Annotated in this window: 55 protein-coding genes and 1 pseudogene (2 of these 56 cut by a window edge); 23 read left to right on the forward strand and 33 right to left on the reverse strand. The window is 67.5% G+C overall.

Annotation, left to right across the window (positions count from 1 at the left end; genetic code table 11):
- Together AC1M2K_RS08990 and AC1M2K_RS08995 are read left to right on the forward strand one after the other, a co-directional pair.
- On the forward strand, positions 1–437 hold the 3' end of the coding sequence (locus AC1M2K_RS08990) for a sensor histidine kinase (protein ID WP_480240701.1). It extends 802 nt beyond the left edge of the window; only the last 437 of its 1,239 coding nucleotides appear in the window; its start codon lies off the left edge, out of view; it ends in the stop codon at positions 435–437.
- Positions 434–1,057: a response regulator gene (locus tag AC1M2K_RS08995; protein WP_480240702.1), complete on the forward strand. Its 624-nt coding sequence runs from the start codon at positions 434–436 to the stop codon at positions 1,055–1,057. Before AC1M2K_RS08990 ends, AC1M2K_RS08995 begins: the two co-directional genes overlap by 4 nt.
- Here the strand turns inward: AC1M2K_RS08995 and AC1M2K_RS09000 are convergent.
- The 4 genes from AC1M2K_RS09000 to AC1M2K_RS09015 form a co-directional block, all read right to left on the reverse strand.
- Entirely contained in the window at positions 1,039–2,208 is a 1,170-nt protein-coding gene (locus AC1M2K_RS09000; RefSeq protein ID WP_480240703.1) for an alpha/beta hydrolase, read from the reverse strand. The genes AC1M2K_RS08995 and AC1M2K_RS09000 overlap by 19 nt on opposite strands.
- 62 nt (positions 2,209–2,270) lie before the next feature.
- A complete protein-coding gene (locus AC1M2K_RS09005; RefSeq protein ID WP_480240704.1) occupies positions 2,271–3,170 on the reverse strand; it encodes a VOC family protein in 900 nt (299 codons plus the stop codon).
- A 58-nt stretch (positions 3,171–3,228) separates the two neighbouring features.
- Entirely contained in the window at positions 3,229–4,704 is a 1,476-nt protein-coding gene (locus tag AC1M2K_RS09010) for an MFS transporter (protein WP_480240705.1), read from the reverse strand.
- Positions 4,705–4,715: 11 nt separating this feature from the next.
- On the reverse strand, positions 4,716–5,621 hold the full coding sequence (locus tag AC1M2K_RS09015; RefSeq protein ID WP_480240706.1) for a phosphoribosylaminoimidazolesuccinocarboxamide synthase: 906 nt from the start codon (positions 5,619–5,621) through the stop codon (positions 4,716–4,718).
- 126 nt (positions 5,622–5,747) lie between these two features.
- Between AC1M2K_RS09015 and AC1M2K_RS09020 the strand changes: the two genes are divergently transcribed.
- Positions 5,748–6,347, forward strand: a complete 600-nt coding sequence (locus tag AC1M2K_RS09020; RefSeq protein WP_480240707.1) for a PadR family transcriptional regulator — start codon at positions 5,748–5,750, stop codon at positions 6,345–6,347.
- Positions 6,348–6,360: 13 nt separating this feature from the next.
- On the forward strand, positions 6,361–7,863 hold the full coding sequence (locus AC1M2K_RS09025) for a DHA2 family efflux MFS transporter permease subunit (RefSeq protein WP_480240708.1): 1,503 nt from the start codon (positions 6,361–6,363) through the stop codon (positions 7,861–7,863).
- An 88-nt stretch (positions 7,864–7,951) separates the two neighbouring features.
- On the opposite strand, the gene AC1M2K_RS09030 is transcribed toward AC1M2K_RS09025, so the two are convergent.
- From AC1M2K_RS09030 to AC1M2K_RS09045, 4 genes are all read right to left on the reverse strand, one after another.
- Positions 7,952–8,788: a carbohydrate ABC transporter permease gene (locus AC1M2K_RS09030; protein WP_480239065.1), complete on the reverse strand. Its 837-nt coding sequence runs from the start codon at positions 8,786–8,788 to the stop codon at positions 7,952–7,954.
- Positions 8,785–9,765, reverse strand: coding sequence for a carbohydrate ABC transporter permease (locus AC1M2K_RS09035; RefSeq protein ID WP_480239064.1), 981 nt, complete (start codon positions 9,763–9,765; stop codon positions 8,785–8,787). The genes AC1M2K_RS09030 and AC1M2K_RS09035 overlap by 4 nt, the downstream gene beginning before the upstream one ends.
- A gap of 14 nt (positions 9,766–9,779) precedes the next feature.
- The gene (locus tag AC1M2K_RS09040) at positions 9,780–11,078 is read right to left on the reverse strand and encodes an ABC transporter substrate-binding protein (protein ID WP_480240709.1); all 1,299 of its coding nucleotides are present in this window, start codon (positions 11,076–11,078) and stop codon (positions 9,780–9,782) included.
- 66 nt (positions 11,079–11,144) lie between these two features.
- On the reverse strand, positions 11,145–12,374 hold the full coding sequence (locus AC1M2K_RS09045; protein WP_480240710.1) for an aminotransferase class V-fold PLP-dependent enzyme: 1,230 nt from the start codon (positions 12,372–12,374) through the stop codon (positions 11,145–11,147).
- A gap of 244 nt (positions 12,375–12,618) precedes the next feature.
- Here AC1M2K_RS09045 and AC1M2K_RS09050 point away from each other — a divergent pair, with 244 nt between their 5' ends.
- Positions 12,619–13,308 carry a FadR/GntR family transcriptional regulator gene (locus AC1M2K_RS09050; protein WP_480239061.1) on the forward strand — a complete coding sequence of 230 codons (690 nt, stop codon included), beginning with the start codon at positions 12,619–12,621 and terminating at the stop codon, positions 13,306–13,308.
- A gap of 93 nt (positions 13,309–13,401) precedes the next feature.
- Here AC1M2K_RS09050 and purD read toward each other — a convergent pair whose 3' ends face one another.
- Positions 13,402–14,691, reverse strand: coding sequence for a phosphoribosylamine--glycine ligase (gene purD, locus AC1M2K_RS09055; protein WP_480240711.1), 1,290 nt, complete (start codon positions 14,689–14,691; stop codon positions 13,402–13,404).
- Positions 14,692–14,710: 19 nt separating this feature from the next.
- Here purD and AC1M2K_RS09060 point away from each other — a divergent pair, with 19 nt between their 5' ends.
- Positions 14,711–15,079, forward strand: a complete 369-nt coding sequence (locus AC1M2K_RS09060) for a sterol carrier family protein (protein WP_480240712.1) — start codon at positions 14,711–14,713, stop codon at positions 15,077–15,079.
- A 52-nt stretch (positions 15,080–15,131) separates the two neighbouring features.
- Here AC1M2K_RS09060 and AC1M2K_RS09065 read toward each other — a convergent pair whose 3' ends face one another.
- The gene (locus tag AC1M2K_RS09065; protein ID WP_480240713.1) at positions 15,132–15,935 is read right to left on the reverse strand and encodes an EI24 domain-containing protein; all 804 of its coding nucleotides are present in this window, start codon (positions 15,933–15,935) and stop codon (positions 15,132–15,134) included.
- A gap of 81 nt (positions 15,936–16,016) precedes the next feature.
- Between AC1M2K_RS09065 and AC1M2K_RS09070 the strand changes: the two genes are divergently transcribed.
- From AC1M2K_RS09070 to AC1M2K_RS09090, 5 genes are all read left to right on the forward strand, one after another.
- A complete protein-coding gene (locus AC1M2K_RS09070) occupies positions 16,017–16,496 on the forward strand; it encodes a hypothetical protein (RefSeq protein WP_480240714.1) in 480 nt (159 codons plus the stop codon).
- Positions 16,493–17,614 (forward strand): phosphoribosylformylglycinamidine cyclo-ligase, encoded by a 1,122-nt coding sequence (gene purM, locus AC1M2K_RS09075; RefSeq protein ID WP_480240715.1) that lies wholly within the window; start codon positions 16,493–16,495, stop codon positions 17,612–17,614. The genes AC1M2K_RS09070 and purM overlap by 4 nt, the downstream gene beginning before the upstream one ends.
- Before the next feature lie 30 nt (positions 17,615–17,644).
- Positions 17,645–19,102 carry an amidophosphoribosyltransferase gene (purF, locus tag AC1M2K_RS09080; RefSeq protein WP_480240716.1) on the forward strand — a complete coding sequence of 486 codons (1,458 nt, stop codon included), beginning with the start codon at positions 17,645–17,647 and terminating at the stop codon, positions 19,100–19,102.
- A gap of 141 nt (positions 19,103–19,243) precedes the next feature.
- Entirely contained in the window at positions 19,244–19,402 is a 159-nt protein-coding gene (locus AC1M2K_RS09085) for a hypothetical protein (RefSeq protein WP_480239054.1), read from the forward strand.
- Positions 19,403–19,435: 33 nt separating this feature from the next.
- Positions 19,436–19,780 carry a TIGR02611 family protein gene (locus AC1M2K_RS09090; RefSeq protein WP_480239053.1) on the forward strand — a complete coding sequence of 115 codons (345 nt, stop codon included), beginning with the start codon at positions 19,436–19,438 and terminating at the stop codon, positions 19,778–19,780.
- Positions 19,781–19,798: 18 nt separating this feature from the next.
- Here AC1M2K_RS09090 and AC1M2K_RS09095 read toward each other — a convergent pair whose 3' ends face one another.
- The 5 genes from AC1M2K_RS09095 to AC1M2K_RS09115 form a co-directional block, all read right to left on the reverse strand.
- Complete coding sequence (locus AC1M2K_RS09095; protein WP_196833165.1) at positions 19,799–19,993, reverse strand: DUF3073 domain-containing protein; 195 nt, start codon at positions 19,991–19,993, stop codon at positions 19,799–19,801.
- A 165-nt stretch (positions 19,994–20,158) separates the two neighbouring features.
- The gene (locus tag AC1M2K_RS09100) at positions 20,159–22,231 is read right to left on the reverse strand and encodes an APC family permease (protein WP_480240717.1); all 2,073 of its coding nucleotides are present in this window, start codon (positions 22,229–22,231) and stop codon (positions 20,159–20,161) included.
- An 84-nt stretch (positions 22,232–22,315) separates the two neighbouring features.
- Positions 22,316–22,942, reverse strand: a complete 627-nt coding sequence (locus AC1M2K_RS09105; RefSeq protein WP_480239051.1) for a PadR family transcriptional regulator — start codon at positions 22,940–22,942, stop codon at positions 22,316–22,318.
- On the reverse strand, positions 22,939–23,802 hold the full coding sequence (locus tag AC1M2K_RS09110) for a DUF4097 family beta strand repeat-containing protein (RefSeq protein WP_480240718.1): 864 nt from the start codon (positions 23,800–23,802) through the stop codon (positions 22,939–22,941). Before AC1M2K_RS09110 ends, AC1M2K_RS09105 begins: the two co-directional genes overlap by 4 nt.
- Positions 23,803–23,925: 123 nt before the next feature.
- The gene (locus AC1M2K_RS09115) at positions 23,926–24,225 is read right to left on the reverse strand and encodes a rhodanese-like domain-containing protein (RefSeq protein WP_480240719.1); all 300 of its coding nucleotides are present in this window, start codon (positions 24,223–24,225) and stop codon (positions 23,926–23,928) included.
- A 144-nt stretch (positions 24,226–24,369) separates the two neighbouring features.
- Here AC1M2K_RS09115 and AC1M2K_RS09120 point away from each other — a divergent pair, with 144 nt between their 5' ends.
- Positions 24,370–25,113 carry a MerR family transcriptional regulator gene (locus AC1M2K_RS09120; RefSeq protein ID WP_480240720.1) on the forward strand — a complete coding sequence of 248 codons (744 nt, stop codon included), beginning with the start codon at positions 24,370–24,372 and terminating at the stop codon, positions 25,111–25,113.
- An 82-nt stretch (positions 25,114–25,195) separates the two neighbouring features.
- Here the strand turns inward: AC1M2K_RS09120 and yczE are convergent, their stop codons facing one another.
- Positions 25,196–25,849 carry a membrane protein YczE gene (gene yczE, locus AC1M2K_RS09125; RefSeq protein WP_480240721.1) on the reverse strand — a complete coding sequence of 218 codons (654 nt, stop codon included), beginning with the start codon at positions 25,847–25,849 and terminating at the stop codon, positions 25,196–25,198.
- Between the two features lie 62 nt (positions 25,850–25,911).
- Between yczE and yczR the strand changes: the two genes are divergently transcribed.
- Positions 25,912–27,342 (forward strand): MocR-like transcription factor YczR, encoded by a 1,431-nt coding sequence (yczR, locus tag AC1M2K_RS09130; protein WP_480240722.1) that lies wholly within the window; start codon positions 25,912–25,914, stop codon positions 27,340–27,342.
- Positions 27,343–27,490: 148 nt separating this feature from the next.
- A complete protein-coding gene (locus AC1M2K_RS09135) occupies positions 27,491–30,940 on the forward strand; it encodes an efflux RND transporter permease subunit (protein WP_480240723.1) in 3,450 nt (1,149 codons plus the stop codon).
- Positions 30,941–31,039: 99 nt separating this feature from the next.
- Here the strand turns inward: AC1M2K_RS09135 and AC1M2K_RS09140 are convergent, their stop codons facing one another.
- Both AC1M2K_RS09140 and AC1M2K_RS09145 read right to left on the reverse strand, forming a co-directional pair.
- Entirely contained in the window at positions 31,040–32,527 is a 1,488-nt protein-coding gene (locus AC1M2K_RS09140) for a pyridoxal phosphate-dependent decarboxylase family protein (RefSeq protein ID WP_480240724.1), read from the reverse strand.
- Entirely contained in the window at positions 32,524–33,903 is a 1,380-nt protein-coding gene (locus AC1M2K_RS09145; RefSeq protein ID WP_480240725.1) for an MFS transporter, read from the reverse strand. Before AC1M2K_RS09145 ends, AC1M2K_RS09140 begins: the two co-directional genes overlap by 4 nt.
- Positions 33,904–34,073: 170 nt before the next feature.
- Here AC1M2K_RS09145 and AC1M2K_RS09150 point away from each other — a divergent pair, with 170 nt between their 5' ends.
- On the forward strand, positions 34,074–34,979 hold the full coding sequence (locus AC1M2K_RS09150) for an arginase family protein (protein WP_480240726.1): 906 nt from the start codon (positions 34,074–34,076) through the stop codon (positions 34,977–34,979).
- Between the two features lie 95 nt (positions 34,980–35,074).
- Here the strand turns inward: AC1M2K_RS09150 and hutI are convergent, their stop codons facing one another.
- Genes hutI through hutH form a run of 3 tightly spaced genes read right to left on the reverse strand, consistent with a single transcriptional unit; the run spans position 35,075 to position 39,470 of the window.
- Positions 35,075–36,241 (reverse strand): imidazolonepropionase, encoded by a 1,167-nt coding sequence (gene hutI / locus AC1M2K_RS09155; protein ID WP_480240727.1) that lies wholly within the window; start codon positions 36,239–36,241, stop codon positions 35,075–35,077.
- On the reverse strand, positions 36,241–37,896 hold the full coding sequence (gene hutU, locus AC1M2K_RS09160; RefSeq protein ID WP_480240728.1) for a urocanate hydratase: 1,656 nt from the start codon (positions 37,894–37,896) through the stop codon (positions 36,241–36,243). Before hutU ends, hutI begins: the two co-directional genes overlap by 1 nt.
- Before the next feature lie 2 nt (positions 37,897–37,898).
- Positions 37,899–39,470 carry a histidine ammonia-lyase gene (gene hutH, locus AC1M2K_RS09165; protein WP_480240729.1) on the reverse strand — a complete coding sequence of 524 codons (1,572 nt, stop codon included), beginning with the start codon at positions 39,468–39,470 and terminating at the stop codon, positions 37,899–37,901.
- A 181-nt stretch (positions 39,471–39,651) separates the two neighbouring features.
- Between hutH and AC1M2K_RS09170 the strand changes: the two genes are divergently transcribed.
- The gene (locus AC1M2K_RS09170) at positions 39,652–40,407 is read left to right on the forward strand and encodes an IclR family transcriptional regulator (RefSeq protein ID WP_480239160.1); all 756 of its coding nucleotides are present in this window, start codon (positions 39,652–39,654) and stop codon (positions 40,405–40,407) included.
- Positions 40,408–40,589: 182 nt separating this feature from the next.
- Here the strand turns inward: AC1M2K_RS09170 and AC1M2K_RS09175 are convergent.
- A pseudogene (locus AC1M2K_RS09175) lies at positions 40,590–40,886 on the reverse strand (DedA family protein); the annotation flags it as partial.
- Here AC1M2K_RS09175 and AC1M2K_RS09180 point away from each other — a divergent pair.
- Complete coding sequence (locus tag AC1M2K_RS09180; protein WP_480240825.1) at positions 40,828–40,953, forward strand: hypothetical protein; 126 nt, start codon at positions 40,828–40,830, stop codon at positions 40,951–40,953. The pseudogene AC1M2K_RS09175 and the gene AC1M2K_RS09180 sit on opposite strands and share 59 nt — an antisense overlap.
- 170 nt (positions 40,954–41,123) lie before the next feature.
- On the opposite strand, the gene AC1M2K_RS09185 is transcribed toward AC1M2K_RS09180, so the two are convergent.
- From AC1M2K_RS09185 to AC1M2K_RS09195, 3 genes are all read right to left on the reverse strand, one after another.
- A complete protein-coding gene (locus AC1M2K_RS09185; RefSeq protein WP_480240730.1) occupies positions 41,124–41,624 on the reverse strand; it encodes a GNAT family N-acetyltransferase in 501 nt (166 codons plus the stop codon).
- 53 nt (positions 41,625–41,677) lie between these two features.
- Positions 41,678–41,968, reverse strand: coding sequence for a hypothetical protein (locus AC1M2K_RS09190; RefSeq protein ID WP_480240731.1), 291 nt, complete (start codon positions 41,966–41,968; stop codon positions 41,678–41,680).
- Between the two features lie 169 nt (positions 41,969–42,137).
- Entirely contained in the window at positions 42,138–42,407 is a 270-nt protein-coding gene (locus AC1M2K_RS09195) for a GlsB/YeaQ/YmgE family stress response membrane protein (protein ID WP_480239036.1), read from the reverse strand.
- A gap of 382 nt (positions 42,408–42,789) precedes the next feature.
- Between AC1M2K_RS09195 and AC1M2K_RS09200 the strand changes: the two genes are divergently transcribed.
- Both AC1M2K_RS09200 and AC1M2K_RS09205 read left to right on the forward strand, forming a co-directional pair.
- Positions 42,790–44,910 carry a DEAD/DEAH box helicase gene (locus AC1M2K_RS09200; RefSeq protein WP_480240732.1) on the forward strand — a complete coding sequence of 707 codons (2,121 nt, stop codon included), beginning with the start codon at positions 42,790–42,792 and terminating at the stop codon, positions 44,908–44,910.
- A 77-nt stretch (positions 44,911–44,987) separates the two neighbouring features.
- Positions 44,988–45,416, forward strand: coding sequence for a GNAT family acetyltransferase (locus AC1M2K_RS09205; protein WP_480240733.1), 429 nt, complete (start codon positions 44,988–44,990; stop codon positions 45,414–45,416).
- Here the strand turns inward: AC1M2K_RS09205 and AC1M2K_RS09210 are convergent.
- The 8 genes from AC1M2K_RS09210 to AC1M2K_RS09245 all read right to left on the reverse strand — a co-directional run bounded on the left by AC1M2K_RS09210 (position 45,403) and on the right by AC1M2K_RS09245 (position 52,875).
- Complete coding sequence (locus tag AC1M2K_RS09210) at positions 45,403–46,005, reverse strand: antibiotic biosynthesis monooxygenase (RefSeq protein ID WP_480240734.1); 603 nt, start codon at positions 46,003–46,005, stop codon at positions 45,403–45,405. The two genes, AC1M2K_RS09205 and AC1M2K_RS09210, sit on opposite strands and share 14 nt — an antisense overlap.
- Positions 46,006–46,069: 64 nt before the next feature.
- The gene (locus AC1M2K_RS09215) at positions 46,070–47,167 is read right to left on the reverse strand and encodes an Rv2578c family radical SAM protein (RefSeq protein WP_480240735.1); all 1,098 of its coding nucleotides are present in this window, start codon (positions 47,165–47,167) and stop codon (positions 46,070–46,072) included.
- A 187-nt stretch (positions 47,168–47,354) separates the two neighbouring features.
- Positions 47,355–48,155 carry an energy-coupling factor transporter transmembrane component T family protein gene (locus AC1M2K_RS09220; protein ID WP_480239031.1) on the reverse strand — a complete coding sequence of 267 codons (801 nt, stop codon included), beginning with the start codon at positions 48,153–48,155 and terminating at the stop codon, positions 47,355–47,357.
- Positions 48,152–49,876 carry an ABC transporter ATP-binding protein gene (locus AC1M2K_RS09225; RefSeq protein ID WP_480240736.1) on the reverse strand — a complete coding sequence of 575 codons (1,725 nt, stop codon included), beginning with the start codon at positions 49,874–49,876 and terminating at the stop codon, positions 48,152–48,154. Before AC1M2K_RS09225 ends, AC1M2K_RS09220 begins: the two co-directional genes overlap by 4 nt.
- A gap of 13 nt (positions 49,877–49,889) precedes the next feature.
- On the reverse strand, positions 49,890–50,489 hold the full coding sequence (locus tag AC1M2K_RS09230) for an ECF transporter S component (protein ID WP_480240737.1): 600 nt from the start codon (positions 50,487–50,489) through the stop codon (positions 49,890–49,892).
- A 92-nt stretch (positions 50,490–50,581) separates the two neighbouring features.
- Entirely contained in the window at positions 50,582–51,538 is a 957-nt protein-coding gene (locus AC1M2K_RS09235) for a pirin family protein (RefSeq protein WP_480240738.1), read from the reverse strand.
- Positions 51,535–51,855, reverse strand: a complete 321-nt coding sequence (locus tag AC1M2K_RS09240) for a GNAT family N-acetyltransferase (protein WP_480240739.1) — start codon at positions 51,853–51,855, stop codon at positions 51,535–51,537. The genes AC1M2K_RS09235 and AC1M2K_RS09240 overlap by 4 nt, the downstream gene beginning before the upstream one ends.
- 87 nt (positions 51,856–51,942) lie before the next feature.
- Positions 51,943–52,875 carry an EamA family transporter gene (locus AC1M2K_RS09245; protein WP_480240740.1) on the reverse strand — a complete coding sequence of 311 codons (933 nt, stop codon included), beginning with the start codon at positions 52,873–52,875 and terminating at the stop codon, positions 51,943–51,945.
- Positions 52,876–52,958: 83 nt separating this feature from the next.
- Here AC1M2K_RS09245 and AC1M2K_RS09250 point away from each other — a divergent pair, with 83 nt between their 5' ends.
- The 4 genes from AC1M2K_RS09250 to recQ form a co-directional block, all read left to right on the forward strand.
- Complete coding sequence (locus tag AC1M2K_RS09250; protein WP_480240741.1) at positions 52,959–53,564, forward strand: hypothetical protein; 606 nt, start codon at positions 52,959–52,961, stop codon at positions 53,562–53,564.
- Between the two features lie 97 nt (positions 53,565–53,661).
- Complete coding sequence (locus AC1M2K_RS09255; RefSeq protein ID WP_480240742.1) at positions 53,662–54,432, forward strand: YcnI family copper-binding membrane protein; 771 nt, start codon at positions 53,662–53,664, stop codon at positions 54,430–54,432.
- Positions 54,429–55,166: a copper resistance CopC family protein gene (locus AC1M2K_RS09260; RefSeq protein WP_480240743.1), complete on the forward strand. Its 738-nt coding sequence runs from the start codon at positions 54,429–54,431 to the stop codon at positions 55,164–55,166. The genes AC1M2K_RS09255 and AC1M2K_RS09260 overlap by 4 nt, the downstream gene beginning before the upstream one ends.
- A gap of 130 nt (positions 55,167–55,296) precedes the next feature.
- Positions 55,297–55,802, forward strand: partial view of a DNA helicase RecQ gene (gene recQ / locus AC1M2K_RS09265; RefSeq protein ID WP_480240744.1) — the 5' end (the start) only. It continues 1,348 nt past the right edge of the window; 506 of the gene's 1,854 nt are visible here — the first part of the coding sequence; it begins with the start codon at positions 55,297–55,299; its stop codon lies beyond the right edge, outside the window.

Consider the following 55,802-nt stretch of genomic DNA (forward strand, 5'->3'; position numbering starts at 1 on the left):
TCCGCCGCTTGGCCGCTGCGACAGAGCACACCCTGCGCGCAGGAGGAGCGAGCACATCCGTGCACTTCCAGCTGGTCGGAGACCCGGTCCCGCTGCCGATGAGCGTCGACGCCACCCTGCTGCGGATCGCCCAGGGTGCCATCGCGAACGTCGCCAGGCACGCCAGGGCCGGCCGGGCCGAACTGACGCTGACCTACCAGAGTGACAGCGTCACCCTCGACGTCGTCGACGACGGCGCCGGTTTCGATCCCGACGCCCCGGCGAGCGCTTCCGACCGACCGTCGTTCGGGCTGACCGCGATCCGGCAGCGGCTCAGCGCCCTCGGAGGCACCCTCAGTGTCGAATCGCGCCCGGGGGAGGGAACGGCGCTTGCCGCGACCATCCCGATCACCGGACCCGCCACGAGCATCCGTCCGCTGACGGCGGCCGAGGCATGATCCGCCTCCTCATCGCCGACGACCACCCTGTCGTCCGCGCGGGTCTCCGAGCCCTGTTCGCCACCGAGCCCGACCTGGCTGTGGTCGGCGAGGCTGCGACAGGGGCGGAGGCCGTCGAGCGGAGCAGGTCGGGCGTCGACATCGTGCTGATGGACCTGCAGTTCGGCGACGGCATGCAGGGGGCTGAAGCCACCAGACGGATCCGTGCCTCCGAGGACGCCCCGCACGTCCTCGTGCTCACCAATTACGACACGGATGCCGACATCCTGGGCGCCGTGGAGGCCGGGGCGAGCGGGTACCTGCTCAAGGACGCTCCGCCGGCCGAACTCGTTGCGGCGGTGCACGCCGCCGCACGGGGCGAGAGCGCGCTCGCGCCCCGTGTGGCCGGTCGACTCGAAGCTCGGCAGAACGCGGCAGACGAAGCGCTCAGCTCCCGCGAAGCCGAAGTGCTCGGGCTCGTCGCCGACGGGCTGTCGAACCGCGACATCGCGCGGGCACTGTTCCTCTCCGAGGCGACGGTGAAGAGTCACCTCGTCCACATCTTCGCCAAGTTGCAGGTCTCGTCGCGGACGGCGGCCGTGGCCTCGGCCCGCGACCGCGGTTACATCCGCCCCACGTGACTCTCGCCGTCGTGCAACGTGCGCAGCGCTCCGACGACGTCGGCGTGCCAACGGCGGGCGAGGGGGACGACCTTCGTGTACATGGCGGCTTCGTGAGTGGCGCCCTGGTACCTGACGGCGCTGGCCTCGACCCCTGACGCGCGCAGGGCAGCCGCGTACGACTCGCCGTCCGTGCGGAGGGCATCGTATTCCGAGGTGAGAATGTACGCGCGGGGGAGGCCGCGGTGGTGGGCGGCGCGGAGTGGTGACGCATATGGTTGCCGGGCGCGCGAGCGGTCGCCGAGGTAGGCGTCCACGACCTGGACGAGTTCCCGCCTGGCCAGGAACCGGGGAATGTGCATCTCGCGGATCGGTCCCATGTCGATCGACCTGCCCGTCAGGTCGGTGACAGGCACCTCGAGCACCTGGAGCTGCAGCGGGTGGTTGGCACGGTCCCGGTTGACGAGGGTGACGGCCGCGGCGATGTTGCCGCCGGACGAGGTTCCGTTGATGCCGATCCGTGTGGCGTCGATGCCGAGCTCCTCGGCCGAGTCGAAAAGCCAGCCGAGCGCGGCGTAGCCCTGCTCGATCTGGGTCGGGTAGCGGTGTTCGGGGGCGAGCGCGTAGTCAACGGCGACGTGGATCACGCGGGACTCGGCTGTCCGCATCCGGAAGGCAGCGTCGACGCTTGTGTAGTCGACGCCGCCCAGCTGGAACGACCCGCCGAAGAAGGCGAGCACCGCCGGCAGTTTCTCCCCGGCGCTTCCGGCTGGGCGGTACACGCGCACCCGGACGGCCGGGTAACGCGGAACGTCGACCGTCGCGTCGGTGATGTCGACCGCAGGCGGAGTGAGGCCGACCCTGCCGTACAGTTTCGTGTCCCACTTCTTCGCGTTGCGCCGCTTCCAGGCCGGGGTCCTGCGCCTGGCCGTCTCCTCCTTCGAGCGCGGCACGGAGGCGGCTTTCGCTTCCCGTTTGCCTGCCGTGGCCGTTCCGCTCGCCGCTGTGCCGACCGTCTGCGCAGGTGGGGCCGCGCTGGGAGCCGGCCCGGCGGCATCCGTTCGCCAGGGGATGAGGCTCACGAAGAACCCGGCGACCGCGCCACGGGCTTCGGCGATCATGTCCCGCCGCCTGGCCAGGTACATGTCGCGGAAGTACGGATCAAGTGGCACGGATGCTTCCCCTCACGTCAGGGGACGATGCTAACAAGTCGCGGGACCTGCTGCGACCGGTGTCAGGCGGTCTGCACCCGGATGAGGTTGGCCCACGGGTCGTCGAAGCTCAGGGTTCTGCCGTCGTCGCGAGTCGCGATCCCGAAGTGGGAGAGCCGTTCATGCAGCTCGCCGAGTGCATCCTTCCCCGGGACGTCGATGTCGACCCGCCCGAGTCCGAGCGCGGGCATGCGCGGGCCCGCGCCGCGTGAGTTCCAGACGTTCATGGCCATGTGGTGGTGGTAGCCGCCCGCTGACACGAACAGGGCCTGGTTGCCCAGGGATGCGGTGGCGTCGAAGCCGAGCGCGTCGACGTAGAACGCCCGCGCGGATGCCACGTCGCCGACGGAGAGGTGGACGTGTCCGACGCGCGCGGCGCCGAAGACCGACTCGTCTCCCGGTGCGGACTGGCCCTGCTCGGTGAGGTGGCTGGCCAGGTACTGGTTCGGGTCGAGGTAGATCGTGGCCATCTCGACCTGGCCGTGGGCCCAGCTCCACTCGGTGCGTGCGCGATCCCAGTACAACTCGACGCCGTTGCCCTCAGGGTCGGTGAAGTAGAACGCTTCGCTGACGAGGTGGTCCGCGCTCCCGGTGAAGGTCCCGGGTGCGTTCCGCGCCACGGAGTACAGCGCCGCTGCCAGTGCCGCCTGGCTCTCGAAGACGATGGCCGTGTGGAACAGGCCTGCGCTTCCCGCCGCCGCGTGAGTGAGTTCGGGTGCGTGTTCGAGTATCACGGCAGGGATCCCGTTGCGACCCAGGGTGACGGTGTGCGCTGTCGCCGAGATCGGATGCAGCGGCACGGCCTCGGTGTAGTACCGAGTCATGACGTCGAGATCGGCCACGAGGAGAGTGACCGGGCCCATGGCGGTGTCTGCGGCGAGTTTGTCTGCGGTCGGCTGGTCCGGGGATGCGAGCGGGTTCATGATGGCTACAACTATAGTTGTAGCAACAACATTCCCGCCAGGCCGATCGCGAGTGCGGTCAGGCCTCGACGCGACGCTTGCGGAGATCGAGCAGGCTGAGGACCAGCCCCACCAGAATGAACGCCACGATGATGATCAGGCTCTTGCCGATCGCGTCGCGGTGGATCGTCACCGGGTCGCCACCGGCCTGCTCGGCGTACAGGGTGGCGAAGAAGGTGCTCGACGCGACCGCGACGCCGATCGCCGTGCCGACGCGCTGCCCCACCTGCGCGACGGAGCCGGCAACGCCTCCCTGGGTCACCGGCACGTCGTGCAGGGTGAGGGTCTGGTTCGGCGAGATGACGAAACCGCCGCCGGCGCCGGCGAGCGTGAGGGATGCCGCCAGGAGCCAGGGCATCGCCTCGACAGATTCGAGCGCCGTGATCGGGTAGCAGAGGCCGATCCCTGCCGCGGCGAGGATGAGACCCAGAACCACGAGTTTGCGACCGTACTCGTTGACGAGCCGTCCGCCTTGCCACGAGGTGACGGCGGAGGCCAGGGCGAACGGGATCGACACCATCCCGGCGAAGACGGCTTCGAGCCCGAGGCCGCGCTGCAGGAACAGGGTGACGACGAGGAACATCGCGGGGATCGCGGCGAAATAGGTGGTTCCGATGAGGATGCCGTTGCGGTACGACGACAGCCGGAGCAGGCCGAAGTGCACGACGGGCGACTTGCCGATGCGGAGGTACCGGCGTTCCCACCAGACGAACCCGGCCGAGGCGACGACGAAACCGACGAGCCAGAACCAGCGCTTCGGATCGTCGTCCGGTCCGCCGGTGGTGAGCACGAACGGCAGCATGAGGCTGAACGTGGCCACCCCGAGCAGCAGGATCCCGACGAGGTCGAGCGTCTGCGCGCCGCCCTCGTGCGGTTGCGTCTTCGGCAGGAGCCGCCACGCGAAGTAGACGGCGATCAGGCCGAGGGGGATGTTCATCCAGAACAGCAGGCGCCACCCGTCCTCCTCGCCGCCGATCGCGATGAGGAGACCGCCGAGGGTGGGGCCGAACGCGGTGGAGAGACCGATGACGGCGCCGAACAGCCCGAACGCTTTCCCGCGCTCCCTGCCCCTGAACAGCTGTTGGATGAGCCCGAGGACCTGGGGCATCTGGATGCCGGCCGCGACGCCCTGCAGGATGCGACCGATCACGAGGATCTCGATGGTCGGCGCGACGGCGCAGAGCCAGCTGGCCAGGGTGAACGACGTCAGCCCGATCAGGAACATCCTCCGCCTGGACCGGATGTCTCCGAGCCGGCCTGAGGGCACGAGGGCGAGCCCGAACGCGAGCGCATAGCCGGCGACGATGAGCTGGAGCTCGGTCGCGCCGCCGCCGAGGGAGTCCTCGATCGACGGGAGGCCGACGTTGACCTTGGACAGGTCGAGGATGGTGAGACAGGCGACGCCGACACAGACCCAGAAACTCTCCCACTTGATCCGGTGGGCGTGGGCGTCGGCGTCTGTCGAGGGCTGTGAGGGGTTCGGCGAGGAGGGCATCCCTCAGAACTTTACGCCGTCAGACGCTCGAGGAGTTCCCGGTACCTCGCCGCCGTCCGCTCGACGATGTCGGCGGGGAGGTCTGGCGGAGTTCCGGCCTGGTCCCAGTTCGCGGCGAGCCAGTCGCGCACGATCTGCTTGTCGAAACTCGCCATCCTGGCCTCGGGCGTCTCTGCTGTGGCGTACACCGCCGCGTCCCAGTACCGGGACGAATCCGAGGTGAGGACCTCGTCGGCGAGGGTGATGACCCCGGTCTGGGTGTCCCGGCCGAACTCGAATTTCGTGTCGGCCAGGATCACGCCGCGCTTCTCGGCGATCGCGGATGCTTCGGCGTAGATCGCAAGCGAAGCGTCGCGCAGGGCGGTGGCATCCGCTTCGCCGACGAGCTCGACGCTCTGTTCGAAGGAGATGTTCTCGTCGTGTTCGCCCATCGGCGCCTTGTACGCAGGGGTGTACAGCGGCTCGGGCAGGCGGTCGCCGTTCGACAGGCCGGAGGGCAGCGGGATGCCGCAGACGCTGCCGTTCGCGAGGTATTCCTTCCAGCCGGAACCGGTGAGATAGCCGCGGACGACGCATTCGACGGGGAACATGTCGAGCTTCTTGACGAGCATGGCCCGGCCGGCCACCTGGGCGGGGATGATCTCCTCCACCCCGCCGTCTGCCCGCAGCTCGTGGTCGGGGATCAGGTGATTGGGGGCGTCGAGCTGGTCGAACCACCACAGGCTGAGGGTGGTGAGCAGTTCGCCCTTGCCGGGGATTCCTGGCGAGAGTACGTGGTCGAACGCGCTGACGCGGTCGCTCGCGACGACGAGGAGCGCGTCTGGTGCAGACCCTGATCGCGATGCGCGTTCGTACAGGTCCCGGACCTTGCCCGAATAGAGGTGGGTCCAGCCGGCCAGGTCTGTCGATGCGCTCACCCGTCCATTATCCCGGAGTACACGGCGGGCACTGACGTCGCATTTGGACTTCGATATTCCGGCGGGTAATATTCCAACCGGAATAGCGCTCTGCTCCCTCGCCCCCCGACGGCATCCGAAAGCCCCATGACTCCCAAACCACTTCCTCCGCTCGGCATCGCCGCGCTCGGGTTCCTGCTCGAGCGGCCGATGCATCCGTATGAGATGTATCAACTCGCCGTTCAGCGGCAGGAGGAACGGCTCATGGCGGTCAGCCCGGGGTCGCTGTACCGGGCGGTGTACGCGCTCGAGGAAGCCGGGCATGTGCGCACGATCGGCACAGACCGTGACGGGGCCCGGCCCGAGCGGACGACGTTCGAGATCACCGAGTCGGGCAGGGAGCACCTCTCCGCACGGGTCCGTGAACTCCTCGCCGTCCCTGTTCGGGACCACGCCCTGTTCCCGATCGCGGTGTCGGAGGCGCACGCGCTGACGAAGGAAGACGTCATCCGCGCGCTCGACGAACGACTCGTCGCACAGAAGGCGGACCTGGCGGCGCTGAACCGCCGCATCGACGACCTCACGGCGCGTGGCGTGCCGCGGCTGTACTGGATCGGGGCGACGCTCCAGCGTGCCTCCCTCCAGGCCGAGATCGACTGGGTCGGCCGGACCATCGCCGAACTGACGTCAGGCACCCTCCCCTGGGAGCACGCTGTTCCACTCATCCCCGAAACACCCTCGAACTAAAGGACCTCTCTCCGTGGAAAACATCGCGAAACCGTGGCCGGCGCTCTGGGCGCTCGTCCTGGGGTTCTTCATGATCCTCGTCGACTCGACCATCGTCTCTGTCGCCAACCCCGCCATCATGGAGGGCCTCGACGCCGGCATCAGCGACACCCTCTGGGTGACGAGCGCATACCTGCTCGCATACGCCGTTCCGCTTCTCGTCACCGGCCGGCTCGGTGACCGATTCGGTCCGAAGAACCTGTACCTGACCGGTCTCGTCGTCTTCACCCTCGCCTCCGTCTGGTGCGGCCTGTCAGGCGACATCGGCATGCTCATCCTCGCCCGGGTGTTCCAGGGGCTCGGCGCGTCACTGATGACACCGCAGACCATGGCGGTGATCACCCGCATCTTCCCACCGGACAAGCGCGGAGCGGCCATGGGCCTGTGGGGTGCGACCGCCGGCGTGGCCACCCTCGTCGGACCGATCCTCGGCGGCGTGCTCGTCGACAGCCTGGGCTGGGAGTGGATCTTCTTCATCAACCTGCCCGTCGGCATCCTCGCGTTCGTGCTGGCCTGGCGACTCGTGCCTCGGCTCACCACGCACCCGCACCGGTTCGACATCCTCGGCGTCGTCCTCAGTTCTGTCGGTCTGTTCCTGCTCATCTTCGGGCTGCAGGAGGGCGAGACCTACGACTGGGGCACCATCGCCGGTCCGATCACGGTCTGGTCGCTCATCGTGGCCGGCATCGTGGTGCTCGCGGGCTTCATCGTGTGGCAGGCGCTCAACAAGGGTGAGCCGCTGCTTCCCCTCGTGCTGTTCCGCGACAGGAACTTCGCACTCGGCAACTCGGTCATCGCGACTGTTGGTTTTGCGATCACGAGCATGAGCCTGCCGATCGTGTTCTTCTACCAGATCGTGCGCGGCCTGACCCCGACCCAGTCGGCACTCATGCTCGTTCCGATGGCCGTGCTGTCCGGTGCGCTCGCCGCCCCAGTAGGAAAGCTCATCGACCGGGTCAACCCGCGGCTCATCGCGACGGCGGGCATGACCCTGTTCGGGATCTCCCTGGTCTGGTACTCCGTGCTGATGACGCCCGAGCAGCCGATCTGGCTGCTGCTGCTGCCGAGCGCGCTGCTCGGTGTGGCCAACTCCGGCATGTGGGGGCCGCTCGCCTCGATGACGACGCGCAACCTCGCGCCGCAGCTCGCCGGGGCCGGTTCCGGTGTCTACAACACGGTCCGTCAGGTCGGCGCCGTCTTTGGCAGCGCATCGATCGCAGCCCTCATGCAGGCCAGGCTGACGGCCGAACTGCCCGGGAACGCGGGCGGATCGACGGACGCGTTCGGCGGAGGGGCTCTTCCCGAGTTCCTGCAGGGTGGCTTCAGCGCCGCGATGGGCCAGTCGCTGCTGCTGCCGGCGGGCATCGCGCTGTTCGGCGCCGTGCTCACCCTGTTCTTCGCGAAGCCGAAGCCGAGCATGTGGGGCAGCGACGGAGCATCCGCTGTTCCCGTGCCCGTGGACGCCGAACGGGCGTAGCCGCGGCATCCGGGCCGTGAAATGGCAGTTGCGCACTCACAACCCTCGATGACTGAGGTCTTGGGTGCGCAACTGCCATCTCGTGGCTCTAGCCCTTCACCGCTCCCGCGGTCAGGCCCTGCACGATGTATTTGCTCGCGAAGGCGAACAGGATCATGGTCGGAATGATCGTCAGCACGGCCGCCGCCGACATGGAGCCCCAGTCGATGTTGTAGCTCGAGATGAAGCCGTTGAGCGCAGTCGGGATGGTCTTGTTCGAGTCGCTGTTCATCAGGGTCACCGAGAGGAACAGTTCGTTCCAGCAGTTGACGAAGTTGAAGATGAACGCGGCGACGATCCCGGGCTTCATCACGGGGACGATGACGCGGAACAGCGCACCGATCCGCGAGCAGCCGTCGATCATGGCCGCCTCTTCGAGCGCGTCGGGAACGTTCGCGAAGAATCCGCGGAGCATCACCGTCGAGAACGGGATGCAGACGGCGATGTAGATGAGGATGAGGCCGAACTTGTTGTCGACGAGTTTCAGCTGCACCATCATCAGGTAGAGCGGCCCGAGAGCGATGAACGACGGAATCATCTGGGTGACGAGGAACGCCATCAGCAGCGCGCCCTTGGTCCGGAAGTCGAACCGGGCGAGCACGTAGGCGGACAGCATCGAGATCACCGTTGCGAAGATCGCGGCCACCGTCGAGATGAGGAGGCTGTTCACGATGTACGTGCCGAACTGGGCCTTCTCGAACAGGCCGACGTAGTTCTCGATCGAGAACACTTCGGGCCAGTACGTGAGCGGGTAGCTGAAGATCGCACCTGGCGTCTTGAAGCTCGTCACGATGATCCAGTACAGCGGGAACACCGTGATGACCAGCCACACGCCCAGGAAGAGGACGCGGGTGACCCGCGCAGGCATCGTTTCCTGGTTGATCATGACAGCACGTCCTTCTTCTCTCGGATGGCGACCAGGTAGAAGGCGGAGAAGACCATCAGGATCGCGACGATGATGAGCCCGAGAGCGGATGCCACGCCGTAATCACCACGCTGCGTGGTGCTGATCATCCACGTCGTCACGATGTGGGTCTGGTTCGCCGGTCCACCGCCGGTCATCGCCCAGATGATGTCGGGGAAGTTGAAGATCCAGATCACCCTCAGCAGGACGGTGAGCGCAAGCGTCGTCCGGATGTACGGGATCATGATCTGGAACAGCATCCGTACCTTGCCTGCACCGTCGAGCGCGGCCGCTTCGAACAGTTCGTCAGGGACGGACTGGAGCGCGGCGAGGATCATGATCGCAAAGAACGTGACTCCGTACCAGACGTTGGCGATCGTCACGGCGAGCATGGCCGTGTTCGGGTCGGCGAGCCACGGGATCGGGGTGTCGATCAGGCCGGCCTTCGCGAGGAGGTCGTTGATGACGCCGAACTCGCTGTTGAACATCCAGCGGAACAGGATGCCGATGAGGAATCCCGAGATCGCCCACGGGAAGAAGATGAGGGCCTGGTAGAGCCCGCGGAACGGGAACTTCCGGCGCAGCCACAGCGCGATCGCGAAACCGAGGATGAACTGCGGGATGATCGAGCCGATCACCCAGACGAGGGTGTTGCCGAGAACCGTGTAGAACACCGGGTCGGCGAAGATCTTCTCGAAGTTGCCGAAACCGACCCACGCGGTGTCGGTGAGGTTGTTGAGGTTCCAGTTGCGGAACGCCATCTGCGAACCCTGGATCATCGGATAGTAGATGAAGATCGCGACGAAGATCAGGGCGGGGGAGAGGAACGCGAAGATCGAGAGACCCTTGCGAACCGTGAACGTGCGGCGTGATCCGGCGCGGATGCCGTTCTCCGGCCCCGCGGGAGCGCCCGCCCGGTTCGACGGGCGCTCCACGGTTGTTGTCTGTGATCGAGTCATGGGCGAAAAGCGACCTAGCTGTTCTTCCACTTGTCGGTCCAGTACGCGTCCCAGCTCTCGAGGAGTTCGTCCTCTGTGAGTTCGCCGATGAGCACCTGCTGCACTTCGGAGTCGGACTTCTGGATCCACTCGGTCCACCAGCTGGAGTCACGAGGCTGCACCGCGGAGATCCAGGTCTCCGGGTCCTCGTTCATCGTGACGTAGCTCGCCCAGGCGCCGGTCTTGTAGAACTCGCTCTCGGCGGCATCCTTGAGGATCGGAACCAGGCTGTTCTTCTCGGCGAACGTCGTCGCCGCGTCGCCCTCTGACAGGAAGGAGATCAGCTTCGCTGCCTCTTCCTTGTGCTCGCTGGACTCAGCCGTTCCCCAGCCCGCTGTCGCCATCGGCTGGATGGCCTTGCCGGACGGGCCGACGAGGAGGGGAGCCGTCGACCACTGGTCGGCCGTGATGGCGTCCGACTGCTCGACGGTCGCGATGACCTCGGGGTCCTGCAGCAGGAAGCCGGTCGACCCGTTCGAGAATCCCTCGACCATTTCGGGGTAACCCCAGGCGACGGATGACGGCGGGGATGCCTCTTCGAAGAGATCGAAGTAGGTCTCGAGTGCGTCCTTCGCCTCAGGCGCGGAGAAGATGGTGTCGCCGTTGGTGAGCTTGAACGCGTTCTCCTCGTCGATCTGGTCGGCCACGTAGGCCTCGATCGCCACGACGACGTTGGAGTTGGCATTTGCGCCGCCACGGAACGCGTAGCCGAACTGGTTCTTCGACGGGTCCTGCAGCGCGGTGGCCTGCTCGAGGAGGTCATCCCAGCTGGCCGGTGGGCCGTCGAAGCCGGCTTCCTCGATGAGGTCGGTGCGGTAGAACAGGCTCAGGCCGTAGAAACCGTACGGCACGTAGAAGGTTTCACCGTCGGCGTTCTTCGCGTACTTCGTCGCGTTCTCGGTGAGGTTGTCCCAGCCGTCCCAGTCCTCGAGCTCGCCGGACATGTCCGAGAGCCAGCCGTTGGTGGAAAACGGTCCCACGGTGATGTCGCGCACTTCGACGACATCCACTCCGCTGCCCGCCTGGAGCATCTGCTGGATCTTCTGGTCGGCCTGGTCGGTGGGAGGCGACACCAGCTCGACGTTGATATCCGGGTTCTCCTCCTCGAAGTCGGCGATAAGTCCCTTGAGGACCTCGGTCCGTGCCGGGTTCGTCAGGGACTCGACCATCTGCAGGGTGACGGAACCGTCTCCCGCGTCTGCGGAGCATCCGGACAGTGCGAGTGCGGCGGTCAGACCGAGCCCGAGCCCGGCGAATGACTTTCGAATAGCCACAGCTTTCCTCTTTTCATGGTTTTTCATGGTGGGGTGGTGCGGAATGTGATGGAACGGTGGTGCGTATTACGGCGCGGTTCTCGCCTCCCGCGCCCACTCGAGGAGCGCGGGAACAGCACGCTCAGCGAAGATGTCGAAATCTGCGGCGGTGTTGTACACGTGCGTCGACAGCCGGTAATAGCCCACGCCGTCGAAGCTCGTGAACGCGCCTTCGATCCCCAGCTCGTCGACGACGCGGTCGCGCAGGGCGTCTGCCGTCGGGTGGGTGGTCGCGATTCCGTCAGGCAGCCGGACGAGCCGAAGCGCGTTCACCGGCATGCCGACGTCGACGAGGTGGTCCTCGCCGGTGACGGCGCCGAAGGCGTCGGCGATGCGGTGCTCGGCGTAGTCGGCGAGGTCGGACATGTATCCGCGTGCCGTGTCCCAGCCCCAGGTCTGCTCGATGAACTCGAGCGAGCGGGGCGCGGCCAGGTAGCTGGTGAGGTCGAGCGTGCCCTGCGTGTCGAAGCGCTCGGGGAACGCGTATGGTGCGCCCCACGAGTCGATGAGCGGATACAGTTCGTCGGCGAGGTCGCCCTGGGCGACGAGCACAGCCGTCCCGCGCGGTGCGCAGGCGAACTTGTGCAGGTTGCCGACCCAGAAGTCGCAGTCGATCCCCGCCGTCGGGTTCGCGTAGAGCCCAGGCACGTGGGCGGCATCGACGAGGACGGGGATGCCGCGGCGCTTCGCTTCTGCGGAGATCGACCCGACGGGGAGCACCCGGGCGGTCGGCGAGGTGATCTGGTCGATGACGACGAGGGCGGTCCGGTCGCTGAACTCGGCGACGATCGCGTCGTGGGCTTCGGCGGCGGTGGCCGCGAGCGGCACGTGGGCGGTGCGCACCGTTCCACCCCACCGGCGTGCGAGGCGTTCGGCGCCCATCGTGACGGCGCCGTAGCCGTGGTCGGTCACGACGATCTCGAGGCCACGCGTCACCGGGAGGCTCGAGTACACGACACTCGCTCCCGCTGATGCGTTCGGCACGAGCGCGGTGCGGCCGGGGTCGACGTCGAGGAAGTCCGCGATCGACGTGCGCGCCTCCTTGACCAGACCGGCCAGTGCGGGGAACCAGGCGACGGGGGCGGCATCCATCTCGGCGCGGAGCGCGTTCTGCAGGTCCTGCGTGACGCGGGGCACGGCACCGAACGATCCGTGGTTGATGTGGACGGACGTCTCATCGAGAGTCCACGCGTTCGCCGCGGCACCGCCGTCGGGCAGGCGCAGTGAAGCCGGTGCGGCGAGAAGCGGGGAATTCATGGTGCCTGGGGTCTCCTTTGTCGTCGGATGTCGTGGGGTCGACTCTACGAAGACATTAGATGACTTGGATTACATCTTTGTTTCCGGGCCGTGAATATGCAGCATAGGACGAATCTGCCGTAAAGTCATCTAATGACTTAGAGATTTATCTGTGGAACGCGATGTGAGCGTCGATCCGCGGTCCACGGTGCGGGTCCACTAGCCTGTCCACAGGCCACCGCCTCGAGGCAGAGAGGAACGAGACATGTCAGCCGTCGACGATGCGTTCCACGGGCTGCGGCACATGATCGCCTCAGGGCGCCTCGCAGCCAGTCAGAAGTTCCCGCCGGAGGCAGAGCTGTGCGAAGAGCTCGGGGTCTCCCGCGGCTCCCTCCGCGAGGCCGTCCGGATGCTCTCGGCGCTCGGTGTCATCGAGTCCAGGCACGGCTCAGGCACCTATGTGTCGCAGCTGAGGCCGGAGGAGATCGTCGGAAGCCTCGCGCTGACCGTCGACCTGCTGCCCCTCTCAGGGCTGCTCGACATGTACGAGCTGAGGCGCGTCCTGGAGGCACACGCCGCCGCACAGGCTGCCGCACGCATCACGCCGGATGAGCAGGAGGAGCTCCTCGGCCTCATCGAGGCCATGGAGGCGACGGCTGACCCGGATCTCGCCTCCTCCCTCGACGCCCAGTTCCATGCGGCGATCGCCTCGACGGGCGGGAATCCGACTCTCATGGCGCTGCTCGGGGTCTTCCGCTCGCGCTCGCGGGCGTATCAGGTCTTCGAGCTGCCCGACGGGCCGGAGTTGAAGCGGATCAGCGACCAGGGCCACCGGGCGATCGCCGAGGCCATCGTCTCGCGGGACCCGATCGCGGCGTCTGTCGCGGCCGCCGCCCACGTGGCGCAGACCGAGGTCTGGCTGCGCCTGTACCAGCCGCCGGTCTCCGAGCGCTGACCTCGCGGCTCCGTCGCGGCGAGATCGCAGTTACGCACCCAAGACCCGGGTCTACGGACGTTTTGAGTGCGCAACTGCACTCTCGTGCGGACGTCAGTCGGCGACGCGCGCCGCGATGTCCGTCCTGAACTGTGCTCCGTCGAGCGAGATGAGACCGAGAGCCTCATAGGCGCGCGAGCGGGCCTGGGCGAACGTCGTCCCCGTTCCGACGACGCTGAGCACGCGGCCACCTGTCGACACGAGGTCGTCGCCATTGATTCCGGTCGCGGCGTGCGCGATGTGGACGCCGTCGACGGCATCCGCTTCGGCCAGTCCTGTGATCGGGCGACCGGTGAGCGGAGTGCCCGGGTAGTTCTCGCTGGCCAGCACGACGGTCACCGCGCTCGCCTCGGCGAAGGCCGGCAGCGCATGGCCCGCCAGCGTGCCCGTCGCCGCGGCGAAGAGCAGGGCGGACAGCGGGGTCACCAGGCGAGGAAGCACGACCTGCGTCTCCGGGTCGCCGAAGCGTGCGTTGAATTCGATCACCCGGATGCCGCGATCGGCCTTGCTGTCACGGCGGGAGGTGAGGATGAGGCCGGCGTAGAGCAGGCCGATGAATGGTGTCTGCTCCGTGGCCAGTTGCGCGATGACCGGCTTGGCGATCGTCTCGAGCACCTCGTCGACGAAGGCCTCCTCGCCGCCGAAGTCCTTGTCGAGCCAGGGCAGCGGTGAGTACGCACCCATGCCGCCCGTGTTCGGTCCGGCGTCGCCGTCGCCGAGACGCTTGTAGTCCTGGGCGGGGGAGAGCGGGACGACCGTGTGCCCGTCGCTCACGAAGAACAGCGACACCTCCTGGCCGTCGAGGAACTCCTCGACGAGCACGCTGCCCTGCTCGAGGTAGGTCTTCGCGTGGCCGAGTGCTGCGGCGCGGTCGGTGGTGACGAGGACGCCCTTCCCTGCGGCGAGGCCGTCCGCCTTGACGACGTATGGGGCACCGAACTGATCCAGGGCCTTCTCTGCATCGGCGAGCGTCGCGGCCCTGTGGGCACGTCCGGTGGGGACCCCAGCCGTGTCCATGATGCGCTTGGCGAAGGTCTTGGATCCCTCGAGCTCGGCGGCGGCCTTCCCCGGTCCGAAGACGGGGATGCCCTGTTCGCGCAGCTCGTCGGCGACGCCGGCGACGAGGGGGGCTTCCGGTCCGATGACGACGAGGTCGACGGCGGATGCGATGGCGTGATTCGCGACGGCGACAGGGTCGTTCGGATCGAGGTCGACGGTTCTGACGACCTGCGCGATTCCGGCGTTCCCCGGGGCCGCGACGATCTCGTGGTCAGTCTCCTCGCCGAGGAGAGACAGGATGATGGCGTGTTCGCGCGCGCCCGAACCGAGGACAAGGATCTTCACGAGGACTAGCCTAGAGCGCATGGCACGTGCCCGTATTCCGGATGACGTTGGGCGCGAAGCGGTCGACAGGGCCGTTCGCGAGGCGGCGTCGCGCGACGAGATCGCCGCTGCCGTCCGGTACACCCTGCAGCTCCTGTCCGAACGCTCCTCAGGCAACACCCTCGAGGTCCGGGTTCCTCCGTTCGGGGCCGTGCAGTGCGTCGAAGGCCCCAGACACACGCGAGGCACGCCGCCGAATGTCGTCGAAACGGATGCCGAGACCTGGCTCGCCCTCGCGACCGGGCGGTTGTCGTGGACGGATGCCGTGGCATCCGGAACCGTCCTGGCGTCCGGTGCGCGCGCCGACCTGACCGGGCACATCCCGGTGATCCGCGGCGCTGGCGCATAACTCCGTCCATTCGCGGTCGACACGACCGGGCGGCGGCGAAAACCCGCGGGAGTTACGCGCGGGGGAGCGGTGCGATGGCCGGCAGGCGGTCGGTCTCGCCGAGCGCACGCCGGGCGAGCAGCGTCGCCCCTGCAGCTGCGGCCGGCATGGTGACGAGGGCGCCGAGCGGCAGGAGGAACAGCAGGAACACGGCGACCCCGAACCCGAGCGTCGTCGGCCGTTGCGCGCGGAGCATCCTGCGCCTGTCGTCGAGTCGAAGCCCGCGGCGTTCGAACGGCACGGTTGTGAGTTCGAGCGCGAGGAACCAGCCTCCGGTGAATGCCCCGACGACCGCGGCGCAGATCGGACCGATCACCGGGATGAACCCGAGCACGAGCAGACAGAGCCCGACGCCGAGCGTGATCGCGAGGACGCGCAGCGCCTCCAGGATGCCGCGACCGATGGACGGCCAGAACGGCACGTCGACGGCGGAGGGGACACCGCCGAGTGAGTCCTCGACGCGTTCGGAGATCTTCTCGAAGAACGGTTGGCCGATCAGCAGGGTCACGGCGGCGAACAGGTAGACGAGCAGCAGTGTCTCCCCGGCGATGAGGGCGACGGCGACGAGCAGGCGGATGGCCGAACGGAGGGTCTCGTCCCAGCCTTCGGCGAACGGGGTGAGGGTTCTCGCGAGGTTCTCGAGGTTGAGGGCGAGGATCACGACGGCCAGGGTGAACAGCGCCAGCGTGACGAGGCCGGGGATCGCGCCGATGAGCATCAGCCGAGGTGACGTCCCCCAGAGCCGGAACCCGCGCCCGAGCAACCGGACTCCCATCAGGAACCCGGCCACGAACCCGCTCTTCGTCTCGCCCGTCATCCTGACAGGCTAGCCGTCACCCGCCTCGATCAGTCCAGCCTCTCGGAGCCGGCGTTCGGATTCATGAGGGACAATAGAGGTATGAACACTGAGCCAGCCCGCTCTGAGCCAGACTCCCCCTCCGTATCGCCTGCCCCAACCGGCCAGCCCGCCAGCAGGCAGAGTGTGCGCGTGCGCCGCACCCCGAAGTTCGCCAACTTCGTGCTGCTCGGGGCACTGTTCGGCGCCATCGCGGCCTTCGTGCTCACCGTGGCGATCCCGCCGGACGCCGAGTACGCCCGCGCGAACGGGTTCGCTGAGTACTCGCAGCTCCAGATTTTCGGCTTCCTACTGCTGATCGGGCTCGTTGTCGGAATCGCCATCGCACTCACCGTCGCCATCCTGCTCGACCGCAGGAACAGCCGCAGAAGCACGGTGGTCGAAGCAGATAGGGTGGACGTGCGCGAGGTCCCCGAGGTCCTGGAGACCGTCGAGACGGATGCCTTCGAAGCGTCATCCGCGTCGGCCATCGAGCAGAATCCCCCGCAGACAACCCACACCACGAACGAGGGCAACGCGTGAGCACACACTCCCCGGCCGAGGACTCCTCCACGAGTTATCGGCAGGCCGGTGTCGACACTGCCGCAGGAGATCTCGCGGTCTCGCTGATGAAATCGGCTGTCGCGAACACGCACGGCCCCGAGGTCCTTGGCGGCGTCGGTGGATTCGCCGGACTGTTCGACGTGTCCTTCCTCACCTCGTACACCCGGCCGCTGCTCGCGACATCGACCGACGGCGTCGGCACGAAGGTGGCCATCGCGCAGGCGATCGACAAGCACGACACCATCGGCCAGGACCTCGTCGGCATGGTCGTCGACGACATCGTCGTCGTCGGTGCCAAGCCCCTGTTCATGACCGACTACATCGCGTGCGGCAAGGTCGTCCCCCAGCGCATCGCCGACATCGTGGCCGGAATAGCCCGGGCCTGCTCGGCCACGGGAACGGCCCTCGTCGGAGGAGAAACGGCCGAACACCCCGGACTTCTGGGCCCTGACGACTACGACGTTGCCGGCGCAGCCACCGGCGTCATCGAGGCGGACGCACTGCTCGGTGCCCACCTCGTCGAGGACGGTGACGCGGTCATCGCGCTCGAATCCTCCGGTCTCCATTCGAACGGCTACTCGCTCGTGCGTCACATCCTGGCGCAGCGCGGAATCGGGTTCACCGACACGTCCGCTGAACTCGGCGGGGTCGTCGGCGAAGTGCTCCTCGAGCCGACCCGCCTGTACACCTCTCCGTTGCTCGACCTCATCGGCAGGCACCCCGGCGCCGTCCACTCGCTCTCGCACGTCACCGGCGGTGGCATCGCGGCGAACCTCGCCCGCGTCCTCCCGACCGGGAGCTGGGTCGAGGTCGACCGCACCACGTGGTCGCCTGCGCCCGTCTTCCGCACGCTGAGCGACCTCGCCTCCTCGACGCTGGAGAGCGCCGAAGGCACCTGGAACCTCGGGATCGGCTTCTTCGCGGTCGTCAGGGCGGATTCGGCTTCTGCGATCACCGCCGACCTCACCGCAGGCGGCATCCCCGCCTGGCAGGTCGGAACCGTTCACACCGGAGCCCGTGACCTCACCGGTTTCGAGCAGGGTGCGAAGGGTGTCGACGGCGGCGCCGTCCGCCTGGTCGGAAGCTACTCCCATTAACACCACCGCAACGCAAGGAGCCCGCTAGGTATGTGCGGCATCGTCGGCATCGTCTCACCCGAGCCCGTCAACCAGCAGGTCTACGACGCGCTGCTGCTGTTGCAGCACAGGGGCCAGGACTCAACGGGCATCGCCACCGCTGACGGCCCGACGTTCCACATCCACAAGGCCAAGGGCCAGGTCCGCGAAGCGTTCAGGACGCGTGACATGCGTTCGCTCCTCGGAAAGATGGGCCTCGGCCATGTTCGGTACGCCACCAAGGGCGTCGCGGACAACGAGCAGGAAGCCCAGCCGTTCTACGTCAACGCGCCGTACGGCATCATCCTCGTGCACAACGGCAACCTCACGAACACCCGTGAACTCGCGGACGATCTCTTCCACATCGACCGCAGGCACGTGAACTCGACGAGCGACACCGAGATGCTGCTGAACGTTCTGGCCACCGAGCTGCAGTCGCAGATCACCGGGCTCGAACTCGACCCGGACCAGGTCTTCACCGCTGTGTCACAGGTCCACGAGCGCGTCGAAGGCTCATACGCCGCGATCGCCATGATCGCCGGGCACGGCCTGCTGGCGTTCCGCGACCCGTTCGGCATCCGCCCCCTCATTCTCGGGCACCGCTCGGCCGGCCTCGTCGGCGACGAGTGGATCGTCACCTCCGAGTCTCTCGTCCTGGAGAGCGCCGGCTACGAGGTCGTCCGCGAGGTCGCGCCAGGCGAGGCGATCTTCATCACCACGTCCGGTGAGATGTACTCGCGCCAGTGTGCGAAGAACCCGCGGCTGGTTCCGTGCTCGTTCGAATACGTCTACCTCGCCCGCCCTGACTCGGTCATGAACGGCATCTCGGTCTACGAGGCCCGGCTGCGGCTCGGTGACCGTCTCGCCGGCACGATCGCCGAGCACACGCCGATGGGCGACATCGACGTCGTCATGCCGATCCCCGATTCGTCCCGCCCTGCGGCGATGCAGGTGGCGCAGAAGCTCGGCATCGAATACCGCGAGGGCTTCTACAAGAACCGCTACGTCGGCCGTACCTTCATCATGCCGGGGCAGGCGCAGCGCAAGAAGAGCGTCAGGCAGAAGCTCAACGCGATGTCGACCGAGTTCAAGGGCAAGAACATCCTCATCGTCGACGACTCGATCGTGCGGGGGACGACCTCGAAGGAGATCGTCGACATGGCTCGGGCCGCAGGTGCCAACAAGGTCACGTTCACCTCGGCGGCACCTCCCGTCCGGTACCCGCACGTGTACGGCATCAACATGCCCTCGCGATCAGAACTGGTGGCGCACAACCGCAAGATTCCCGAGATCGGCCGCGAGCTCGGCGCCGACCGCCTGATCTACCAGGAGGTCGAAGACATGAAGCAGGCGATCATCCAGGGGTCGAACGTGACCGACCTCGAGATGAGCTGCTTCACCGGCGAGTACGTCACCGGCACGGTCACCCCCGAGTACCTCGATTGGGTCGAGCGCAACCAGCTCTCCTAGCCAGAGCACAACACGGTGTGGTGGCTCGCTCGGCGTGCCTGAGGTCACTGGTGCGCGCCGTATCCCACGCGAGTGCCGTTGTCAATGCTCCGGTGAAGGCCACGCCTTCGTGGCACAGTCGAACTCGAAGAGAGGTCGAGAATGAGCGCGCTATCGCGACACAACGAACGGCGCGCGAGCGCGTTCAGCGAGGTCCGCCAGCGAGCCAGGGATGAGCTGCTGATGGCCGTGGCCGGCGGCACCGGCGTCCTCGCCGTCGCCAGCGCGATCATCGTGGTCGTCCTCGCCACCGCCTCGTAGGAAAAACCCAGACTTGCGATATAGCGTGACCTCATGGTCACCGAAGGAGAGCTGAGCCGCGAGATCGCCGAGGGGGAGAACCCCGACCGGCCGATTCGCCGGATGCTCAGGGCCGCCCGCGCGTGGGTCGAGAAGCGGCCGGGGTTACGGACCGCATACCGGTTCGCCGTCGGCACCATCGGAGGCGGCATCGCCGTGGTCGGCCTTCTGCTGGTCCCGCTTCCAGGGCCCGGCTGGTTGATCGTATTCCTCGGCCTCGCCATCCTCGGCACTGAGTTCAGCTGGGCGCGCCGCTCGGCCGGAGCCCTCAAGCGGATGCTGGCGCGCTTCTGGGCATGGTGGAACGCCCGTAAAGCGAAGTCGGCTGAGTCTGCCTAGCGGAGGGAGAACCCGAGGTCAGGCCCGCTTGGGTTCGCCTGCCGGATAGTCGTCGGTGTACTCCGACCATTTCGCCGCCTCGTCGCTGTAGGCGTCGTCGTGCGAATGACCCGTGAGCTCGCGCTCAAGAGCGTCGTAGTTCACATCAGGACTAAACGACTTCAGCTCACGCGCGATCTTGGTGTGCTTTGCCTTCTGACGGCCACGCCCCATGCGAGACCCCCTTACGAATTAGTAGCGGGGCGGTGAAGATCCGCCCTATGGTTTTCACCCACCAGGGAACGATAAAGACTAACCTCGATCTTAGCATGGCGCCCCGAGCGGAACGGCCGACGACGCGGGTATGGGCGATCGTTGCTGGCTCGCTCGCCTGCTCCGTTACTTCGGGCCGCTGCGGTCGCTCGTTGCTTCGCCGGCAGACGGATGCGGAGACCGTTTCACCGGCCGGACGGGCTCACCGCGGCGTTCCTGCCCTGGCAGCGGACGTGAGCGCCTGCCGTAGATCAGTTCGGACGAGTCGAGCAGCCACGGCACGAGCGCGATGGCCACACCGTGCACAAGCATGAGCTGGTTGCGTACTCGCTTGGCCCGCCGGTTGTGGAGGAGCGATTCCCACCAATGACCGACGATGTACTGCGGCAGGTAGACGGTGAAGACTGTCGGACCATGCTCGTCGCGGTACTTCTTGATGTATTTGATGATCGGAACGGCGTAGTCGCGGTAGGGCGAGTCGAGGATGACGAGCGGAACCTGGATGTCCTGCTCGGCCCACTTCTGCTCCAACAGCCGCGTGGAATCCTCGTCCGTGGAGACGTGCACGGCCGCGATCGACTCGTGCCTGGCGGCGATGGCGTAGTCCAGCGCCTTGAGGGCGGGTTTCTGCATCTTGCCGATCAGCACGATGGCGTGGTCGCCGTCGGCGCCGAACGTGGTCGTGGCGTCGACCTCGATCTCCTTGTCGACATCGCGGTAGTACCGGTTCACGCCGAGCATGAGGGTGTACAGCACCGGCATGAGCACGAAGACGAGCCACGCACCGTGCGTGAACTTCGTCACGGTGACCACGATCAGGACCACGGCGGTGAGCAGCGCTCCTCCTGCATTGATGGTGAGCCCTCGCCAGATCTCTGAACGTTTCCCTTCGCCGGCTCGAAGCATCCTGATCCAGTGCCTCACCATGCCGGTCTGGCCCAGGGTGAAGGAGACGAAGACGCCGATGATGTAGAGCTGGATCAGCTGGGTGAGGCTTGCCTGGTAGAGGATGAGGATGGCGCATGCGGCCAGCCCGAGCAGGATCATCCCGTTCGAGAAGACGAGCCGGTCGCCGCGGGTGTTCAGGGATTTCGGTGCGTAACCGTCCCGCGCGAGGACTGCGCCCAGCAGCGGGAACCCGTTGAACGCCGTGTTGGCGGCCAGGAGGAGGACGCACGCCGTCGCCGCCTGGATCACGAAGAAGAGGATGCTGCCCTGGCCGAAGACGCCGGCAGCGACCTGCGCCATGAGGCTCGGCTGCGGCTCGGTCTCGCAGTTCGCGAAGCCGACGAGGTCGCAGGCGTTTTCGGCGTAGTGCACCTGCGCGATGAGGGCGACGGCGGTGAGCCCGGCGAAGAGGACGATGGCCGTCCCTCCCATGAGGACCAGTGTCGACTGTGCGTTGCGGATCTTGGGTTTACGGAACGCGGGCACTCCGTTCGACACGGCCTCGACGCCGGTCAGAGCGCTACAGCCGCTGGAGAAGGCACGGAGCAAGAGCAGGACGAAGGCGGCTCGGCTGAGATCCTCGCCCTCGACGGTGAACCCCGCGCTCGAGGCGACGGGTGCGTCCCCCAGCAGCGTGCGGCCGAGGCCGACCACGATCATCACGAAGACGCTGCCGATGAACAGGTACGTCGGCACAGCGAAGGCCTTGGACGACTCCCTGACGCCGCGGAGGTTGACCGCCATGAGCAGCAGGACGAAGCCGACGGCGAGTTCGATTCGCCACGGGTTCAATTCCGGGAGGGCCGAGATGATGTTGTCGACACCGGATGCCACGGAGACGGCGACGGTGAGGACGTAGTCGACGAGCAGCGCTGAGGCGACGACCAGGCCGGCCTTCTCGCCCAGGTTCTTGTGCGCGACCTCATAGTCCCCGCCGCCCGATGGGTACGCCTTGATCAGCTGCCGGTAGCTGGCGACGACGACGACGAGGAGGATCACCACGCACGCGGCGACCCAGGGCGCGAAGCTCAGGAACGCCAGCCCTCCGAGCATCAGGATCATCAAAAGTTCCTGCGGCGCGTAGGCCACGCTCGAGAGTGCGTCGCTGGCGAAGATGGGGAGGGCGAGCCGCTTGGGGAGCAGTTGTCCTTCGAGTTTGTCAGTGGGGAGTGGTTCGCCGAGGAGAAGGCGTTTCGCCGTTCGGCTGTCAGACCCGGGTTCTTTACCCTCATTAGTCACGAGCGAGAACATTACTCTTTCGCCGCGCGCTGTCAAGCGAGGGAATCCAACCCTGGTGTGAGCGGCCGCTGCAGGCCGCCCACACCAAGGGGGACGTCACTCGGTGGTCGTGCCGAATGTCGCCCGGATGCCGTCTCTCACGCGGTCGAGGTCGTCGCGCAGCTGACGGACGGTGGCGTCGGTCAGGGCCCCGGCCAGCACCTGCGTCCTGAGGTCGGCGCGGAGCTGTTGCCGGAACGTGGAGATGACCACGTCGGCGTCGTGGAGGGCGATGCGACTCGTCGTCCGGGGGTCTGGGGCTTCGGTGGAGACGAACGGAGCGCTCGACGAGCCCTGCTTCGCCTGGCGTGCCGCAGACGCGAGGTCGGCCTTGAGGCTGCGCATGGCATCCGTGACCCCTGTGCGCACCTCGTCGGCCAGTCGGCGTACCGAATCGGTGAGTTCGAGTTCGATCGCGTCGAGGTCGCCCTGGCGGTCTGCCAGTTCACGGCGCCCGGCATCGGTGATCGAGTACACGGTCTTCCTGCCGTCGCTCTCCTTGGTGACGAGTCCTTCGTCCTCCAGCTTGCCCAGTCGGGGGTAGATCGTCCCCGCGCTCGGAGAGTAGGTCCCGCCGAAGCGGTCGGACAGCGACTGGATCAACTCGTAGCCGTGTTTGGGCCCTTCGGCCAGAAGGCTGAGCAAGTAGAGGCGGAGGCTTCCGTGGCTGAAGACGGGGGTCATGCCAGGCCACCTGCGCTGAAGGCGGCGTCGGCGTCGTCGTCCGCCGGGGCGTCGTCTGAGCGGCGAATCACTGTGACGTTCCCCGAGACCGAGTTGGCGATGACATCGGAGTAGAAGTTGCCATCTCCTTCCGTCGTGCTCTTGAAGCCGCGGCCCCTCGTTCCCTTGATCACGGAGTTGTCGAGTTGAAGGGTCCCTGAGACCGTGTTGACGACGTACCGCGTACCGACATCCGCGGCGAGGCGCGCGGTGAGGTTGCCTGACACCGTGTTTGTGGAGATCCGGTCGGTGTGACCGAGTGCATCGATGAAGACGTCGCCAGAGACACCATCGCTCGAGAGCGATGTGATGTTGCCTGAAGCGGTGATGTCGCCAGATACGGTGTGGGCGTTGATCGCCCCGGTGTGCGACTGCACGCTGATCTCGCCTGAGACGCTCTTGAGATCGAGGTCGCCTGTCACGCCCTCCACCTGGAGCTCTCCCGTCACCGTCGACAGGCTGGCACTCGTCTCGAGCCCTGAGATGAGGGCGCTCGCCGAGACCATGCCGAAGGTCAGGGCGACACTGCGAGGAACGAGAACGCTGATCTCCGCCTTCGCGGAGTTCTGCCCGAACGACTTGAAGACGTCGAGGAAGTTCTCCCAGCCGAGCTGCGGGTGGTCGATCTCGAGGACGTCTCCGTCGATCGAGATCTTCAGGTCCTTCCCGGATACGCTGTGAACTTCGACGCGCGCGGACTGCTCATCGTGACCGATGATGTCGATCTGGCCGCCGATGAGGCCGACCTTGAGTTTGCGTACCAGCTCGATGTCGATGACACGTGACTCCCCGGGGAGCACGATCCATTTTTCCAGTGCCATTGCTCTTCCTTCTCCTGCCGGTCGGAGACCGGTCGCGGATCACGATATATCGCGATTTCTCAAATTCACGATATATCGCGTTTGGAAGAAGAGCAAGACCCTCTCGAGGAACGCTCAGGAAACTCAGCCCTCGCTGATGGGCAGTCCGGAATCCCGCCAGGCGTACGTGCCGCCTTCGACGTTAACTGCGCGGTAGTCCCGGCCTCCGAGGTAGTCGACGACACTCGCGCTCCTGACCCCTGACGCGCAGATGATGTAGAGCGTCTCGTCCGCAGGCAGCTCGTCGATGCGGTCGACGAACTGGCTCATCGGGATGCTGACGGCGCCGACGGCTCGGAGAAGGCTGAACTCGTCCGGCTCGCGCACGTCGATGATCGCGGCGTCGGGGAGCTGGGCGAGGTCGGCGACGGTGATGGTGTCCATTGCGGTCCAATCGGAGAGCGGAAGCGTGTGGGAGCGATTATTCGCCACAGCAACGGCATCCGCAATTCGAGGCTGGATCTCTGCTTGACATTGACGCAGCGTCAACCTTTAGCGTGGGATCACACCACGAAGGAAGGAGGCCGCATGGACTGGTCCATTCAGGAGATCGCCCGTCACGCAGGCACGACGAGCCGCGCGTTGCGGCACTACGGCGATGTCGGGCTGCTCGAGCCGTCGAGGATCGGTCCAAACGGCTACCGCTATTACGACGAGGACGCACTCGTGCGTCTGCAGAGGATCCTCCTGCTGCGGGACCTCGGGCTCGGCCTCCCAGCCATCGCCGATGTGCTGGCCCAGTCAGCCGACCAGACGGGCGCGTTACGCACCCACCTCGACTGGCTGCGACGGGAACAGGACCGCCTCACGCTGCAGATCGCTGCGGTGGAGGACACCCTCAACAAACTGGAAGGAGGTGAACAACTGATGGCAGAGAACATGTTCGATGGTTTCGACCACACGCAGTACAAGGACGAGGTCGAGGAACGCTGGGGCAAGGACGCCTACGCCAGGAGCGACTCCTGGTGGCGTTCGATGACCGATTCCGAGAAGGCCGAGTGGAAGGCGCGAGCCGCGACGCTCGGCACCGACTGGATCTCGGCAGCAGAATCCGGAATCGCCCCCGAGAGTGACGAGGCGCAGGCGATCGCCAGGCGCCACGTCGAGTGGCTGGCGGCGATCCCCGGAACTCCCGGCGCTGTGAAGGAATACGTCACAGGGCTCGGCGAGATGTACGTGGCTGACGAGCGTTTCGGAGCGAACTATGGCGGCCTCAAGGGCGCTGAGTTCGTGCGCGACACCCTCGCGGTGTACGCCGAACGAAACCTCTAGTCCGGTGTCGCGGCATCCGTCCTCAGGGGCGGATGCCGCGACTGTCGACTCGCGGGTCGGCGTCGAGAACTCACCCGTCAGGCTAGTTGGCGGGGGAGTCCACGAGAGGTTCGCTCGGTTCGACCGACCCTTCGAGGCGGTCATCTGTGACGACGTCACCCGGCAGCGTGATCCGGAACCACGGGATCGTGATGTTGCAGAGTGGCCCGACGAGGAGGGCGAAGAGCACGGTGCCGACGCCGACGTTCCCACCGAGGATCCAGCCGGCCGCGAGCACCACGAGTTCGACGCCCGTGCGTCCGACCCAGATCGGCCAGCCGGTGCGTTCGTGGATGCCGGTCATCAGCCCGTCACGAGGGCCGGGTCCGAAACGCGCCCCGATGTAGAGGCCGGTGGCGAGGGCGAGCACGAACAGGCCGGCCGGGAACAGCAGGATCCGCACCCACAGGTCGAGGTCTGCCGGGATGAGCCAGAGGCCCAGGTCCGCGGCGGGACCGACGAGCAGCACGTTCAGGACGGTGCCGACGCCCGGCTTCTGCTTGAGCGGGATCCAGAACAGGAGGACGACTGCGCCGACGACGATCGTGATCACACCGAAGCCCCAGCCGGTCTTCAGCGAGATGCCCTGGGTGAGCACGTCCCACGGGGCGACGCCGATGGCGGCGCGGATGATCAGGGCGAGCGCGATGCCGTAAAGCAGGAGGCCAATCAACAATTGGACGGTGCGGCGAATCATATGTCCAATCCAATTTGATAATTGGCCTTCTATCAAGAGGCCAATCTGCCTATAGTGGCCTCATGGCAGAGGTCCACATCACGGCTCGCGCGCTCGCGGCGCTTCTCGGTCGGTGGCGCACAGACGACGCCGCCTACCGGAGCCTGGCCGATCGCATCCGCCTGCTCATCCTCGACGGTCGCATCCCTGCCGACACCAGACTGCCGGCCGAACGCGACCTCGCCGAGCGTCTCGACGTCAGCCGGACGACCGTCACCGCCGCATACCGGGAACTGCGGGACAGCGACTACCTCGAGAGTGTCCGCGGGTCTGGCAGCGTCGCCCAGCTTCCCGGTGTGCGCCCCGGCCCCGGCCCGGCGACGAGCCCCGGCTACCTCGACTTCAGCAAGGCGGCCCTCCCCGCGGTTCCACAGGTGACCGAAGCCGCCCAGCGCGCCGCCGCCAGGCTCATCCACTACGTCGACGGGTTCGACTACGACACCATCGGCCTGCCAGAGCTCCGGGCGGCGATCGCCGACCGGTACATCGACGCCGGGCTGCCCACCTCGCCGGACGAGATCATGGTGACGCTGGGTGCGCAGCACGCCATCGGGCTGATCGCGCGAACGCATCTCTCCCGCGGGGACCGGGCTGTGATCGAGCATCCGACGTACCCCCACGCCCACGACGCGCTGCGTTCGGCCGGAGCGCGTCTCGTTCCTGTCGCCGTCACCGCCGAAGACGGCTGGAACACCGACGACCTCGAGCAGGCGATCGACCGGTCGTCGCCGACGATCGCCTATCTGATGCCCGACTTCCACAACCCGACCGGCGCCACGATGTCCGTCGACGCCCGCAGGCGCGTCTGCCGGGCGGCCGCGAGGCAGGGCACCGTGCTCGTCATCGACGAGACCACGGCAGAACTCGACATCGACAGCGGAACACCGTTCCTCCCGTTCGCGGCGTCGGATGACGCCGGGGCGAAGATCCTCACGGTGGGGTCCGTGGGCAAGACCGCGTGGGGCGGGCTGCGGCTGGGCTGGATCCGCGCCGACCGCGGCGTCATCCGCAAACTCGTCGCGGCGCGATCGGTCGGAGACCTCGGCACTCCCGTGCTCGAGCAGCTCACCGTGCTGGAGCTCCTGCCCGAGATGGCCGACATCCTCAGTACCCGGCGTGAACAGCTCGGCGCCACACGGGATCGTGTCGAACGGCTCCTGGCGGAGCGACTGCCCCACTGGGAGGTGCCGCACGTCTCCGGCGGACTCGCGGCCTGGGTGGGACTCGGTGCCCCGGTCAGTTCACAGCTCGCCCTCGCGGCCCGCAGCCAGGGTCTGCTCATCGCCGCCGGGCCGAGATTCGGCATCGACGGGGCGTTCGAGCGGTTTATCCGCATCCCGATCACCTACCCGGTGGCAGACACCGAAGCGGCCATCGATGCGCTCGCGACCGCGTGGCAATCGATCATGCGAGCGCCCGTCCCTGACTCCGCATTGCTCGCCGGAGTCGTCTGATAGCTGCCCCTGCTTCTGAGGCTGGAGTTTCGCCGCGAATCCGTGCCTGAGAGCGGTGGGACTGTGACAGAATTTCACTGGTTGAGCGGCGCAGATCCGTCTCGCTCGTCGCGTTCGCGGCATCCATCGCATCGTCTTCAGGAGACCCGTGCACGCTCTCGCCGTCCTCAGCATGAGAAACCGGGCGCTCATCGCCCTTGTCACGATCGTCGCAGCGGTGTTCGGCGGGATCGCGCTGGTCAGCCTCAAGCAGGAGCTCGCCCCGAGCGTGCAGTTCCCGCAGCTGGCGATCGTGACCAACTACCCCGGTGCAGCGCCGGAGGTCGTCAACGACGACGTCTCCACGCCCATCGAAACCGCGATCCAGGGTGTCGCCGGTCTCGAATCGACGAGCGCGACATCCTCGACCGACCTGAGCCTCATCTCGGCGACCTTCACCTACGGCACCAACCTGGCCACGGCCGAGCAGAAGATCAACCAGGCCATCAACAGGATCAAGTCGCAGCTTCCTGCGGACGTCGACCCGCAGGTTCTCTCAGGAAGCCTCGACGACCTCCCGGTCCTGCAGATCGCCGCCACCGGTAGCGGCGACGACACCGACGCCCTCTCCGAGGCGCTCAGCCGGACCGCCGTCCCTGACATCGAGGACGTGGACGGCGTGCGCGAAGCCGCTCTCGTCGGCGACGTCGGCCAGAGGGTCACCATCACCCCTGATGACTCCCGGCTTCAGGATGCCGGTCTCACCTCGACGGCGATCAGCCGGACCCTCCAGCAGAACGGCGTGCTGCTCCCAGCAGGGCAGATCACCGAGGACGACAGCACCTTCGCCGTGCAGACGGGATCCAAACTCGGTTCGGTCGACGACATCGCCGCGCTGCCCCTCGTCGGACAGACGGAACCGGGCGAGGTCGTCGTCATCGGCGACGTGGCATCCGTCGCGTTGACCGACAACCCGGTGACGAGCATCTCCCGCGTCAACGGCGAGCCGGCACTGACCATCGCCGTGACCAAGCTTCCTGCCGCGAACACCGTGGAGGTCTCGAACGGCGTCCGCGCGCTCATCCCGGACCTCGAAGAGGCCCTCGGTTCCGACGTCGAGCTGGTGGTCGTCTTCGACCAGGCTCCGTACATCGAGGAATCGATCGAGTCGCTCGCCACAGAGGGGCTGCTCGGCCTCGCGTTCGCCGTGCTCATCATCCTGATCTTCCTGCTCGACATCCGCGCCACCCTCGTGACGGCCATCTCGATCCCGACATCGGTGCTCATCACGTTCATCGGGCTGCAGGCGACCGGGTACACGCTCAACATCCTCACCCTCGGCGCGCTCACCATCGCGATCGGCCGGGTCGTCGACGACTCCATCGTCGTCATCGAGAACATCAAGCGGCACATGACCGCGGCCCGTGACAGGAGCCCGGACGGGCGCGCCTTCTCCATCATCACCGCTGTGCGTGAGGTCGCCGGGGCGATTACGGCATCCACGATCACCACTGTGGCCGTGTTCCTGCCGCTGGCCTTCGTCGGCGACATGACCGGCGAGCTGTTCCGACCGTTCGCGCTCACCGTGACGATCGCGCTGGTCGCCTCCCTCTTCGTCTCGCTGACGATCGTCCCCGTGCTGGCGTACTGGTTCCTCCGAGCCAAGGCGGCCAGGGCAGCGACGGCTCCGGCGGATGCACGCCCGGCGAAGGTGTCCCGAGCAGACGCCAGGAAGGCGGCGAAGGCTGATGCCGCTGCCGCACGGGCTGCTGCTGCGACGCCGGTCGACGTCGCCGACGAACCGGAGAGCATCCCGGTTCCTGAACGCACACTGCCAGCTGGCGTCTCGGCATCGCCTGCGATCGTCGACGCGAAGTACCTGGTCGCCCCCGAGCGCCCTGAGCGCCTTGAGGCCGCTGTGCTCGTCGCTGATGAGGCTCCAGCTGAGCCGACTGCCGCCCCCGCCGAAGCCCCCGTCGTCGCAGCGGTCGCCGCACCGGGCACCAGGCGGGCGCGCAAGACGGGCATGGAGGACGAGGATGAGCTCGAGCACCCCACCCGGCTGCAGAAGGGCTACCTCCCGGTCATCAACTGGACCCTCAAGCACTCCGTCGTGACGATCCTGCTCGCCGTTCTCGTGCTCGCGGGCACGGTCGCGCTCGTGCCGTTCATGAAGACCAACTTCCTCGGCGACTCCGGGCAGAACACGCTCACCGTGTCACAGAAGCTCCCGGTCGGCACCAGCCTCGAAGCCCAGGATGCCGCAGCAACGCAGGTGGAGGACGTCCTCCGCGACATCGACGGCATCGAGATCGTCCAGCTGTCCATCGGATCGTCTGGCAGCGCGCTGCGCGACGCCTTCGTCGGTGGCGGTTCAGGGAGCATCACCTACTCGATCACGACCGATGAGAACGCCGACCAGGAAGCCCTGCAGGCGGAGGTGCGCACCGAACTCGCCGACATCGAAGGCGCAGGCGAGATCGAGGTCGCCTCTGCCGGAGGCTTTGGAGCGTCGAGCGACATCGACATCGACATCACCGCACCGACGCAGGAGATCCTGCGCGAGGCGACGGATGCCGTGACAGAGGCCGCAGAGGACCTCGGGAGCATGCGCCAGGTCACCAACAACCTCAGCGAGTCGCGGCCGTACATCGCCGTCGAGGTCGACAGGCTGGACGCCGCTGAGGCTGGCTACTCCGAGGTCGCCCTCGGAAGCCTCGTGTCCGCAGCCATGCAGCCGGCCACAGCGGGCACGATCGTCATCGACGAGACCACGGTGACGATCTACATCGCCGCCGAGACCCCGCCGACGACGATCGCCGAACTCGCGGCGCTCACCGTGCCGACCGTGCTCGGTCCGGTCCGTCTGGATTCGCTCGCCACGGTCAGCGAGGTCGACGGCCCGTCGTCGATCACCACCGTCCGCGGCCAGCGTTCGGCCACCGTGTCGATCACGCCGTCCAGCGACAACATCGGCACCGCAAGCGCAGAGGTGTCAGAGGCCGTCGCCTCGCTCGACCTTCCTGGCGGAGCGACCGCGAGCCTGGGCGGCGTCACTGCCGACCAGTCCACGGCGTTCCAGCAGCTCGGACTGGCCATGCTCGCCGCCATCCTCATCGTCTACGTCGTGATGGTGGCGACGTTCAGGTCGCTCCGTCAGCCTCTGCTCCTCCTCGTGTCCATCCCGTTCGCGGCGACGGGTGCGATCGGGCTGCAGGTGATCACGGGCGTCCCGCTCGGTGTGGCATCCCTCATCGGTGTGCTGATGCTCATCGGCATCGTCGTGACGAACGCCATCGTGCTCGTCGACCTCGTCAACCAGTACCGCGACCGCGGCATGAGCGTCGTCGAGGCGGTGAGGCACGGGTCGAGTCGCAGGCTCCGCCCGATCCTCATGACCGCGCTCGCCACGATCTTCGCGCTCGTGCCGATGGCCGTCGGGCTCACAGGAAGTGGCGGGTTCATCTCGCAGCCGCTCGCGATCGTCGTGATCGGCGGACTCGTGTCGTCGACCTTCCTCACCCTGATCGTGCTTCCGACGCTGTACAACCTCGTCGAGGGTGCGCGCGAGCGCAGACTCGCCCGCCGGGCGGCGCGGGACGCAGCGGTCGAGGCCTAGCGACAGCATCCGTTCCGGTCGCACGGTCCACTCACCCGTTCCGGACGCACTCACCCGGCGTACCTGGTGAGTGCGACCGGAACGGGTGAGTACGCGCGGCTACGGGTCGACGAGCCCGGCCAGGAGCTCGATCAGCAGGCGTTCGGTCAGCGGGGCAGGCAGAGACTCGATCAGCGCGAGCAGCGGAGCCATCTGCCCGGGCAGCACCGATCCTCCGGAGCCGATCCCGAGCTCGGCCAGCAGGGCAGATGCCTCAGCGGACGTGAGTGGATCGGTCCGGCCAGCGAGCCCGGAGACCGCTTCCGCAAACCCGCCGGGGAGCGCGGCGACGACCTGGGTGGCTGTTGCAGCCGGAACCCCGCGGACTTCATCTGCACCCGCCTCGAGGGCGGCGAGCAGCGCAGGGAGCACTGACTCGGTGACCGGCGTGATCGTGAGGTGGGTGGTGTGAGGCAGCGGCACTCCGTCCTGCTGCGCGAGGCCCGGCTGCATCTGCAGCAGCCAGCCGTGCCCGCGCACCCGGTCCGCCCAGTGGTGCGGGTCGACGCGGCGCTCGCCCGGTACCGACTCGTCCGTCGCGACGGCGCACAGCGGTCCGACCGGGTCGCCGACCACGCGGAGTCCGTCGATGGCGCCGATTGCCGCGACGACGGCATCCGTCGACCGCCGGCAGGATGCGGCGAGCTCGGCGAACCCTGACTCACCCAGCCGTTCGACGATCGCCCACGCCGCTGCCAGCGCTCCTGCCGACTTCGAGCCGAGCATGGTGGCGTTCACCACCGGGTATCCGGGCCAGCGGCGGGTGGCGAAATACTGGGAGCGCTGGCGGTCGCGTCCGCGCTGGAGGAGCACGGATGCTCCCTTCGGCGCGTAGCCGAATTTGTGCAGGTCGGCCGAGATACTCGTCACGCCTGGCACAGCGAAGTCCCACGGCTCGAGCGCACCCCACCACGGCAGCACCCAGCCGCCGATGCAGGCATCCACGTGACAGGCGATTCCTGCTGCGGATGCCGCGGCCGCGACTTCCGTCACCGGGTCGAGGGACGCGTGCGGGTACGCGGGAGCGGAGACCACGACGAGGACGACGTCTGCGCCGAAGCGCTCTGTCATGAGTCCTGCGTCGACCTGTCCGTCCGCGTCGACGGGAACGAGATCGAGCTCGACACCGAAGTAGTGGGCAGCCTTCGAGAACGCAGCGTGAACCGTGACAGGTGCGACCATGCGCGGTGTGCCGGTCCCTCCGGCCGAGCGCCAGACATCCCGAGCCGTCTTCACTGCGAGCAGGCAGCTCTCGGTGCCACCGGAGGTCACGGTGCCGACCACGTCGTCGCCGCCGTGCAGCATCCGCCGGGCGAAACGGACGATGTCTCGCTCCATCGAAGCCACGGACGGGAAGGTCGTCGGGTCGAGGCCGTTGACGGGCTGCATGATGCGGATGGCTTCAGCGGCGAGCTCGTCGAGCTCCGCCAGCCCGGAGTCGTACACGTATGACAGCACGCGGCCGCCGTGCGTGGGGGCATCCGCCTCCCGCAGGGCCGACAACCGGCCGAGGATGTCGCGGGATGTGTTAGTGAGGGCGGATGTCACGCGGTGGCCTTCCGGTTGATGCCTGGCTGGGCGGGGATGTCGATGTCGACCTTCCTGAGGCGGTAGCCGCGGAGGGTGAAGAGGCTGACGATCATGAGCGCTGCGGGGACGACGCTGAAGCTGAGGACGATACCGGCGACGGCGACCGGTGACTGTTCGACGGACTGGCCTGCGATGCGTTCCGCGTAGCCGGTCATGGCGAGGACCACCGTGAGGGCTGTCGCACCGAGCGCCATCCCCGTGGTCTCTCCCGCCGTCCACACCCCGCCGAAGATCCCCGCATGACCCTCGCCGTTCGTGCGGGCGTCGTGCGAGATGACGTCGGGCAGCATGGCCATGGGGAGTGCCTGCATTCCGGCGTACGCTCCGCCGGCGATGGCGACGGGCACGTACACCCAGGCACCGGGAACCCAGAGAAGGCCGAGCAGGGAGAGTGCAGCGACCGCGAACATGACGCTGGCGAGGGCGAACGCGCGTTCCTTGCCGACCCGCCTGGCGAAGCGTCCCCAGGCCGGAGCGAGCACGAGTGCCGGGGCGATGAGGGCGAGGAACAGTAAGGTGACCGCTCCTTCCGAGCGGAGCACCCAGGTCGCCACGTACTGGGCACCAGCGAGCATCATTCCTGTGGCGAGTCCCTGCAACAGGAAGGTGAGGAGGAGCGCCCGCAACGGCGCACTGCGCCTGAGGACGCCGAGGCCAGCCCGGTAGCCTGCTGCGGGGGAAGCGGCGGGCGCTCGCCGGGCGATCGGCTTGTCTCGCGGGGCGATGGTTGCTGAGACGAGCATGCCCGCTCCGATGACGAGGCCAGCCACGACCGCCATCAGCAGATAGCCGAGTCTGGGGTCGTCTGCGAGGCCGCGCAGCAGAGGCCCGCCTGCACCGAACAGCAGGATGGCGAGCGTGAGCACGACGACCCGCCAGGTGAGCAGCCTGGTGCGATCGTTGTAACCCGCGGTGAGCTCAGCGGGCAAGGCGATGTACGGCACCTGGAACAGGCTGAACGCGGTCGCGCAGGCGAGGAACGCGAGAAGCACCCAGGCGCCCGAGCCCCACGGGTGCAGGGCAGGCGGCACAGCGAAGGTCAGCACGAAGAACACGGGTAACGTCAACCCGCCGATCAGCATGAACCGTCGCCTGGAGCCGGTCGTCGCGAGACTGTGGTCGCTGCGGCTGCCGATGACAGGGTCGATGATCACATCCCAGATCTTCGCCAGGGTGACCAGGAGTCCGGCCGCGAGTGCCGCGATCCCGAGGGTGTCGGTGAGGTAGTAGACGAGCACGAGGCCGGGCAATGTGGCGAAGCCGCCCGTCCCCAACGAACCGATCGCGTATCTGACGAGGGTCCTTCGATCCACCGACCGCACCGTTGCATCCATGGTGGCGAGCATAGAGCCTCGGATCACGCGCGGCGCAGCATTCGATCGGCAGGTCCGCGTCGTTTCGGTCCGGGTTTCCAGCCTGTGGCCCGTCAGCTGTGTCCGGGATCGCAGACGGTTCGGCGACCGGATGCTGTCGCTCCCTGCGGCGCGCTTGCTAACGTTCCCCCATGTCGACATCCCCGCTTGCCCAGGATCCGCTCTGGCCCCGTGCAGGGGACTGGCCGTCCGACGTCGCCGGGCCGATAGACCTCGCTCTCGTCGGCATCCCGACCTGGCGCACCTCGCTCTCGCCGACGTCGGCACATGCTACGCCCGCAGCGGTGCGGACGGCGCTTCGACGGTTCGCACCGTTCGCGGCCTCCCTCGACGGCCGCAACCTCGACGACCTCGTCTTCGCCGATTTCGGCGACGCCGTCGAACCGGACGGGCCAGACGGCGAACCGGTCGCCAAAGCGCTCATGGCGGATGCCGTTCGGCGCTCGACCGTGACCGTCGCGCTGGGTGGAGACAACGCCGCGACGGTGCCTGCTGCGCTCGGCGCGTGGGGCAGCGAGCTTCCGCCGGCCGGGCTGGTCACGCTCGACGCCCACCACGACCTCAGGGACGGTATCTCGAACGGTTCCCCGGTGCGCCGCCTCGTGGAGGCAGGACTCGACGGACGCCGCATCGTTCAGGTCGGGATCGCGGACTTCGCCAACTCGAAGGGCTACACCGAACGTGCGCGGGAACTCGGGATCACCGTGATCCCGCGCGACGCCCTCCACGCCAGGCCGATGGGGGACGTCATGGCCGAGGCGTTCGAGATCGCGGGGGCTGGCGGAGGCCCGATCCACGTCGACCTTGACGTCGACGTGTGCGATCGCTCTGTCGCGCCGGCGTGCCCTGCGTCCGTCCCCGGCGGGATCGCCGCCCACGAGTTGCGGGCAGCGGCGCGGGCCGCAGGGTCCGACCGCCGGGTCCGTTCGGTGGACATCACCGAGATCGACGCGCTCACAGACGCCCCTGACGGGCGCACCGTGCGCCTGGCCGCGCTCTGTGTGCTCGAGGTCGCTGCCGGCCTCGCGTCGCGCTGACCGCCGCGCGGGTCTTCCGGCGTCGCGCGGGTGTCTTTCCACCCGCGCGGGGCCGAACCGCCCGCGCGAGTCGTCGGCCCTGCCTGTTGCACCGCTCAGCCGACGACGAGCGCGCCGTCCTTCCACACCCGGTCGACGAGCGGGACACCGGGCCGGTACGCGAGGTGCACGATGCCTGGGGCGCGCAGCTGGAGAAGATCGGCCCGCGCGCCGGCGACGATCCGGCCGACGTCGGTGCGCCGTAGCGCTGCTGCCCCTCCGGCCGTCGCAGCCCACACGGCCTCCGCAGGTGTCATCCCCATGTCGCGCACGGCGACGGCGATGCAGAACGCCATCGACGAGGTGAAGCTCGACCCCGGGTTGCAGTCGCTGGCCAGGGCAACGGTGACGCCGGCGTCGATCAGTCGCCGAGCATCCGGATACGGCTGTCTGGTCGAGAATTCGACCCCCGGCAGGAGGGTGCAGACGGTGTCGGATGCCGCGAGTGCGGCCACGTCGTCGTCGCTGAGCACGGTGCAGTGATCGACGCTCGCCGCCCCGAGCTCGACGGCCAGCCGAACACCGTCGCCCGCTCCGAGCTGGTTCGCGTGGAGACGGATGCCGAGCCCGCGTGCCGCTCCCGCCTCGAGGACGCGCCGCGACTGTTCGACGGTGAACGCGCCGGTCTCACAGAACACGTCCACCCAGCGCGCATGAGGAAGACACGCGTCGAGCATGGCGCCCGTGACGAGGTCGACGTAGTCGTCGCCCCTGCCGCTGAACTCTGCCGGCACGACATGGGCGCCGAGGAAAGTCACCTCAGGCGTCACCTCGGCGGCGAGCCGGACGAGGCGTTCCTCATCGGCGACGCTGAGCCCGTAACCGCTCTTGATCTCCACCGTCGTCGTGCCCTGTGCGCGCAGCTCGTCGATGAAACCGGCCAGGCGGGACCGGAGTTCGTTGTCCGTTGCGGTCCTCGTCGCATCCACCGTGCTGCGGATGCCGCCGGTCGAGTACGGCCGGCCGGTCATCCTGGACTCGAATTCGGCCGCCCGGTCGCCGCCGAACACGAGGTGGGAGTGGCTGTCGACGTAACCGGGGAGTACGGCGGAGCCGCCGGCATCCGTCGCGCTGTCTGCTGCGGGTGCCTGTGCGGCTCGTCCCACCCACGCGATGCGACCGTTGTCGATCACGACGGCCGCGTCGTCCACGATGCCGAGCAGTGTGTCACGGGCTGGGTCGTTGGTGACGAGCTGGCCGATGTTCGTGATCAGGTGGGACATCAGGATTCCAGCATCGGCACACGCAGGCCGCGTTCGCGGGCGACCTCGGCCGCACGGTCGTATCCGGCGTCGACGTGGCGCATGACCCCTGTGCCCGGGTCGTTGACGAGCACGCGGGCGATCTTCTCGGCGGCGAGCGGGGTGCCGTCGGCGACGATCACCTGCCCGGCGTGGATCGAACGGCCGATGCCGACGCCGCCTCCGTGGTGGATCGACACCCAGGTGGCCCCTGAGGCGGTATTGAGCAGCGCATTCAGCAGGGGCCAGTCGGCGATGGCATCCGATCCGTCAGCCATGCCCTCCGTCTCGCGATACGGGGAGGCAACCGATCCGGAGTCGAGGTGGTCGCGGCCGATCACGAGGGGTGCACTGAGTTCGCCAGACGCGACCATCTCGTTGAACCTCAGGCCTGCCAGGTGCCGTTCCTGGTAGCCGAGCCAGCAGATCCGGGCCGGCAGCCCCTCGAACTGCACCTTGTCCTGTGCTTTGGTGATCCACCGGTGCAGGTGCTCGTCATCGGGGAACAGTTCGAGGATCGCGCGATCGGTCGCCGCGATGTCGGCCGGGTCTCCGGAGAGTGCTGCCCACCGGAACGGCCCCTTGCCCTCGGCGAACAGGGGGCGGATGTATGCAGGCACGAAACCGGGGAAGTCGAAGGCCCGCTCGCAGCCGCCGAGCTGCGCCTCGGCGCGGATGGAGTTGCCATAGTCGAAGACCTCGGCACCGGCGTCCTGGAAGCCGACCATGGCATCCACCTGCTTCGCCATCGACGCGCGAGCACGATTTGTGAATCCCTCCGGGTCCCGCCTCGCGAGCTCGTGCCAGTCATCGACGGAAACGCCCTCCGGCAGATAGGAGAGTGGATCGTGTGCGCTGGTCTGGTCTGTGACGATGTCGATGGCGACGCCTCGCGCGAGCAGGTCGGCGAACACCGTCGCCGCATTGCCGACGACGCCGACGGACAACGCCCGCCTGTCGGCCTTCGCGGCGAGCACCCGTTCGAGCGCGGCGTCGAGTGAGGGGGAGAGCTCGTCGAGGTACCCGTGGTCGACGCGGCGCTGCAACCGCGTGGCGTCGACGTCGACAATGAGCACGACGCCGTCGTTCATCGTCACGGCGAGCGGCTGGGCTCCGCCCATTCCGCCTGCGCCACCGGTGAGGGTGAGAGTTCCGGCGAGGGTCCCGCCGAACCGCTTCGCCGCCACGGCCGCGAACGTCTCGTAGGTCCCCTGCAGGATGCCCTGCGTGCCGATGTAGATCCACGAGCCGGCGGTCATCTGCCCGTACATGGTGAGCCCGAGCGACTCGAGCCGGCGGAATTCGGGCCAGGTGGCCCAGTCTCCGACGAGGTTCGAGTTGGCGATGAGCACCCGGGGAGCCCATTCGTGGGTGCGGAACACCCCGACCGGTTTTCCGGACTGCACGAGGAGGGTCTCGTCAGACTCGAGTGACTCGAGGGTGCGCACGATGGCGTCGAACGACTCCCAGTTGCGCGCCGCCTTGCCCGTGCCGCCGTACACGACGAGGTCGTCCGGGCGTTCGGCCACGTCGGGGTCGAGGTTGTTCATGAGCATGCGCAGGGGGCCCTCGGTCTGCCAGCTCTTCGCAGTGAGGGTGGTGCCGCGGGCGGCACGGACGGGGCGTGGCTCGCTCATGGTCAGTTCAGTCCTTTCGTGACGGATGCCGCGGCATCCGCGATCGCGCCGGAGCGCACGAGTTCGTACACGGCCTCGATCTCTGGCGAGAGGTACCGGTCTGGGCCTGGGCCGTCCGCGACGGTGCGCACGAGAGCATGCACTGCACCCGTGGCCGGAGCGGGCCGCAGAGGGGCGCGCAGGTCGAGAGACCGCGCGGCGGTGAGGATCTCGATGCCGAGCACGCGCGCGAGCCCGTCGATGGACTTCCGCAGTTTGCGCGCAGCGGCCCAGCCCATCGACACGTGGTCCTCCTGCATGGCGGAGGACGGAATGGAGTCGACCGACGCGGGCGCGGCGAGGCGCTTCAGCTCGGACACGATTCCGGCCGCCGTGTACTGGGCGATCATCAGACCCGAGTCGACGCCGACCTCTGAGGCGAGGAACGGGGGGAGCCCCTTGTTGCGTGAGACGTCGAGATGCCGGTCCGTCCGACGTTCGGACATCGAGGCGACGTCGGCGGCGGCGATCGCCAGGAAGTCGAGCACATACCCGATCGGTGCACCGTGGAAGTTCCCGTTCGACTCGACGCGACCGTCGATGGTGACGACGGGATTGTCGATGGCGCTCGCCAGTTCCCGGCCGGCCACGCGGCCGGCATGGTCGGCGGTGTCGCGCGCTGCGCCGTGCACCTGGGGGCTGCACCGGAGCGAGTAGGCGTCCTGGACCGACGTGCACTCGGGGCCGGCGTGCGACGCGGTGATGGCGGAACCCGACAGGAGGGCACGCAGGTTGGCGGCGGAGTCGGCCTGGCCCAGCTGCGGACGCAGGGCGTGGAGGTCGGCCGCGAAGACGGCGTCCGTCCCGAGGAGCGCTTCGACGCTCATGGCTGCGGCGACATCTGCCGTCGCGAGGAGCATCCGCAGGTCGGTCAACGCGAGGACGAGCATCCCGAGCATCCCGTCTGTGCCGTTGATGAGGGCGAGGCCCTCCTTCTCGGCGAGGTGGACGGGTTCGAGTCCGGCCGCGCGGAGGGCGTCCGCAGCCGGCAGCGCAGCGCCGGTCGCATCGCGAACGTCGCCTTCCCCCATGACGGCGAGGGCGCAGTGCGCGAGCGGTGCGAGGTCGCCCGAGCAGCCGAGCGACCCGTACTCGCGCACGATGGGGGTGATCCCGGCGTCGAGCATCCTGGCGTAGGCCTCGGCGGTCTGAGAACGGACTCCTGTGCGCCCGGTCATCAGGGTGGAGAGCCGCAGCAGCATCAGTGCACGGACGACTTCACGCTCCACCTCCGGGCCCGAACCAGCGGCGTGGGAGCGGATCAGGCTCTGCTGCAGTTGGCTGCGCCGGTCGGAGTCGATGAAGGTCGTGGCGAGGGCGCCGAAACCGGTCGAGATGCCGTAATGCCCCGCGGTGTCTGAGGCGAGGTCGTCGATGATCCGCCGGGTCGCGCGAACCTCGTCCAATGCCGTGGGGTCGAGCTCGATCCGGGCGTCGAAGCGGGCGACGGCGACGATGTCGTCGAAGGTCACGCCGGCACGGCCGACGGTCACGACACCCGCCGAGACGACAAAAGGGGGAGCTGCGGTGTTCATAGGTCGAGTCGACCATCCGCGCAGCCGGACGGCAACGGCCGTACACTCGGATCAGTCCGGAATCCCAGACAGGGCGCTGTCCCGAACCGCGGAGAATCTCCGCGATTCGGTGCATGCGGTCGCTGGCGACGACGATTCGGGGACGATCTCCGCAGTTGTGAACATCACCCGAGAGGCAGGCATGGCCGACTCCAAAGTTCCCGCAGCCGATGCGACGCTCCGGATACTCACGCATCTCGCGTCCCAGCGGGGGCCGGTGGCCGCCGCGACGATCGCCGCGGCACTCGAGCTCCCGAGATCGACCGTCTACCACCTGCTCGCCGTGCTCCAGGAACGGGGCTTCGTCATGCACCTGCCCGAAGCGAGGCGCTACGGGCTCGGCGTCGCCGCATTCGAGCTCTCCGGCGGATTCGCGAGGCAGCAACCGCTGAGCCGGCTCGGCCATCCCCTCCTCGCCGACCTCGTCGACCGCGTCGGTGAGAGTGCTCACCTCGCGGTCATGCACGGCCGGGACGTGTTGTATATCGTCGAAGAGCGAGCGCCGCGTCGGCCGCACCTCGTCACAGACGTCGGCGTCCGGCTGCCGGCGCACCTCACGGCATCCGGTCGGGCGATGCTGGCGCATCTGCCGAAGGAGCAGGTACGTGCCCTGTTCCCGGATGCCGCCGCTTTCGTCGATCGCACGGGCATCGGTCCTGCGCGCTACCGCGAACTCCGTGTCCTGCTCGACACTGTGACGTCAGGGGGCTTTGCCACCGAGGATGGCGAAGTCACGACGGGGATGGCATCCGTCGCCGTCGCCGTCACCGACCACGTCGGTTGGCCTGCGGCCGCAGTGGCCGTGACGTTCCCGACGGGCACGGCCCCGGCCGGCCTGGTGGACGAGGTCTCGTCCACGGCCGGCGAGCTGTCGCGGCGCATCCGTGGGCGTGCCTGAGAACGCCGCCGGGACACGGCCTGCGTCGCGCGATCGATGACGAGACCCAGGGCGACCGCGATGACGATGCCGATGGCCGCACCGAGGAGCGGCTGGTCCTTGACCCAGTGCCCGGCGAGCATCCCGATCGAGACGGAATAGACCGCCCACGACGCTCCGGCGAGAACGGTGAGCGGCAAGAACCTGCGGTGTGGGAAGCGCGTGGCCCCTGCGGTCATGTTGACGGCGATCCGACCGACCGGGATGTACCTGGCGGTCAGGATGAGCGCAGCCGGGCGACGGCGGATGCCGCTTGCGGCCGCGCCGAATGCCCTCGCGGTTCGCGGATGCCTCATCCAGCGGAAACGCTCGATGCCGATGCTCCGCCCGATGAGGTAGGCGATGTTATCGCCCAGCGCGGCGCCGAGAGCGGCGACCAGGATGATCAGCAGCAGATTCGGCGACCCCGCCGACACGGCGATGGCCGCAGCGGCGACCACGACGGTCTCGCTCGGGACCGGCGGGAAGAAGCCGTCGATGACGACCGCCAGGAACACGACCGCGTAGACCCATGGCGAGGTAACCGTGGCGAGCAGGGCGTCGGAGAGGAAGTCCATGGCGTCCGTTCGATCGCGGCACGCAGAATTGCGGCACGATCTCGACGCTAGGGAACGTGCGGCATCCTGGCGTCCACCGCAGGTATCGTCGGGGTCAGACCAGAGGACGACATCGGGCGGTCAGTGCGAGAGCATCTTGGCCATGCAGTAGCTGTGCTTCTCGCCGATGTACTGACCGAACTGCGGGATCGGCGAGTAGCCGCACCGCGTGTAGAGTGCCTGGGCCGCCGCGTGGAGCGTGCCGGTTTCGAGCACGATCTGCCGGAGGCCGGCCGCCCTGGCATCCGACTCCATCGTGTCGAGCAGGCGGGAACCGACTCCGCGACCGCGAGCGTCCGGATGGACGAACATCCGCTTGAGTTCGGTGACCGCCATGCCCCACGGGACGAGGGCGGCCATGCCGATGGCGTGACCGCCCTGGTCCCTGGCGACGTAGACCGAGACGCCAGGGCGTTCGAGTTCGTCGACATCCAGGAGGAAGTTGCTCTCCGGGGGATACAGCGATTGGGCGAAAGCCGTGCCGAGGCTGAGAAGCGTGAGAACCTCGTCCTGGCGTGGGCTCTCCACGGAGACCGTCACGAGGCCGGGTTCACTGGTGTCGGTCTGGCGTGCGCTTGTCATGACGCCAGTCAACCGTGGATCTGTTTCGCCGCGGTTACGAGAGGTTTAACTCTCTATGCGGGGGTCTGCTCGCCGATCGCGAATCGGACAGCGCCCGCCTCGTCCACTTCGGCGTCGAGGATCTTGTCTGCGAGAACGGCTGCGGCGTTCTCCTCGAGGAACACCCGTGCGCCTGCGACCTCGACGACGGCGTCGTGCGGTTCCGGAGCGCCGGCGACGGCGACCGAGAGGTCTGCGCTTTCGGCTGCGGGGCTGGTGATGCGGAGTCCGCCTTGTTCCGTGCCGGTCGTCTGCACGGTGATGGTCTTGACGATGGTGCTTGCGTTTTCGGTGAGGGTGAGCATGCTCTTCCTTCCGTAGGCGAATAGAAGTGTCCCACCCTTCCCCACCTCGTCGGCGATCTCAACATCTCGCCGGGGTTCGGAGGCCATTCACATGTAGGGGAGGCCGCCTCAACGACGGATGCCTCCCCGCCGGGTGGCGAGGAGGCATCCGAAGATCCGCGAGCCGAGGTTATGCGGCCTTGCGCGAGTTACGAGTGAACAATCCGTAGAGGAGCAGGACGACGATGGACCCCACGATGGCGACGAGCCAGGTCTGGATGCTCCAGAACTCCTGCAGGTCGACACCGAAGAGCAGCCCGCCAAGCCAGCCGCCCAGGAGTGCGCCAACAACGCCGAGAAGCAGCGTGATGAACCAGCCACCGCCCTGTTTTCCAGGAAGGATGGCCTTTGCGATCGCACCAGCGATCAGACCGAGTAGAAGAAACGCGAGGAAGCTCAAGGCTCCACCTCCATTTGTTCGGTTCGTCCCGAGCCCGGGACTCGGGTTCGCCGCCGGGTTAGGCGGGTGTAACCGAATAGTACTCCGAGGAACGCGCTATCTGGGGATTTGCCGCGAATATGTGATTGAACGCCTCTTTATTGAATTCGTGCGTGACACGGCGCCATGATTCCGGTAATGTTGCGGGGTCGGCTCTGGACACCGCGGGATGTACCGCGGAAGGGTTTTGTAAGTCTGGTGGGCCGGTTGTACGACGCGATCACGCGTTCGTATTCACACGATGTGAAACGGTCCCGGCCATCGACTGCTCGGGTATGAGAATGCCGCAGTTTCTGCTGCGCGCGCTTGCGATTCATGCATGAACACAAACCCGGAAAGTACTATGCCCAAGAACAACAAACCGGCCGGCGGGCGACCCGCCAAGAACTTCGACCCCGGCTATGCCCGTAAGAGCGGCGGCCCGGCAGGCTCGACCACAGGGAGCCGCAGCCCCGGCCACCGCGGCTACCGCGCTGCCGATGGCGACGCACCCAAGAAGGCCCGCTGGAATGCCGACGAGCGTGCCGCCCGCCGTCACTCTGACGAGCCGCGCGAACAGCGCGCCCCTCGCGACGAGCGCTACGACCGTGACGCCCAGGCGCCGCGCAGCAGCGAGCGCCCGACGTACACCCGCGGCGAGCGGGCTCCCCGCACCAACGAGCGTCCTGCGTACAACCGTGGTGAGAACCGTGGTGAGCGGACTGAGCGTTCCGCGTACAACCGTGGTGAGAACCGGACTGAGCGTCCCGCGTACAACCGTGGTGAGAACCGTGGTGAGCGGACTGAGCGTCCCGCGTACAACCGTGGTGAGAACCGGACCGAGCGTCCTGCGTACAACCGCGGTGAGAATCGTGGCGAGCGGACTGAGCGTCCCGCGTACAACCGTGGCGAGCGGACTGAGCGTCCCGCATACAACCGCGAGAACCGGACAGAGCGTCCCGCGTACAACCGCGAGAACCGGACAGAGCGTCCCGCGTACAACCGCGAGAACCGGACTGAGCGTCCCGCATACAACCGTGGCGAGCGGACCGAGCGTCCTGCGTACAACCGCGACGACCGCCCGCAGCGTTCGTACGGCGACCGCCCCGAGCGCGGCTCGTACAACCGTGACGACCGCGGTCCCCGCAAGGACTTCGGCAACGACCGTCCTCGTCGTGACGCCGGAGCAGAGAAGAACTTCTACCCGAACCGCGACGCCAAGGGCAACTTCACGCCAGAGGACGACGTCGTGCTCGAGCGCCTCGAGGCCCAGGCCACGCTGGCAACCGACGTCGAAGGCGTGACCTTCTCCGACCTCGGCCTCGGCGGCAACATCGTCGCCGCTCTCGCGGAGCTCGGAGCTGCGAGCCCCTTCCCGATCCAGGCAGCGACCATCCCCGACGTCATCGCCGGTCGCGACGTTCTCGGCCGTGGCCGCACCGGCTCAGGCAAGACCATCGCCTTCGGTGCCCCGCTCGTCGAGAAGCTGATGGAGAACGGCGGAGGCAAGAAGCGCGCCATGGGCCGCAAGCCCCGTGCCCTCATCCTCGCGCCGACCCGTGAGCTCGCCCTGCAGATCGACCGCACCGTGCAGCCGATCGCACGCAGCGTCGGCCTGTTCACCACCCAGATCTACGGCGGCGTGCCGCAGGGTCGCCAGGTCGGTGCACTTCAGCGCGGCGTCGACATCATCGTCGGAACCCCCGGCCGCATCGAGGACCTCATCGAGCAGGGTCGTCTCGACCTCTCCGAGGTCACCGTCACGGTCCTCGACGAGGCCGACCACATGTGCGACCTCGGCTTCCTCGAGCCGGTCCAGCGGATCCTGCGCCTGACCGCCCCCGGCGGACAGAAGCTGCTCTTCTCGGCCACGCTCGACAAGGGTGTTGCCTCGCTCGTCAAGGAGTTCCTGCCCAAGCCGTCCGTCCACGAGGTCGCCGGTGAAGACCAGGCCTCCGCGACGATCGACCACCGCGTCCTCGTGGTTGAGCACCGCGACAAGGACCGCCTCATCGAGGAACTCGCCAACCGCAACGAGAAGACCCTGATCTTCTCGCGCACCCGTGCATACGCCGAGCGTCTCGCTGACCAGCTGGAGGATGCAGGCATCCGCGCTGTATCGCTTCACGGTGACCTCAACCAGGCCCGCCGTACCCGCAACCTCGCGCAGCTCACCTCCGGGCGAGTCAACGTGCTGGTCGCGACGGACGTCGCCGCCCGTGGCATCCACGTCGACGACATCACCCTGGTCATCCAGGCAGACGCGCCGGACGAGTACAAGACCTACCTCCACCGTTCGGGCCGCACCGGCCGGGCCGGCAAGGTCGGAACCGTCGTGACGATCATCCCGAAGGCACGCCAGCGCCGGATGACCGACCTCCTCGGCCGCGCCGAGATCGAGGCCGACTACGTCAACGCCCGTCCCGGTGATGAGATCATCGAAGAGCTCGCCGGTCGGATGACCAACGCGAAGCTCACGCGATAACAGCTGCGAAACGCCAGGCGGCGGATCGGACCTCCAGGTCCGGTCCGCCGCTTCGTCGTTAACGCCAGAATGAACGGATGCGCATTCGCCCGTTCACCAGGAACGACCAGACCGACGACACCGAAGCCGTCGTCGCGCTCTGGCATCAGTGTGGCCTCACCCGGCCGTGGAATGATCCGTACGCGGACATCGACAGGAAACTGACCACCCAGCCGGAGCTGTTCCTCGTCGGGGAGACAGATGCCGGGGTGACGGCAACCGCCATGGTCGGCTTCGACGGCCACCGCGGCTGGGTCTACTACCTGGCCGTGCAGCCCGGGCTCAGGGGAGCAGGTGCCGGACGGGCACTCATGGTCGAGGCCGAGCGCCTGCTGGTGGAGCGCGGATGCCCCAAGATCATGCTCATGGTGCGGTCGACGAACGGCGACGTGGTGGCGTTCTATCACTCGCTCGGCTACACCGCTGATGACGTGGTCGTCCTCGGCAAACGCCTCATCGAGGACTGAGTTCGGGAACAGCCAGTCGTTGAGGGCCGGCATACAGCCAGCCCCTGATCAGACGGGTGACGAACGGGAGCACCCAGAACGTCATGATCGGAGCGAGCGTGAGTGTCGAGATGAGCACGTGCCAGAACACACCGAGCTGCTCCCAGCCGGGAACGAAGGTCGTGACGAGCAGGGTGAACGCCAGGTTGACGGGGAAGAAGCCGAGCCAGATGCTCGCGGCCTGCTTCCAGCGAGGCGGCGTTGCAGGAAGGCCGGCAATATCCGCCTGTTGCCCCGATGGGGCGTCGAACCAGCCCTCGATCCCTGTCCGTTTCTCGACCCGAGACTGTTCCATGAACTCGCGACCCTCGTCGAGCCAGCGGACACGCTGCGATGAGCCCTCCCATGCGTCGAGCGTCGACTCGTCGGTGAACCGGTAGAGCATGTGCCAGGTGTCGGATGCCGCACCGGCGCGCACCCAGCCGGAGCCGAGGAATCCGGGGAATGTCCCTGCCATCCGGATTCCGGACTGGACCCATGTGGTGGCCTCGTCGATCCGTTCGGGGTTCACCCGGCGTTCGATCGAGACGGTGATTGGTTGGTGTTCCATGACTCCAGCCAAGCGCAGCTCTGTTTCCGCGACGTAACAGGCGGCACCGGATCCGCTGTCGATCTCAGAACAACATCGGTTGTTCCGTTGCCGCCAGGATCGTGGCACCTGTCGACCCGTCGTCGCTCGCGAACGCGACGCGCTCACCTGCATCGTTACGGAGCATCCCCAGCGCCGCCGATCGGATGCCGCCTGTCGACGGGTCCTCGCGCCCGCGCTCGAGCCCGTGGGCGCGGATGAGCGGCGAAATGCGTGCCGCGAGCCACTTCCGATACTCCTTCGGTGCGTACGACCCCTTCGCGTAGAGGTCACGGTACTTCGGGACCAGCTCCGGATGCTGTCGCTCCAGCCAGTGCAGGAACCACGGCTTCACGCCGGGCTTCAGATAGAGCGAGCTGAACAGGACGCTCGTGCCGCCGGCGTTCGCGACCCGCCTGAGCGCCTCATCGAGGTGCGCTTTCGTGTCTGTCAGGTACGGCAGGATCGGCATGAGGAAGACGCTGCAGTCGAGCCCGGCCTCGCGCACGGCCGTGACGGTCGCGAGGCGGGCCTTCGCCGATGGTGTGCCAGGCTCGATCGACTTCTGCAGTTCATCGTCATAGATGGCGATCGACATGGCCAGATCGACCGGGACCGTTTTCGCGACCTCGGCGAGAAGCGGAAGGTCGCGCCGGAGCAGCGTGCCTTTCGTGAGGATCGACAGCGCCGTGCCGGATCTCGCCAGCGTCTCGATGATGCCTGGCATGAGGGCATAGCGGCCCTCCGCGCGCTGATAGGGGTCGGTGTTGGTGCCGAGCGCGACCGGGTATTTGCCCCAGCTCGGCTTCGACACCTCTGTGTCGAGAACATCGGCCACGTTGATCTTCACGACCACCTGGTTGTCGAAATCGGCACCGGCGTTGAAGTCGAGGTACGTGTGGGTGGGTCGCGCGAAGCAATAAACACAAGCATGACTGCATCCACGGTACGGATTGATCGTCCAGCCGAACGGCATCTGCGACTGACGTGGAACGCGGTTGAGCGCGGACTTGGCGAGCACCTCGTGAAACGTCACGCCGGCGAACTCGGGCGTCTGCACGCTCCGCACCAGGTTGTTGAGTTTTGCGAGCCCTGGCAGGGCCGATGGCTCCTCTGTGCCGAGTTGTTGTCCGTCCCATCTCATCTCTTCATTAGAACATAGATTCGAAGAATTGACGGTAGAAAACGACCGGTGTGGACAACAGTGTGACCCCTTGAATTTCGGCGGAGTCGGCGTACCCTTTTTCTCAAGAAGCGCATCGAGGAACAAGGGCCCCGCAGGATGTCACACGAGATCCTGCGGGGCCTTCCACATCCGTCGGTGAAACGCGTCAGCTGAGCCCGGCGGCGACGACCAGGAGAAGGATCCCGATTCCCCAGAACGCGGCCACGAACACGGCGTCGCGAGCCCTGAGCGGCACGAGATGGCGTTCCGTCCTGGTGGCGTGTGCGCCGAAAGCCCGCGAGTCCATCGCGAACGACACCCGCTCGGCGTGCCGGATCGCGCCGGCCAGCAGCGGGATCACATAGCCGAATGAACGGCGGATGCCGGCGACAGGACCGCGTCCGCCGACGACTCCGCGCACGCGGTGTGCCTGTCGGATCAGGTCGAGGTCATGCCGGAACCGCGGAACGAACCGGTACGCGGCGAGAGCCGTGTACCCGACCCGGTACGGCAGGCGAAGGTGCTGCACCATCGACCGCACGAGATCCGGACCGTTCGTCGTCAGACCGGGGATCAGCGCGAGCGCGAGGACGGCCGCGAGCCGCAGGGCCGTTGCCAGCCCGATCAGCCACGCGCCCTGGAAGAAGCGGTACTCACCGACCTGGAAGACCAGCGGCGTCGTGTCGACGCGCGAGGCATCAGTCCACAGGCCGAAGCTCAGCGACAGGACGAGGACGACGGCGGGAAGGCCGACCAGAAGTGCCACCCTCCATCGGGCACTGAGCCGCGCGCCGATGAGGATCGTCGCGAGGGCGAAGCCGAGGAAGAGCAGGGGGGTCCAGATGTCGCGCACGACGAGAAGATACGCCATGAACGGCAGCGGAGCGGCCAGCTTGGACAGCGGATTCAACCGGTGAAGGAAAAAGCGGGGCGGCGCGTCGATCGCGGCGTATGGGTCGGGTGTCACGGAGCGCCACCGGGAAGGTCTGCGATACGCGTGACCGAACGCCAGTCGGGGTGCGCCGTGACGCGTCGCATCGCCCTGGCCAGCGGTGGCAGGCGCATTCCTGCTCGCTCGATGAGATCGGAGTCGGCGAGGATGGTCGCCGTCGGACCGAACGCGAGAAGCTCGCCGTCCGACAGCACAGCGACATGGCTGGAGTGTTCGGCGACGAGCTGCAGGTCGTGGGTGGCCGCAACGATCGTCGTGCCGGTCCGGTTCAGCCCGGAGAGCAGGGCGAGGAGTTCGTCTGCCCGCTCCCGGTCCTGGCCGAAGGTCGGTTCGTCGAGCACGAGGACGGGGGCGCCGGCGATCAACGCCGTGCCTACAGAGAGCCGGCGCTTCTGCCCGCCGGAGAGCAGGAACGGGTGCACGTGCCCCAGGTCCTCCAGCCCGAACCGGTCGAGCATCGCTGTCACCAGGGCGTCGATCTCCGTCGCTGTCGGGCGATCGCGTTCGCGACCGATGCGGAGGCCGTGGGCAAGCTCGTCGAAGACTGTGTTCTCGATGAACTGGTGCTCCGGGTTCTGGAACACGAATCCGACGTGCGTGGCCAGGGCGCGGATGTCTCCGGTCGCCGCGTCCAGGTCGCCGATCCGAACGTGTCCCTTCGGCGGTGCGGTCACCCCGGCGATCGCCTGGACGAGAGTGGTCTTCCCTGCGCCGTTCGTCCCGATCACGGCGAGGAAGTCGCCGCCATCGATGTCGAGTGAGACGTCGAGCAGCAGAGTGCGACCGCCGCGAGACACCGTGAGGCCGCTGACCCGGATCCCGGATCCCGTCTGCGCTCGGTCCCGCTTCGGTGAGACGTCGGGGGAGGGAAGCGACAGGATGCCGTCGAGCGATGCGGCCAGTTCGGCCCCGGTCAATGGGAGAGGGGCAAGTTCAACGCCCGCACGACGGAGTCGCAGCGCCGCCAGCGTGGCCACAGGCAGCCAGACACCGAGCCGCGCCACGTCTTCGGCGTGGTCGGCGAGGACCTCGCGGGTCGGTCCATCGAAGGCGACCCGGCCGCTGCGGTCGAGGACGACGACCCGGTCGACGAGGTCGATGGACGCGTCGAGGTTGTGCTCGATCAGGAGAATGGCGTTCTCGCCAGTGGCGACGAGGTCGCGCAGCACGGTGTAGACCTCATCGATGCCCGCCGGGTCCAGGTTGGCGGTCGGCTCATCGAGGACGAGGAGGGGGGTCTCCATAGCGATGGCGCAGGCGATGCCCAGGCGCTGGCGGCCGCCGCCAGACAGGACGTCGGGGTTCTCGGTGCGGCGCTCCCAGAGCCCGACGGCACGGAGCGCCGCTTCAGACCGGCTGAGGATCGTCTCCACGTCGAGACCGAGGTTCTCCGGCCCGAAGCACACCTCGTCGAGAACGGTGCCGGTGACGATCTGGGCGTCTGGGTCCTGAAAGACCATCGCGACCTCCTGCGACAGTCGTGCCACCGTGGCATCCGCCGTGTCGACACCCCCGGTGAGCACCGATCCGCTGAGGTGGGCGGGCACAGCGTGAGGGACCAGCCCGTTCACGGAGAGGGCGAGGGTCGACTTGCCGCAGCCCGACGGACCGAGGAGCAGAACGACCTCACCAGGGGAGATCGTGAACGTTACGTCGTCGGGTGTGTTGGTCGTGCGGTCGTCGTGCCTGATGCTCACGGCGCGCACGCTGAGCGGCAGGCCGGACTGTCCTCCCATGGCGCTCAGCGGTTCACGCCGCGACCATCAGCACATTCGTGAAATCTGTGCGTCCGGTGCGTCTGTCGATCTCGTGCTGCAGGCCCCTGGCCACTCCGGTCTTGTCGAGGCGGTCAGCGATGACGCGGCCGAGCCAGGTCACGGCTATCGGGCTCAGGACGAAGAGGCCGAAGTAGATGAGGTTGGCCCAACCGGTGAAGTGGCTGAGGCCCACAGCGACGAAGACGCCGAGCCCGAAGACGAGGCCGGCGATCGCGGCGGCGAGGTAGAAGATCCACGCCTTCCAGTACCGGTAGCGGGTGACGACGAACGGCAGTTCCTGGAGCAGCCCGATGGCGATGCCGGCACCGAGGTAGCGGAAGAACCATTGCGGGCTGAAAGCCGCAGCCACGAGGCCGGCGAAGAGCCCGGTGAGCAGGGCAACGCCTCCGCGGCGCAGCAGCGATTGCGCGATCACCCCAGGAAGGAAGTACACCCCGATCAGCGATCCGTAGAGGATCGGAATCGTCGCAGCCATGAGCCCCTGGATGTATCCGCTCACGACGAAGACGAGCCCGCCACCGACGCCGATGGCCGCGCACGTGAGCAGAAGCCGGGTGCTGCTGTTTCGCATGGGCACTCTCGCTAGGGTTCTGTCGGGTCTCAGGCTGACCCGGGTACCAATTTAGCTGAGGCTAGCCTAAATTCACAACGGAGCCCGACGGCTCACATCCACCGTTTCCTGGGCGTGAGGCGCACCGAAGGAAGAGGCGGAGCGGGGATGCGTTCACCGTCGTGCCCGTCGACGTGACCGAACCGGATCGCGGACTGTTCCCAGTCCTCCCTGGCCGCCACGATCTCCTCATGGCTGCGCCCGACGAAGTTCCACCACATGATGATCTCGTCTCCGAACGGCACCCCTCCCAGCAGGACGAACCGGGCACCGTCTTTGCTCGAGATCCGGAGTTCCTCGCGTTCGGTGCCCAGATACAGGAGCGGGCCGGAGATGAGCGACATCCCGGCGACGTTCAGTGTGCCGCTGAGAACCATCACGGCGTATTCGAAGTGCGACTCGAGCGGGAGGGACGCAGTGGCTCCCGCGTCGAGGACGGCGTCGGCACCGACGAGGGGGGTGAAGACGGTGGCATCCGACGCGATCCCGCCGAGCTGCCCGACGAGCACGGTGGCCGTGAGGCCGCCGGTCTCGAACACAGGCAGTTCGGTGTACCGCTCGAAGAACGGGTCGATTGTGGCCATCTCGCGTGGCAGGGCCACCCAGAGCTGCAGCCCGCGCATGGGGCCGTTCTCCTCACCGACCGAGAACTCGGAGTGTGAGATGCCGTAGCCGCTCGTCATGATGTTGAGTTCCCCTGGCTTCACCTCGACGTCGGAGGCGACACTGTCGCGGTGGCGGATCACGCCCTCGATCGGCCACGTGACGGTCTGCAGTCCGATGTGAGGGTGAGGGAGCACCCGCATCCGGGTCTCCTCGTCGTCGAACCGGTCGAGGAAGCACCACGCGCCCACCATGGGCAGTTCACGTTGGGGCAGGGAGCGGTGGACGAGGATGCCGCGGATACCGCCGAGCGGCACTTCCCGCGGCTCCAGCAGGCGGACGGTGGGACCGGACTGGTCGACCCGAGAACTGGTCGACTCGGTGACGGTCGCATCCCACCTGGTCACGGGGACACCGGAGCCGGCAGGTCGACGTACTCGTCGAACTCGTGGTGAGAACGCAGGTACTCCTTGATGAACGGGCAGCGCGGGACGATGCGCTTGCCGCGGTCGACGGTGTCGCGGAGCACGAACGCGGCAAGCCTGCTGCCGAGCCCCCTTCCGCCGAACGCCTCATCGACGATGGTGTGGATGAAGGTCACCCTGGTGTCGGTCTCCCGGTAGGTCGCGACGCCTGCGCGGGCCTCACCGAGCCACAGCTCGTAGCGCGACGCGGCGTCGTTGCGCACGATGCGCACGTCCTCACCGGATTGGCTGTCCGTCATTCCCGCTCCCGTCACATCGATCATCACACTCATCTGAAGCCAACCTACGCCCGGCCTGTTTTATTCGCGAGCATGGATCTGGACCGATCACGGCACGGCCAGCAGCCCGGCTGCGACGAGGGCGAGAGCGAGCCCGACCCACTGCACGGGCGCGATCCGCTCCTTCAGAACGACGGCGGCGAGCAGGATCGTGCCAGCAGGGTACATCGCGGTCAGCACACTCATCACGCTGAGGTCACCCAATCGGATGCCGATGAGCAGCAGCATGTTCGCGAAAGCGTCGACGAGTCCGCAGGCGATCGCAAGGGTCAGCCCCGGCCGCCACCCTGTGGTGCTCGGTGCCGCGTCGTGCGGAGTCGCCTGGTGCAGCACCTGCGCAGCATCCTGTTCGACCGTTTCCTTCACGCGGGTACTGGCGGCGTGCCGGCCGACGAGCCAGAGCACGAAGACCGTTGTGAACATGAGGGTGGCGCTGACGGCCCGGTTCAGAACGAGGGGGACGACGCCCGAGTCGTCCGGCGTCTGGGCGATGAGGATCATGAACGCGCCGATCATCGCTCCCGATCCAACGGCCATCAGGATGCCCGTGAGGCTCGGCCGCACCGCGCCCTTCTCCGGAACGAACCCGACGAGAACCACGGCGACGAGAGCCAGTCCGAGAGCAAGGTAGCCGACGAGGCCGAGGCGTTCCCCTCCGAGAAGTCCCCATGTCATCGGAACGATCGCCGAGACGACCGCTGTGAGAGGCGAGAGGATGCTCATCGGCCCGATGGCGAGGCAGGCATAGAGGAGCGAGATGGCGAGGGCGCCGGTCACTCCGGAGAGTGCTCCCCACAGCGCGGCCTCCAGCGACCAGGTCCCGAAGCCGAAGGCGAGCACGAGCAGGAGGCCGGCGAGCCCGGATGCCGCGGCGACGGCCGTCACGCGGATCGGGCTGATGCGCTTGGAGGCCAGTCCGCCGAGGAAGTCTGCCGCCCCGAAAATGAGCGCGCCGGTGAGTCCGATGATGGCCGTGAGCATGCTGTCGAGCGTAGTGCTGAGTCACGGAGGAAACCGGACAGCCGTCGGCTCCGAAGTAGAGTTGAATCGACAGGGAGACGACCATGCAGGCCAGACACGCACGAGTGACACGCGGGGTACTCGCCGCCGCCGTGTCCACGTTCGCCGCTGCTTTCTCCCACGGTGTCGCCGCATCGCAGGCCCCCAGCGTGATGGCGCTCGCCGCGGCATCCGTTCTCGCGGTCTTCGTCTGCATCGCCCTCTCCGGCCGGGTGACGCCGCTCAGGCTCGCCGCCTCCGTCATCATCAGCCAGGCCGGATTCCACGCCCTCTTCACCCTCGTGCCCGCCACCGTCGGATCGGCCGCCTCATCGCATGGCCACCATGGCATGGTCACCCTCACGACGGATGCCGCCGCTCACGTCCACGGCTCCGTCGGCTCCGTCATGTGGCTGGGGCACGCGGCGGCCGCGCTCGTCACCATCCTCGCGCTGCGTCACGGAGAGCGGGCATTCCTCGCCATCGCGGACACGCTTCTCCTGACGATCCGCGCCCTCATCGGCGCACTCACGGTCACGCCCGTTCTGGCCCCGGCATCCGCCGCGCCTGCCTGGCTCCCGATTCCCTCGCGGACGACCGCCTCGCTGGCGTCGTCGGTGCGCAGGCGTGGTCCGCCAGCCGGGGGCCGCACGGTCGCCTGCTTCGCCTGAGCGGCCCCGTTCCCAGCGGCATCCAGCGTTCCCCGGTCAGGGCTGCCTTTCGCGCGCCCGGCCGTCCGACTCTTTCTTACCTGCTAAAGGACTTCCCATGTCTCAGACCACCCGCCGTTCCGCCTTCCACCCGACCCGTTCCGTCCCGATCGCCGTCGGCGTCCTCGCCGGCGCCGCCCTGGCCGTCGGCGCTCCGCTCGCTGCGATCGCCCACGTCAACGTCACCCCCACGAGTACGGCAGCGGGGTCGACAAGCCAGCTGACGTTCGGCGTCGGGCACGGCTGCGACGGGTCGCCGACAACCGCACTCACCTTCACCATCCCCGAGGACTTCGTCTCGGTCACTCCGAACGTCAACCCCAACTGGACTGTCGAGAAGATCATGGTCGACCTGGCCGAGCCGATCACGGATGCCCACGGCACTTCCCTCGTCCAGCGTGTCGGGCAGGTCGTCTACACCGCGAAGACGCCGCTTGCAGACGGGTACCGCGACACCCTCACCCTCCAGGTCACCCTGCCTGAGGACGCGGACGGCACGGAGATCGCCTTCCCCGTGCTGCAGAGCTGCGAGGTCGGAGAGACGGACTGGAGCGAACTCGCTGAGGACGGACAGGACCCGCACGAGCTCGAGCACCCTGCGCCGACCGTCGCTGTGACCGCCGCCGAAGCCGCAGACGACACCGTCACAGGCGCCGACCTGGTCGCGAGCAGCACCGAAGCGGCCGCCCCGGTACAGTCGGAGCCTGACCTCGTCGCCCGTGGCCTCGGCCTTGCCGGACTGGTCGTCGGAGCGGCCGGGATCATCTTCGCCGTCGTCTCGCGGCGTCGTACCGCTTCCGTCACCCCGTCGAAAGGCCAGAACTCATGAGACTCCGTCGACTGATCGGTCTCGGCGGCATCGCCGGCATCGCCATGGTTGCGATGCTCGGCCTCGCGCCCGCCCAGGCGCACAACGCCCTCGTCTCCTCCAGCCCCGTTGCAGGGTCCGTCGTCACCGAGCAGGTCGGCACCTTCGTGATCACCACGAGCGATGTTCTTCTCGACTCGGGAGCGGACAGCCCGACCACGTTCATCCAGGTGCGTGGCCCTGGCGAGGCGGGGCTGTACTACGGTGACGGTTGCGCGACCGTCGAAGGCGCAAGCGTGACCATGCCGGCCGAACTCGGCGAAGCCGGGGAATACACCGTGTACTGGGGCGTCGTCTCCACCGACGGACACCCGATCACCGGGGACTACACGTTCACCTGGCAGCCGGCAGACGGCCAGGAGCTCAGTGAGGGTTTCGCAGACGCCCCGAGCTGCGGCGTGACACCTCCGGCTTCCGAGACCCCGGCGCCGGAAACCGCGGCACCTGTGGTCCCCACCGACACCGCCACCACGGCGCCGTCGGCAGACCAGGAGGACACCGCAGCCGCAGCATCCGACATCCTCTGGATCGGGGCCGCGCTCGGCGTGCTCCTCCTCGCCGCGGTCATCGTGCTCGTCGTCGTCCGTACCCGCGGCCGGTCAACGGAGCAGGCCGGCACGGAGCAGGCAGGCACCGAACAGACCGGCACCGAGCAGACCGGCACCGACCCGACCGACCCGCCCGCCGGATCCTGATCACCCCGGCGGGACGGCCGAGTCGTCCCGCCGGGAACTCACGGCGATCCCGGGTGCCACCGTCGACTCCGCGGATTCGGCCCGCAACCGGATTAGCCCGTTGTCGGGGGCTCAGGCTATCGTTCGTCAGGTGACAACCGCCCCGACCGACAGCCCCACCGCGATCGCTTCGACGACCGTCCGTCCGACGGCGGGCGAGGTCCTGCACCGCGTCTTCGGATTCGACTCGTTCCGCGGCGACCAGCAGGCCATCGTCGACCAGGTCGTCTCAGGGGGCGACGCGGTCGTCCTGATGCCGACAGGCGGGGGCAAGAGTCTCTGTTACCAGGTGCCATCCATCGTCCGCGAGGGCACTGGCGTCGTCGTCTCGCCGCTGATCGCCCTCATGCAGGACCAGGTCGACGCGTTGCTGGCCGTCGGCGTGAACGCGGCCTTCCTCAATTCGACGCAGTCACCAGCCGAGCGCGACCGCGTCGAGCGTGCCTACCTCGCCGGCGAACTCGACCTCCTTTATGTCGCCCCCGAGCGGCTGAACTCCGAATCGACCAAGCGGTTCCTCGCCAACGGCACGATCGCTCTCTTCGCCATCGATGAGGCACACTGTGTGTCCCAGTGGGGTCATGATTTCCGCCCCGA

It is taken from the genome of Mycetocola sp. Y171, from assembly GCF_056713165.1.

Coding starts and splice junctions, on each gene's coding strand:
- AC1M2K_RS08995 (WP_480240702.1), top strand. CDS start 434: ATGATCCGCCTCCTCATCGCCGACGACCACCCTGTCGTCCGCGCGGGT.
- AC1M2K_RS09005 (WP_480240704.1), bottom strand. CDS start 3,170: ATGAACCCGCTCGCATCCCCGGACCAGCCGACCGCAGACAAACTCGCC.
- AC1M2K_RS09010 (WP_480240705.1), bottom strand. CDS start 4,704: ATGCCCTCCTCGCCGAACCCCTCACAGCCCTCGACAGACGCCGACGCC.
- AC1M2K_RS09020 (WP_480240707.1), top strand. CDS start 5,748: ATGACTCCCAAACCACTTCCTCCGCTCGGCATCGCCGCGCTCGGGTTC.
- AC1M2K_RS09030 (WP_480239065.1), bottom strand. CDS start 8,788: ATGATCAACCAGGAAACGATGCCTGCGCGGGTCACCCGCGTCCTCTTC.
- AC1M2K_RS09035 (WP_480239064.1), bottom strand. CDS start 9,765: ATGACTCGATCACAGACAACAACCGTGGAGCGCCCGTCGAACCGGGCG.
- AC1M2K_RS09045 (WP_480240710.1), bottom strand. CDS start 12,374: ATGAATTCCCCGCTTCTCGCCGCACCGGCTTCACTGCGCCTGCCCGAC.
- AC1M2K_RS09050 (WP_480239061.1), top strand. CDS start 12,619: ATGTCAGCCGTCGACGATGCGTTCCACGGGCTGCGGCACATGATCGCC.
- AC1M2K_RS09060 (WP_480240712.1), top strand. CDS start 14,711: ATGGCACGTGCCCGTATTCCGGATGACGTTGGGCGCGAAGCGGTCGAC.
- AC1M2K_RS09065 (WP_480240713.1), bottom strand. CDS start 15,935: ATGACGGGCGAGACGAAGAGCGGGTTCGTGGCCGGGTTCCTGATGGGA.
- AC1M2K_RS09070 (WP_480240714.1), top strand. CDS start 16,017: ATGAACACTGAGCCAGCCCGCTCTGAGCCAGACTCCCCCTCCGTATCG.
- purF (WP_480240716.1), top strand. CDS start 17,645: ATGTGCGGCATCGTCGGCATCGTCTCACCCGAGCCCGTCAACCAGCAG.
- AC1M2K_RS09085 (WP_480239054.1), top strand. CDS start 19,244: ATGAGCGCGCTATCGCGACACAACGAACGGCGCGCGAGCGCGTTCAGC.
- AC1M2K_RS09090 (WP_480239053.1), top strand. CDS start 19,436: ATGGTCACCGAAGGAGAGCTGAGCCGCGAGATCGCCGAGGGGGAGAAC.
- AC1M2K_RS09095 (WP_196833165.1), bottom strand. CDS start 19,993: ATGGGGCGTGGCCGTCAGAAGGCAAAGCACACCAAGATCGCGCGTGAG.
- AC1M2K_RS09100 (WP_480240717.1), bottom strand. CDS start 22,231: ATGTTCTCGCTCGTGACTAATGAGGGTAAAGAACCCGGGTCTGACAGC.
- AC1M2K_RS09105 (WP_480239051.1), bottom strand. CDS start 22,942: ATGACCCCCGTCTTCAGCCACGGAAGCCTCCGCCTCTACTTGCTCAGC.
- AC1M2K_RS09110 (WP_480240718.1), bottom strand. CDS start 23,802: ATGGCACTGGAAAAATGGATCGTGCTCCCCGGGGAGTCACGTGTCATC.
- AC1M2K_RS09115 (WP_480240719.1), bottom strand. CDS start 24,225: ATGGACACCATCACCGTCGCCGACCTCGCCCAGCTCCCCGACGCCGCG.
- AC1M2K_RS09120 (WP_480240720.1), top strand. CDS start 24,370: ATGGACTGGTCCATTCAGGAGATCGCCCGTCACGCAGGCACGACGAGC.
- yczE (WP_480240721.1), bottom strand. CDS start 25,849: ATGATTCGCCGCACCGTCCAATTGTTGATTGGCCTCCTGCTTTACGGC.
- yczR (WP_480240722.1), top strand. CDS start 25,912: ATGGCAGAGGTCCACATCACGGCTCGCGCGCTCGCGGCGCTTCTCGGT.
- AC1M2K_RS09145 (WP_480240725.1), bottom strand. CDS start 33,903: ATGGATGCAACGGTGCGGTCGGTGGATCGAAGGACCCTCGTCAGATAC.
- AC1M2K_RS09150 (WP_480240726.1), top strand. CDS start 34,074: ATGTCGACATCCCCGCTTGCCCAGGATCCGCTCTGGCCCCGTGCAGGG.
- hutI (WP_480240727.1), bottom strand. CDS start 36,241: ATGTCCCACCTGATCACGAACATCGGCCAGCTCGTCACCAACGACCCA.
- hutU (WP_480240728.1), bottom strand. CDS start 37,896: ATGAGCGAGCCACGCCCCGTCCGTGCCGCCCGCGGCACCACCCTCACT.
- hutH (WP_480240729.1), bottom strand. CDS start 39,470: ATGAACACCGCAGCTCCCCCTTTTGTCGTCTCGGCGGGTGTCGTGACC.
- AC1M2K_RS09170 (WP_480239160.1), top strand. CDS start 39,652: ATGGCCGACTCCAAAGTTCCCGCAGCCGATGCGACGCTCCGGATACTC.
- AC1M2K_RS09180 (WP_480240825.1), top strand. CDS start 40,828: ATGATCAGCAGCAGATTCGGCGACCCCGCCGACACGGCGATGGCCGCA.
- AC1M2K_RS09185 (WP_480240730.1), bottom strand. CDS start 41,624: ATGACAAGCGCACGCCAGACCGACACCAGTGAACCCGGCCTCGTGACG.
- AC1M2K_RS09190 (WP_480240731.1), bottom strand. CDS start 41,968: ATGCTCACCCTCACCGAAAACGCAAGCACCATCGTCAAGACCATCACC.
- AC1M2K_RS09200 (WP_480240732.1), top strand. CDS start 42,790: ATGCCCAAGAACAACAAACCGGCCGGCGGGCGACCCGCCAAGAACTTC.
- AC1M2K_RS09205 (WP_480240733.1), top strand. CDS start 44,988: ATGCGCATTCGCCCGTTCACCAGGAACGACCAGACCGACGACACCGAA.
- AC1M2K_RS09210 (WP_480240734.1), bottom strand. CDS start 46,005: ATGGAACACCAACCAATCACCGTCTCGATCGAACGCCGGGTGAACCCC.
- AC1M2K_RS09215 (WP_480240735.1), bottom strand. CDS start 47,167: ATGAGATGGGACGGACAACAACTCGGCACAGAGGAGCCATCGGCCCTG.
- AC1M2K_RS09225 (WP_480240736.1), bottom strand. CDS start 49,876: ATGGGAGGACAGTCCGGCCTGCCGCTCAGCGTGCGCGCCGTGAGCATC.
- AC1M2K_RS09230 (WP_480240737.1), bottom strand. CDS start 50,489: ATGCGAAACAGCAGCACCCGGCTTCTGCTCACGTGCGCGGCCATCGGC.
- AC1M2K_RS09240 (WP_480240739.1), bottom strand. CDS start 51,855: ATGACGGACAGCCAATCCGGTGAGGACGTGCGCATCGTGCGCAACGAC.
- AC1M2K_RS09245 (WP_480240740.1), bottom strand. CDS start 52,875: ATGCTCACGGCCATCATCGGACTCACCGGCGCGCTCATTTTCGGGGCG.
- AC1M2K_RS09250 (WP_480240741.1), top strand. CDS start 52,959: ATGCAGGCCAGACACGCACGAGTGACACGCGGGGTACTCGCCGCCGCC.
- AC1M2K_RS09255 (WP_480240742.1), top strand. CDS start 53,662: ATGTCTCAGACCACCCGCCGTTCCGCCTTCCACCCGACCCGTTCCGTC.
- AC1M2K_RS09260 (WP_480240743.1), top strand. CDS start 54,429: ATGAGACTCCGTCGACTGATCGGTCTCGGCGGCATCGCCGGCATCGCC.